Raw genomic sequence first — 57,671 nt, 5'->3', positions numbered from 1 at the left:
TTTTTCCTTGAGAAGTCGGCTTTTGAGAACTTTAAGAGCCTTGTCCTTGTTCTTGTACTGACTTCTCTCGTCCTGACACTCAACTACCATACCTGTGGGCAAGTGAGTGATTCGGATTGCGGAACTTGTTTTGTTGATATGCTGACCGCCTGCGCCGCTTGAACGGAAGGTGTCAATTTTGAGGTCATTCGGATCAATTTCAAGCTCAACATCTTCTGCCTCGGGCAAAACCGCAACAGTTGTTGTCGATGTGTGAACTCTGCCCTGACTTTCGGTTTCGGGTACTCGCTGAACACGGTGAACACCGCTTTCGTACTTAAAGCGTGAGTATGCACCCTCGCCCTCAATCATAAAGGAAATTTCCTTGTAACCGCCGATTTCGGTTTCATTGGCATTGATAATCTCGATTTTAAAGCCCTTCTTTTCGGCATACATCGAGTACATTCTGAACAGAACCGCACTGAACAGAGCCGATTCCTCACCGCCTGCACCGCCACGGATTTCAACGATAACATTCCGTTCATCGTTCGGATCCTTCGGCAAAAGCAGAATTTTCAGCTTCTCCGAAAGACTTTCAATATTATCCTTAGCCTTGTTAAGCTCTGCCTGAGCAAGCTCTTTAAGCTCTTTGTCGCTTGTTTCCTCAAGAATTTCAAGGCTGTCTTTTTCGGTCTGAACAGCCTCTTTGTATTTACGGTAGGTCAAAACGATTTCCTCAATCGACTTGATTTCCTTCATAATTTTCTGATATTCCTCGGGATTGCCCGCTACTGACGGCTGGTAGAGCCTTTCGGAAAGCTCGGAGTACCTTTTGTCAAATATTTCGATTTTTTCAAACATATATATCTTACTCCGTCAAAATTTTTTTAATATTTTTTTCAATCTTTGCACGGGGCGCCATAACCTCTCTGCCGCATTTTTCGCATTTTATCTTAAAATCCATTCCCACACGCAGAATTTCAAAGGTTTTGCAGCCGCATGGGTGCTGTTTTTTCATCTCAACTCTGTCGCCAACGCTGATATTCACAAAAATCACCCTCCTGCAAATTTTTTACATTTTTCACATTTTGAATTTCTATGATTATTTACATCACTTTAGAGATGCAAATAATCTGCACTTAGATTATACAACAGAGATTTAAAAATATCAACCAATGCCGATAATTCCGAGAAGTCCCGTGTATTCAAGCGAAAGGGCAACGGGAATTGAAATCAGCAGAGAAAATGCACTCTGTTTTACATCCTTGAACAAAATTCCGATGCTTGCAAGCCAAAGTATAAATTCGGGGAAGTACAGAATTCTGAAATCGGCAAAGTTGAGATTAAATGCAAAGCAACAGAATATTGCTATGAGTACGGAAGAAATTCCGATTGCAAGCGCACCCCGTCCCCTTGCATACCAAATCAGAAATGCCAAAAACGGCGATACAACAGCAAGAATCAGCCACCTCATAAGGTACGGAATATCGGGATAAAAGCCTGCAAAAACACTTGTCCACACATAGTACCCTATTAACATTCCCACAAAAAACGCAAAAACATTAATTCCTGCTTTTAAGGGAGATTTGCTGAATACGGCAAGGCACACGGCAATAAATATCCACGGTGCCGTTCTGCCCAAAAAGTTTGACAAATCAAGCCAATCGAGAAAGCTCGGCAGTCTGTTCAAATCAAGAAACTTTGCGACAATTCCCATGCCACCGCCAAAAAGCAGAGCAAAGAATGTTGTCATAATTTGTTTTGGTACGGACATTTTGCCCGATACCTTTCGGGTTTTATTCAAAATTTTTAACATAAAATCCTCGTTTCATCTACATCAAAAGGACTTCTCAAAAAAGAAGTCCTCTTTAATCTTAATTATTCCGCACTGTTTTGCTCACCGAAAACCTTTAAAATTTCGTCCTTGTGAGCCATAATCGCATCATAGCCCTCCTGAATGGTTTCGTCAACGCTGTCCATTGAGAAAAGCTGTGTGTTTTCGTTCTTGATATCAATTGCGAGGTCAGCCATTTTCTTTGACTCTCTTGTACCGTCAATTGAATAAACATCAAGCGCACGCCAAATAACCTTAATAAGACCGCCCAGGCCTGCGTCGGGATTGTAGTTCATAATATCAAAGCCGATTGCAAGAACCTTGCCGACGCCCATATCACGCAGAATTTTTACGGGCAAATTGTCCTTTGAACCGCCGTCAATAAAGTTGTACTTGTCATAAGGACAGGTTGTGTAAATTGCAGGGAACGACATACTTGCACGAACAGCAGTTTCAAGCGGAGCGCCTGTTATGTAGTGAATATGCTCGTTTTCAAGATTTTCTTCCTTGGTTGTAAAAATACATTCATCGGTTGTAAGCGTGTCAACCGTACAGATTGAAAGGTTAATCGGAAGATTTTCAAAGCCTGTTATTCCTTTTTCATTCATAATGTCACGGATAACATCTTCAATCAGTTCACCCGACTTGATGCCGTCTTTCTGAATCTTTTTATTTAGAATAAGCTGTGCAAGAGATTTGAAAATAAGGCCGTTGTCGATTTCGGCAAGAGTTTTCCAATGCTTTTTTGCAACTCTTTTCATTTCATCGGAATCACAGCCCATTGCAACGATTGCCGCCATTGCCGCACCCGAGCTTGTACCCGAAACATACTGCGGATGGATTCCGAGTTCATAAAGAGCCTGAACAGCACCGATGTGAGCAATACCTTGAAGTCCGCCGCCCGAAAATGCTACACCGATAGAATTTTTGCGATCGATTTTATCCGAATTCATTTTAAACACCTCTGTTAATAAAAACGATAAACATTGCAATACGACTCGGTTTCAACAAAATAGTCGTACCAGTTGTAGAAATCTTCAAAGCTGTAATCAGCCTGAATAAGCTCATAATTCTTAAATTTTGTGTTTTCCGTTATGTATTTAAGCACATCATCTTTGTCTGCAAGGCGGGAAACATAAACCGTTACCTCGTCAAGTGACGCAAGCTTTTTGTCCGTTTTGAGTTTTTCCATGCTGTCGGTTTCCTGCTTATTTGTGTCGCCGTTAAACATAAATGCCTCGGCAAGCGAAGAAACCTTTCCGTTGGTGATAACTCCTCGTTTTTCGGCAAATTCTTCAAGCTCATCACCGAGAGTCGGAGAGAACTTTGAACTCTGAACAATCATTGTGCTGTCGTAGTTCATAAACTTGTCAATACACTTGTTCCATTCAAGCATTGCAGTTCCGACAAAAATGCAGTTGTCTGTCTTTGGCTCATAGAGATTTGTTTTGCCGTATGTGTAATAGGGCTTAACCGTAACAAACGCTGTGACTGACGCAAGCAAAATGCATACAGGCACGGCAAGGCGTATCTTCTGATTTTTGAAAAGTGTGAAAATTCTGATGAACGAGAATGCAAAAAGCATCGCAATCAGCGGAAGTGACGCCATAACATAGCGGTCGCTGTTAAATGGTGAAACAAGTGAAATGCCGATGAAATAGCAAACTGCCGGAACTACGGCAAACATCGCCTTTTTAGGAATTTTTACCTTTTTCACAAAACGGAAATAAATTCCGAAGCCGATAACTGCGGCTGTACAAAGTCCGAGCAGCCAAACCTGATTGATGAACATATCCTTTGCAAGAATCTGAACATAGGTGCAAAGCTTGTAGAAAACATAGGTCACAACCGTAATCATATCAAGCGCCGACATATCAAGCGAACTGAGTCCACGGTTGCCGCCGAGTACATTCGAGATTATGTACGGATAAATGCAGAGTGCAAGTCCTGCACCGACAACAGCCGCAATAATGTACTTGATAAGGTCTTTACCGCACTTTTCCCTGATTTTGAGCACAAGGAAAACAAGTCCCGTAAGTCCTGCAAAGAGGATGAAATAATACTGGGTAAGCACACCGCAAAGCACTGTAACTGCAAGCAGAATGCAGTCCTTTATGCTGACGGTGTTCTTTTTTTCATAGAGCTTTATGCTCATATAAACGAACGCAAGCACCCAGAAGGTAAGCGTTGCGTACATTCTCAGGTAAATTGTCGTGGTAATACACGCAATACTCAGAGCATATGCCCCCACACCGATCAAGGCATAAAGATTGTTGCCCGTGATTTTCCGTCCGATTTTATAAAGCATAATCAAAATGCCTGCCATGGCAAGCACATTTATTGAATAGGCAAGCCATTTTGAGAACACGCCAGGAAAGAACGAACAGACCGTGTGAACAAGTGCGTAATAGAGAGGCGGATGCGACGCATCTATAATCTGATTTTCATATACCTGAGCATAGTCGAATCTGTCATCGGGCGACACGGCAAGATACTCGCTGAAATCTTCGGGACTGTTCCAACCCCCGTCAACATTAAGCTGTTTTGAGGAATTTGCAAGGTTATAGGTCAGAAGCTCGTCCTCATGAAAGCCCTGTTTTGCAAACATATAAACCGTGCTTATGACAAGGCTCACCGCAATAATAACCGCAAGAATTATTCTTGCCTTTTTGTTGTCGATTTTCATATAAAATTCTCCGTAATAATCAAAATTAAAATCAGCCGACAATTTTGTGCCGTTCAAACGGCAATTTTCGGCATTCCGCATTTAAATGATTATACCACAAATACGGTCACAATAACAATAGACTTTACAAAAATTTTGTATGTGATGCGTTTTCGGACAAACAAAAATGCCGACAGAAAAATCCGTCGGCACAAATGATTTGTAATATTTTGATTATTTTTTAGCTGTTGTTTTCTTTTCGGCAGGCTTTTCCGCTTTTACGGTTTTGCTTTCAGCCTTTACGGCAGTTTCGGTTTTCTCGACTTTTTCAGCCTTAACTGCTTTTTCTGTTTTTTCAGCTTTTTTCTCAACCTCAGCAGGAGTTTTCTCCTTAACTGCTTTTACTGCCTTTTTAACGGGCTTTTCGGGAGCGGGTTCTGCTTTCTTTTCAACCTTTTCAGCGGTTGCTTCTGCCTTTGCAGACTTTGCCTCAACCTTTACTTTTTCTGCCTTATCTTCCTTTTTTGGGGCAGCCTTTGCCGATTTCTTTGCCTTTTCGGCTTTAAGCTTTGCAAGAGCGGCGTCCTTCTTTGCCGTAGTCTTTTTCTTTACGGGAAGAGCCAGCTTCTTTTTAAGCTTGAAATACATAACAGCAAGCGGCGGAACTGTGATTTCCATTGAATAGTTGAGCTCGTGGTCTTTCTTCTTTTTAGCCTTGAGCTCGCCATCGTTTCTGATTCCGCAACCGCCGAATTCTTCAGCCTCGGAGTTGAACACTTCTTCATAAATACCGTATTCGGGCACACCAACAACATAGTTATCGTGCTGAACAGGCTGGAAGTTACATACGCAGATGATTTCACTGCCGTCATAAGCAATTCTGCGGAACGAAATGATGCTGTTCTTGTAGTCATCAAGTGCAATCCACTGGAAACCGTCCCAATCATAGTCGTTCTCATGCATGGCAGGAACATCACGGTAGAACTTGTTTACCTCAGCAAAGAAGCGGTTAAGCTGACGGTGCTTTTCAAATGAAAGAAGGTTCCATTCAAGCTCCTCGTTCGCATTCCACTCGTCAAACTGACCGATTTCACTGCCCATGAACATAAGCTTCTTACCCGGGTGAGCCATCATATATGCCACAAAGCCTCTCACACCGCTGAACTTCATATCGTAGTCGCCCGGCATTTTATTGATGAGAGAACCCTTGCCGTAAACAACTTCATCATGAGAAATCGGGAGCATAAAGTTCTCGGAAAAAGCATAAACCATGCTGAATGTAAGGGTGTCGTGGTGATAATTTCTCCACAACGGATCAAGTGAGATGTACGAAAGCATATCGTTCATCCAACCCATATTCCACTTGTAGTCAAAGCCGAGTCCCATATCCTTAATCGGATAGCGTGTAACATTCGGCCATGCCGTACTTTCTTCGGCAATCATCATAGCCTCGGGGTGGAACATATGTACAACCGTGTTGAGCTTCTGCAGGAAATCAACGGCAACAAGGTTTTCTCTTCCGCCGTATGCGTTTGCAATCCACTCGCCGTCTTTTCTGTTGTAGTCAAGATAAAGCATTGATGCAACGGCGTCAACACGGATACCGTCAACATGATACTTGTCAAGCCAGAACATTGCAGATGAAAGGAGGAAGCTTGTTACCTCATATCTGCCGTAATTGAAGATATATGTACCCCATTCCTTGTGTTCGCCGATACGAGGATCTTCATATTCATAACAGCCTGTACCGTCAAATCTGCCAAGACCGTGTGCGTCCTTCGGAAAGTGGGCAGGAACCCAGTCAAGGATAACGCCGATGCCCTCTTCATGACATCTGTCCACAAAATACATAAGGTCTTTCGGCTCACCGTAACGGGATGTTGCGGCAAAGTAGCCTGTAACCTGATAGCCCCAGCTGCCGTCAAACGGATATTCTGTAAGAGGCATAAACTCAATGTGAGTGTAGCCCATATTCTTAACATAAGGAATAAGCTCATCAGCAAGCTTGCGATAGCTGAAAACATTGCCATCCTCATACTTACGCCAAGAACCTGCGTTTACCTCATAAACATTGATAGGCATATTCTTGTGCGGATGCTCTTTTTTGTAGTCATACCACTTTTCATCATGCCACTCGTAGCCGTTAATCTCGTAAACACGAGACGCGTTGTCGGGACGAGTCTGACAATGAAAAGCATAAGGATCTGTTTTAAGCTTTCTCTCATGCCACGGGGTTTCGACACAATATTTATAGCAGGCAAACTCCGGAATTCCCTCAATAAACAACTCCCAGACGCCGCCGTCCGAGATTTTGTACATAAAGTTTGCGTCATTGTTCCAGTCGTTAAAATCACCGACCACCGAAACGGACAATGCGTTCGGCGCCCAAACTCTGAACACAACGCCCTGACGACCGTCCCAGTTCACAAAGTGTGAGCCTAAAAATTCATAAGCGCGAACAGATTCGCCCTGCAGGAACTGATCCAGTGGAGCTCTTTCGTCATTGATTTTAAAAGCCATAGTAACCCTCTTTTCTGCGATTGTAGGCAGTCTTTCAATATTATAAGAACAGTATAATATATTTTCACCAAATATACAAGTGGTAAAAACGATTTTTATGTAAATAATTTTGTCGGTTTGTCTGAAATATTGTCAGTTGCTGTGAAAATAGTTCCAAAAAATAGTCAGGGAATGCGTGTTTCATCCGTAATTTTTATTTTTGACACACTTATCCCATACTGTTATAATATACAATAACGAAAGCATAAACAAGCGACAATTACGCTACTTTCGTCGGAAAACCAACTAATTTTAAAATCAGGTGATTATCTTTGGACATAAGAGTTATAAAAAGCAAGAAAAGTATTTTTGACGCATTTGTAAATCTGCGTTCAAAAAAAGAACTGCGCAAAATTACCGTTAAGGAGCTTTGTGAAAAAGCACTCATCAACAAATCTACCTTCTACACATATTATGAAGATATGTTCGACCTTTCGGATAAAATTGAAAGCGAGGTAGTTGACGGCATTGTAAGTACCATAAGCAATCCGCAGATGATGATTGACGAGCCCGTAAAATTTTATCGCAGTCTTTTGGGCGCAGTGTCTGAAAACAAGAAATTGATTGACACGGTATTTTCGGGTTCACAGCATCCTAATCTTATCGTGAAGATTTCAAAGTCATTAAAGAAAATGACCTTTGAAAATCATCCCGAGTACATAAATGATAAAAAAATCTGCACAATCCTTGACTACGCAATCTACGGCGGATACTATGCCTTTGTTGAAAATCAGGAGAACACAAACGATTATTCGGATGAACTTATTGAATCGGTTTCAGTGATTTCCGAGCATATGACAAAACTCATAAAAGCAAGCATTCCAACCCTTAAGAGCAATAATACATAAAAAGACTTTTTGCATATTTTTCAAGCTGTATTATTCATTAATTTGTGCAAAGTGCGATTTTTGTCGAACTTCAAAATATTTATTTAAAATTGCTGTCGATTGTGATAGAATATATTCGGTTTTATAAGAGAGAAAGGAGAGTCGGTCAGACTGCCGTTTATGAGGCGTTTGAAGTCTGTCCGAAAAAGAAGTTATGGAAATTAACACACTTGATATTCTGAAGAATCTTGCCATAATCCTTGTTGCCGCAAAGCTTCTCGGTATTGTTGCCAGAAAGCTCGGCGCGCCGCAGGTTGTGGGTGAGATTATTGCAGGTCTTATCGTAGGACCTTGTATGCTTAATTTTGTTTCGTATGACGGGTTCATCTCAGGTATGGCTGAAATCGGCGTTATTTTGCTGATGTTCTCGGCAGGTCTGGGAACGGATCTTAAAGAGCTTATCAAAACAGGACCTGTTGCATTGCTTGTTGCGTTTGCCGGTGTAATCGTTTCAGTTGCAGGCGGTGCGGCTGTTTACCTTTTATTCGGCTTTGGCGACGGCGACCTTGCGATGCTTGAGGCTGTATTTATGGGAACAATTCTTGCGGCAACCTCGGTTAGTATCACTGTTCAGGCTCTTAAAGAGATGGGACACCTGAAAGGAAGGGTTGCAACAACAATTCTTTCAGCCGCAATTATAGACGATGTTATCGGCATCGTACTTCTCACCGTTGTAATCGGTTTCAAAAGCCCCGATGTTCAGCCTGCGTCCGTTTGCATCAACATTGTACTTTTCTTTGTTCTTGCATTTATACTCGGCTTTGCACTTTATTTTCTCTTCAAGTGGCTCGACAAACTCTGGCCGCACTCAAGAAGAATTCCGATTTTCGGTCTTGTTCTCTGCTTTGCGTGTGCATACTGCGCGGAAGAATTTTTCGGAATTGCAGACATCACAGGCGCATATGTTGCAGGTATTATCCTCTGTAACATCAAGGATTCACAGTACATCGAAAGAAAGATGGATGTCAGCTCGTATATGATTTTCGGACCTGTATTCTTTGCAAGTATCGGACTTCAGACAAGCTTTAACGATTTCAACCTTTCAATGCTCTGGTTCTCAATTGCACTCGTTGCAGTTGCACTTTTGACAAAGGTTATCGGCTGCGGCGGTACGGCAAAGCTTTGCAAATTCAATATGCCCGACTCGCTCAAAATCGGCGTAGGTATGATGAACCGTGGTGAGGTCGGTCTTATCGTTGCCAAGAAGGGACTTGACACAGGTCTTATGGCACCGCAGTTTTTTGCTCCTATTATTATTCTTATCATCGTTTCATCGCTTGCAACACCTATTCTTCTCAAGGTAGTTTACAAGAAATGGCCGGGTAAAGAAAATGAGGAGGCAGACAACCGTTCGGAAAAGCTTGCCGAAAACGAAAAGTATCTTACTCAGGAAGTTGTCGGTGCAACCTACAACATCACAGAAGATAATTTCAAAGATAAAAGCAAAGACGAATAATTTCATACAATAACCTAAAAGGACAAATGACAGTCATCAAGTCATTTGTCCTTATTTTTATATCTGTAAATTGTCAATCGTTATCGTAAAAATCTTCTGCACAGGGCAAAAAAGCCTTGTCAAATTCACTTTTCGGCAAAAGCCACAGCTTGATGTACATTGCAATCGGTGATGCAGGCGGCAGAACTGTTATATTAAGCCCGTCAAATTTCAGCTTGCTTTCGTAATAAAAGCCCTTGCACGCACCTGTCAAAAACACGGGAAGATTCAGTTCTTTTGCTTTTTTACAAAAGTCGTTCAAAGCCTTACCGTCTGTATTCAGCGTACCCGAATGGAAGCCCTCAAGGAGAACGGCTTTTACATTTTCCGTAATTTCAGGGTACTGCATACCGACCGTTGCGGAAATTTTCAGCACATTGCTGTTATCCGAAAGTCGGACGCTTTCATCAAAAGCAAACTCGCTTTTTAATGCCTTGTAACGGATGTTCTTCACAAAAATTCCGTTCTGAATTTTACCGTAGCTCTCGTCAAAAATGCTGTGCAATTCGTCGCTGTATGCCGAATGTGCAAGCAGTCTTGACGCTCTGTGAATTGTCACGGGCAAATCAGCATTTTTATACGAAACAAAAACACCGTTTCCGCTGCCTGATTTTATAAAGTCAATCGCACCGACAAAATTTTCAAAGCCGTTTGAACGGCTGTCATCAAGCGGATAATTTGCCGAAACAAGCACAATCGGCACATTTAAGCCGTCAAAAATATAAGCAAGAAATGCAGATGTATATTGTAAAGTGTCCGTTCCGTGAGTTACAACAATGCCGTCATAGCTGTTCAAATCATAGCTTTGCAGACAGTCGGCAAGCTTGTTCATGTGACCCCCCTCAAGATTTTCGCTGAGGACGGTATAAGGCTCAGCCGTGTCAAAATCAACATCGCCGTACCTGTCAAGATACATCTGCGTGAGCATATATTTCTGCTCATTGTCGGGTGAAAGCACCTCGCCCTTACGCACACAGCCGATTGTACCGCCCGTAAAGACAACAAGAATTTTCATATACTCACCTCTTTCATATTCTGCCCTTAAAGGTTATAAATAAACTATTTATTTTCCTTGCCCGTGATTTTTTCGATTGTGATTTCATAAACGCCTGTCATACTGCCCGATTTCTCTATGCACCTTTTTCCGCTTTCGATAAATTCGGGAGCATATTTTTCAACAATCAGTTCAAGGCCTCTGTTCTTGTTTTTAACCGATTTTGCAATCGTACCGAACACAACCGCACTTTCGTATTTTGAAGTCAGTTTTGCACCGTCAATTCTGTTGTTTTGAACCGTGCAAAACGAAACCTTGTTGCTGTATTCAACATTTTTCAGTTTCAAGCCCGAATTCGGAGCGCAATGGAAATAAATTTTGTTGCCCTCAACGGCAAAATTTACAGGCACACCGTAGGGATAGCCGTCCTCGCCGATTGTTGACAAAATGCCGTATTCACCGTTTTTAAGGATTTCATAGGCTCTTTCTTCGGTAGTTTCCCTGTCTTTTCTACGCATCTTTTCGTTCATTATTCAACTCCGATGTCGTTCATAACCATGCCCGTAATCATCTTCGGATAGAAATATGTTGACTTCTGCGGCATCTTTTCGCCTGCGGCGGCAACATCACGGATTTCGGTTACTCTTGTCGGATTAAGCACAAACGAGCATTGGAACTTGCCGTTGTCAACGCCCTCAACAGCCTCTGAAAAGAACTTTGTGTATGTAAGGTTAATCTGATTTGCCATATTTTCCTTATCAATGCCGAAAATTCTTTCAAGCACAAGTGAATGGAGAACGGTAACATCAAGCTGTCTTGACGGTTCGCTCAATTCAGGAAGAAGCTTGTCCATAATGTCAAGATTTTTCAGCACAAGCCTGTACCATTTTCCGTTTCCGACATAGAATCCGAATGCCTTTTTGCCCTCGTCATAGAGCTTTGCAAGCTCGCTTTCCATATTGTCCGTACCGTTCATTTCGGTTACATCAAAATATTCCCTGCAACCGTCAAGAACTTTTTCAACATTAAAGTCCGGCAAATCACGCACAAGGCGGTGTGTCGGGAATACAACAAGTCCCGGATGCTCCATGTCAACAAGGTAAATCATCTGATAATCGCAGGGATCGCCAACCTTTGAAAGACCGTTTTCACGGCAGTAGTTTCGATAGTTTAGAGCGGTTTCATAGCGATGGTGACCGTCTGCAATATAGAGCTTTCTGTCGGCAAAATCTGCACAAAGCTTTGCGATTACATTTTCATCCGTAACAATCCAAAGTCTGTGAGTAATACCCTCACCGTCGGTAAATTCAAGCTTTGGTGTGTCCTTTGACTCATTGTCAATTGTTGCAAGAGTTGTATGCTTGCTGTCCATATAAAGGGCATAAATTTGACTGAAATTGCAGTTTGTTGCCTTCATAAGATTAAGTCTGTCCTCTTTGGCCTTTGAAAGAGTGAACTCGTGGGGAAGAATGATTCCCTTTTCAAACTCTTCAAGATGAACACGGGCGATGATACCCTTGATGCTCTTGCGTTCGCCGTAAGCCGTAAATTCTTCCTCATAAACATAGATTGCAGGCTTGTCCTCGCTCACAAGAACACCCCTGTTCCGCCACATATCAAGGATTTCTCTTGCTGTCTGATACGGGTTTTCGCCCTCTTTCGGAAGCTCAAGCCGAATGATATTATACTCGTTTTCACTGATATAACCGAGTCTTTGTTCCTCGCTTATGATGTCATAAGGCGGACAGCAAAGCTGAGAAATTTCGCCTGCTTTTTCCGTGTTGTAACGCATTCCTCTGAACGCTTTTATTTCTGCCATATTAAAAACCTCCAAATTGTTTTTCGGTCAAGTGTATCTTCACCGTCCGGATAAGGCAATTATAACACAAACAGTCGTCATGAACAAGAAAAAGTGGAAATATTATAATTTTCTGTACAAAGCAATCTATTCAATAAAATTTTTCGTGCGATTACCTATTCACTTCGTGTGTAAACCCGAAGTGATTGCAATCACTGTTTGCCGCTGTGGTAGGACCACATTTTTGTGAGATTTATTAAATTTGTTTTCAACAAACGATATCTGCCATTTCCTGTCTGGCGGATGATATCCGTCCCTACACACAACAAAAAGAGCCGACGCTAAAGCATCGGCTCTGAATGTTAAAAATGAAACGATAATCGGTTAAAATTAATCGTTAATAGCGATAACTGCGCCTGAACCTACTGTTCTGCCGCCTTCACGGATAGCGAAACGAAGACCAACTTCGATAGCGATAGGAGTAATAAGTTCAACATCCATTTCAACGTTATCACCAGGCATGCACATCTCTACGCCCTCTGGGAGTGAGATTGTACCTGTTACGTCAGTTGTTCTGAAGTAGAACTGTGGACGATAGTTGTTGAAGAATGGAGTATGACGGCCGCCTTCGTCCTTAGTAAGAACATAAACCTGGCCACGGAACTTTGTGTGTGGGTGAATTGTACCCGGCTTAGCAAGTACCTGACCTCTCTGGATTTCAGTTCTCTGAACACCACGGAGAAGAACACCTACGTTGTCGCCTGCTTCAGCGAAGTCAAGAGTCTTTCTGAACATTTCAAGACCTGTAACAACAACTTTTCTCTTTTCGTCTGTAAGACCAACGATTTCAACTTCTTCACCAGTCTTAACCTGACCTCTTTCAACTCTACCGGTTGCAACAGTACCACGACCTGTGATTGTGAATACGTCCTCAACAGGCATAAGGAATGGCTGGTCAGCCTTACGGTCAGGAGTTGGAATATACTCGTCAACAGCGTCCATAAGCTCGTGGATGCACTTGTACTCAGGAGCGTTAGGATCCTTTGATGTGCTTGTAAGAGCAAGGTAAGCTGAACCCTTGATGATTGGTGTATCGTCGCCCGGGAACTCATACTCGTTGAGGAGGTCACGAATCTCCATCTCTACGAGCTCGAGGAGCTCAGGATCGTCAACCTGGTCAGTCTTGTTCATGAATACTACGATGTAAGGTACACCTACCTGACGAGAAAGAAGGATATGCTCTCTTGTCTGTGGCATAGGACCATCAGCAGCTGATACAACAAGGATAGCGCCGTCCATCTGAGCAGCACCAGTGATCATGTTCTTTACATAGTCAGCATGGCCTGGGCAGTCAACGTGTGCATAGTGACGCTTGTCTGTTTCATACTCAACGTGAGCTGTGTTAATTGTGATACCACGCTCTCTCTCTTCAGGAGCCTTATCGATGTTAGCGTAATCAACGAAATCAGCGTCGCCTTCGAGGTTGAGAACCTTTGTGATAGCAGCAGTAAGTGTTGTTTTACCATGGTCAACGTGGCCGATTGTACCAATGTTAACATGGGGTTTATTTCTTTCAAATTTTTCTCTTGCCATTGGAAATTTCCTCCTTATTGTTGTAAAAAGAATTTACAATAGATTTAAACATATTGTATCAATTTTTTTTAAAAAAATCAATACATTTTTGAAAAAAGTGCATTAAAAGGAACGATTAGTCCTTCTTAGCTCTTTCACTCATAATCTTTTCAGCAATGTTCTTCGGAACCTCTGCATATGTGTCAGGCTCCATAACATACTGACCGCGGCCCTGAGTCTTTGAACGCATATCTGTTGCGTAACCAAACATCTCTGAAAGCGGAACATGAGCGATAACTCTCTGAACGCCGTTGTCAGCTTCCATGCTCTGGATCATACCACGACGAGAGTTAAGGTCGCCGATTACATCGCCGAGGTATTCCTCAGGAGTGATAACAGTAACCTTCATGATCGGTTCGAGAAGTACAGGATCTGCCTTCTTCATAGCGTTCTTGAATGCCATTGAACCGGCAATCTTAAATGCCATTTCTGATGAGTCGACTTCATGATAAGAACCATCATAAAGCTCAACCTTAACATCAACTACATTGTAGCCTGCAACAACACCGCTGAGCATTGCGCCCTGAATACCCTGGTCAACAGCCGGAATGTATTCCTTAGGAATAGCACCGCCGACAATGTTGTTGACGAACTCATAGCCCTTGTCCTTGTTAGGATAGATATTGATCTTAACGTGACCGTACTGACCCTTACCACCTGACTGACGAGCATACTTTTCGTCAACAGAAGCTTCCTTGCGGATAGTTTCCTTGTATGCAACCTGTGGAGCACCGATGTTTGCTTCTACCTTAAATTCACGGAGAAGACGGTCAACAATGATTTCGAGGTGGAGTTCACCCATACCTGCGATGATTGTCTGACCTGTTTCTTCGTCTGTATAAGCCTTGAAAGTAGGATCTTCTTCTGCAAGCTTTGCAAGAGCGATACCCATCTTTTCCTGACCTGCTTTTGTCTTCGGCTCAATAGCAACACGAATTACAGGATCAGGGAATTCCATAGACTCAAGGATAACAGGAGCCTTCTCATCACAGAGAGTATCACCTGTTGTTGTATTTTTAAGACCAACGGCAGCAGCGATGTCACCTGCGTATACGCAGTCGATATCTTTTCTGTCGTTAGCGTGCATCTGCAAGATACGACCGAGACGCTCGTTGGTGTCCTTAACTGAGTTGTAAACAGTTGTGCCGGCAGAAACTGTACCGGAGTAAACTCTGAAGAAGCAGAGCTTACCGACAAACGGGTCAGTAGCAATCTTGAATGCGAGAGCTGCGAATGGCTCTTTATCTGATGACGGTCTTTCAACCTCATCGCCTGTTTCAGGGTCAACACCCTTGATAGCAGGTACATCTGTCGGAGCAGGCATATAATCAACGATAGCATCAAGGAGCATCTGAACACCCTTGTTACGGTAAGAAGAACCGCAGGTTACAGGTACCATTGTGTTGTCAATAGTAGCCTTTCTGATTGTGCTCTTGATTTCGTCGATTGTAAGCTCTTCGCCGCCGAAGTATTTCTCCATAAGATCTTCATCGAGTTCAGCAACTGATTCGATAAGTTTCTCATGATACTCGTTAGCGAGATCCTGCATCTCTTCCGGAATTTCCTCTTCACTGTAGTCTGTGCCGTCTTCGTTGTGATAGATTTCGGCTTTCATAGTAACGAGGTCAACGATGCCTCTGAAATCGCTCTCAGCACCGATCGGAAGCTGAATCGGAACAGCATTACATTTAAGTCTGTCCTTCATCATCTGAACAACATGGTAGAAGTTAGCGCCCATGATGTCCATCTTGTTTACATAAACCATTCTCGGAACGCCGTAGTTATCAGCCTGACGCCATACTGTTTCAGACTGAGGCTCAACACCGCCTTTTGCGCAGAGGACTGTTACAGAACCGTCAAGAACACGAAGTGAACGCTCAACTTCAACAGTGAAGTCAACGTGACCGGGGGTGTCGATGATGTTGATTCTGTGCTTGTCATACTGATGCTTGCTGCCGAACCAGAATGCAGTTGTAGCAGCAGAGGTGATTGTGATACCACGCTCTTTTTCCTGAACCATCCAGTCCATTGTGGAAGCACCGTCGTGTGTCTCACCGATTTTATGGTTTACGCCGGTATAATACAGGATACGCTCAGTTGTTGTGGTTTTACCGGCATCAATGTGAGCCATGATACCGATGTTTCTTGTTTTTTCAAGTGGAACCTGTCTTGGCATAAAATCCTCCTAATAAACGCTGATGATAAAATTACCATCTGTAATGAGCGAAAGCCTTGTTAGCTTCAGCCATCTTATGAGTGTCTTCACGCTTCTTGAAAGCACCGCCGGCACTGTTTGTGGCATCAAGGATTTCTCCTGCAAGTCTTTCCTTCATTGTCTTTTCGCTGCGAGCTCTTGAATAAGTAGAAATCCAGCGGAGACCGAGTGTCTGGCGTCTTTCAGGACGAACCTCCATAGGTACCTGATAAGTAGCACCGCCGACACGACGAGCCTTAACTTCGAGAACGGGCATTACATTTTCCATAGCCTGTTCAAAAACCTCAAGCGGGTTGTTACCTGTCTTTTCAGCAATAATGTCGAATGCACCGTAAACAATTTTCTGAGCAACGCCCTTTTTACCGTCGTACATAATGTTGTTGATAAGACGAGTTACGAGTTTTGAATTATAAAGCGGATCTGGTAATACATCACGCTTCGCAATAGAACCTCTTCTTGGCACTTTGCTTCCCTCCTTCACAATAATTGAGATATCATAGGTACTCGAAAGCGACAAACTCCCGTATGCCAACAAGACATTCTACCATAATATATATAGTAAAATTCCTGCCGCATAGCAGAACTTAAATAATTTAAGTCAAGAGAGTTTTGTCAATTCCTTATTTACCCTTCTTCGGACGCTTAGCACCGTACTTTGAACGGCTCTGCATACGGCCCGAAACGCCCTGAGCGTCGAGTGTACCACGAACGATGTGGTAACGAACACCAGGCAAGTCCTTAACACGGCCACCACGGATAAGAACAACGCTGTGTTCCTGAAGGTTGTGACCTACGCCGGGAATATAGGAACTGACTTCAATACCGTTAGAAAGTCTTACTCTGGCAATCTTTCTGAGCGCTGAGTTAGGCTTTTTAGGTGTAGCGGTCTTTACTGCAGTACAAACACCTCTCTTCTGTGGGGAGCTCTGATCAATAGCAACACGCTTTTTTGAGTTCCAACCCTTTAAGAGAGCAGGTGCCTTTGCCTTCTTCTCGGAAACCTGTCTGCCCTTGCGTACCAACTGGTTAAATGTAGGCATTATTTGTCCTCCTTTCAAAAAATATAAGAATTGATAAAACTGCTTTGCTTTTGCAAAGCCTTGTGAAACATCAATAATATTCCCAAAAACGGGCGCAATTACAGAATGTCCCACGATTAAACATTATAAACTATCCGCTCACTTTTTGTCAAGCATTTTTTTCTAAAATTTAAGCGGGGCAGCTATAACAAATATTAACTGCTATTTGGTTGACAACATAAAAATGGGAAATGCACAATCTGTAGCATTTCCCGATTAAACTTATTTACTTTTTTGTCGGCGAGGATTGCAACCACATTCAGGAGTTTGTGTGCTTAATCCAACACCTGGCAACCCACTTGTCTACGAGGATTGCAACGGTGACAAACCGCAAATTTTGCGGAATATATATACTGGCAACCCACTTGTCTACAAGGATTGCAACCGGAAAGACGAGAGAGACACCGCGGATAGACGCGACTGGCAACCCACTTGTCTACGAGGATTGCAACCTGAAAAATGTACAGATGCCTGTATCCGATATAAGCTGGCAACCCACTTGTCTACGAGGATTGCAACAACATCATCTTCAGATGTTTTTTGTACCTGCAACCTGGCAACCCACTTGTCTACGAGGATTGCAACAGAGTATAAAAAATATATCACAAGATATACAGTCACTGGCAACCCACTTGTCTACGAGGATTGCAACTGCAAAATATTCGTAATTTGTGAGTGTTATAGTACTAAAGACCTTCTCAGTTACGGCGGCAAGTGCAAAAAGTACTTACACGGCGCAAAAGCACTGAATCTGATTCCCATAACATTTTACTATCGTACAAATTCACCTTGAATTTGCAACATTGATAGTTTAGGACATGCCCTGACCTTCTTTATTTTTGTGCGAACATATCGCACTTTTCATGTTCACTTATCATTCGCACCTATTATGCGATTCCATAGCTGGAAATATTTCTCCTTTTTCTCAATATCACCTCATTTCTTATATTTTCTATTTCTTTATCGTGTAATTTTTTAAAGCTGTCATATGTTTTTGAACATTTATCTAAATCAATTTCATCGTGCGTTTTATTACTGTTTTTTATTAAAAATGCCGAATACAAATCTCGCTGAACCTTGTCACCGTTTCCGAGTATCCGCCATCTGTCATTCAAACCGTGTTTTGTATATTCACCTGTTGTGTGGTCACATTGGCTCGCCCGATATGACATTATATCAACCTCATATACCTCTCCGCCATGTTGTTCAGCCTTAGTTTTCAGAATTGTAACAAACATTGCCGGCGCTTTATTGGCAAGAGATTTTCCAAAACGCTTTTTCTTTTTATATCTGCCTTTTTCGTCAACTTGCGTTTCTTTAGCCCTTTTTTGCAAGCCTTTGTAATTCATAGGCTCAATGTATATCTGATTTCCCATAGCAAGAATATCGTTTGCAAGACAAGTGTGCTGATATTTTCGTATATCGGTATTTTTCCTCTCGAGTTCACGAATTTTTCCGGCTATTTCAAGGTAATGCTTTGATTTATTCCATTTTAATTTATGCCCTTTTGTACCCCGTTTCACAGTACCGTCGGGATTAAAATTATCAGGATTAGTATATCGCCTGCTTCTATCAAGTTTTCTCTGTAACTCACACTTCTTTATGTGATTTTTATTTACTTTATCTGCAAGTTCAAGAAGTTTAACACTTTTATCCGATGCTATTGCTATTGTCTGCGTTCCTATATCTATACCGACTCTGCCTGTTGAAATTTCACGATGTTTGTCGGCTGGTTTTCCTGCAAAGGTAATTTGAAGATAGTACTTATATTTAGTTTTCATCCATTTTCTGACTACTCTGTAATACTTAATTTCATTGTTTGCTACCATTTCTTTTTCGTAGTTAGTTTTTACCGAAGCAACCCGCAAGCAGAGAATAATACCACCCTTTGGTTTTGTTCCTCCGCCCGACCATTTAAATATATTCTCATCAGAATAATAAAACATACCTGTTTTCGGTGATTTTGATGCAACGCTAGATAATGTTCCTCGTTTTTGATAATGTACTATTTGACCAGTGCCAAATAAAAACTTTTCAAATGAACTCCAAACATCAATGGCTGCTTTATGTGCAATCTGTACATTTATATGACTTTCAAAATGTTTTTGCATCAAACTCTTTTTTCCAGCCATATCATCCATAAAAGTATATTGAGAAAAGCCTGCGTCTTTCAACATTTTATTTCTTTCCTTATATAATGCTGTTCTCTCCGATTTTGGAACAGATTCAATCCGTTTCATCAAATTCTTGTACGCTTTGGTTCGTTGAAGATTCTTAAGCTTTCTCAATTCAATGGATATAAGCTGATTTTTCAGATGTTCGATAATCTTAAATCTTTTTTCAATAATATGTTCTTGCCAAGGTTCAGTAAGGAGAGGTAAAGTAAGCACACATCTGTTGCTATCTTCTTTTTGCTTTGTGGGCATATACATTCTCCTTTCTGAAATTCTACATCATCATATGTTTGAATTATATCATATATAACTAATATTTTCAAGATTTATCTTAATAATATATTATTTTTGTTGCAACAATGTTTGATTTTAAAGCAAATGTAGGGTGGCACACCGCCGCAATGAAAAAGAGGCTGTAAAGAAATGAAGTTTAAGACTTCGTTCTTCACAGCCTCCGTTTTCATTTTTATTTAGGAGAGAGGAAAATATATCAAATAAAAACTTATACACTGTTTTATCGGGACGATGTTCGCCGTTCCCTTATGTTGTGATTTTATTATACCACATCAATATTGACAACTGTGTGACAAAAACAAGAATTTTTTCGGAATTTTCAATTTTTCATTTGTAGCAACAAACAATTTTTTGCGGATTTACAAAATTTGTTTTTAAATGTAATTTCTGCCGTTACTCACGGAAGAACGAGGTTTTCCCCTACAAAATTGTGCAAATGGTAGCTATACTACGCTCGGGCATAATATGCTTTTGATATTACAAACTATCTGCACGAACAAAAAATCATTCAGCCGACTTAATGATTACCGTTGACTGTGGCGGTACAGAGATTTTTCCGTCTTTAAGTTCGGTATGCTTTGAGCTGCTTTCGGGGATAAGGTCTGCACGGAGAGTTGCGTTCTTAATCATATCGTCTGTAATTGTAAGCTCCTTGGCGTCATTCTTGCTGAAGTTATGAATAATGAGGAGCTTTGAATCCTCATACTCAACATAGTAAGCGCCGACTGTCTTATCATCAAAGCCCTGTGTGCCTACAATTCTGCCCCTTGCAATTTCGGGGTTCTGATTTTTGATTGTGATAATTCTGCGATAGTAGTTGAGGAGAGAATCCTTGTCGGCAAGCTGCTGTTTCACACCGCCGCCGGTAGGCACTTCTGCCTCTTCTCCGATACCGTTTACATAAATATCGGGAAGGTTGTCGCTGTCAAAAACCATCTGTGTTCTGTATGCAGCATCGTTTGTGGTATTCGGAGCCTTAATGCCGATTTCCTCTCCGTAATAGATGAACGGATTACCCGGCGCAAGCATATAAACTGCGGCTGCAAGTTTTTGAGAAGAAAGTCCCTGAGTTTCAAGTGCGTTTCCGCTACGAACCTGATCGTGGTTTGAAAGGAACATTGCATTAATAGCATTAGGATTTGACTCTGTCATTTTGTTATCGTAGTTCATAATTTTTTTGACAGTAGCCATACCGCCCTGCGAAATGATGTTGCTGATAATTGTGCCTGTTGAGGTTGAAAACTTGAATGCAAACTGGCTGTCGATGCCGGATTTGTAAAGCTCCTGAATATCGGAATCATCGGTCCAGTTCTCGCCAACCATATAGACATCTTCCTTTATGCCCTTGCAGGTGTCGTAGAACCACTTGAGAAATTCTGTTCCGTCGGTTTCCTTATTTGTAAAGTATTTGCAAGCGTCAAGTCTGAAACCGTCAACTCCTCGGTCAAGCCAGAATTTCGCAATTTTTGTAAATTCTTCTCTCGTCTTTTTAGAATTGAGATTCCATTCGGGCATCTCCTGAGAAAAGTTTGCCTCACAGGCATAACCGTTTCCAAGACTGATAGTCTGTGTATCGCTGTCAAAATATGACGCCTTGTGAATTTCAAAATACTCGGCGTTGCCGTCAAGCTTATTATCGGCAACCTCTTCAACAGCCTTTGTAAAGAGCGGATTTTTTGAAGATGCGTGATTCAAAACAAGGTCAAGAATTACATTTATGCCACGCTTGTGACATTCTTCAATAAGCTTGTCAAAATCGTCGAGCGTACCGAAGTCGGGATCAATATTGTAATAATCTTCAACATCATACTTATGATATGACTTTGACGGCATAATCGGAGTAAGCCAGATTGCGTCAACACCGAGGTCGTCACCCGAATTCGGATCGCCGTCATTAAGGTAGTCAAGCTGAGAGATGATTCCCTGAAGGTCGCCTGTTTCGTCACCGTTTGAATCGCAGAAAGAGTTTACGAAAATTTCGTAGTAGTTTCTGTATTTATCGGTTGATGCAGTTGCCTTAACGCCTTCAATCGGATCGGCAACTTTTGCAGTATTGCCGTCGGATGAATCTGACTTTGATGATGAAGAATCGGAGCAGCCTGTAAGCACACAACCCGCAAGCATTGCACCGGCAAGAAGAATGGAAAGAATTTTTTTCATAGTATCCTCCGTAAAATTAAAATGGGCGGCAGCCTGTGACTGCCGCCCGTGAGAGCTTTTGTATATTGGATTAACCCTTTACGCCACCGGCTGTTACACCTTCAACATAATACTTCTGCATCTTGAGGAAGAGAAGTGTAATCGGGACAGCAACAACAACAGAACCTGCGAGGAACTGCTTGTAGTATGCGTTCTTAAAGTCCTGCTGAATCATTAGCTGAAGACCGATAGCAACAGTATAGTTGTCACGAGCGTCACCCATGATAATCTTAGCAAGAATGAAGTCTGTCCACGGTCCGATGAATGAAGTAAGAACCGTGTAAACAACAATCGGCTTTGACATAGGAAGAATAATCTTCCAGAAAATCTGGTTCTTGGTAGCACCGTCAATGGTCGCTGCCTCATCAAGTGCTCTTGGAATTGTATCAAAGAAGCCCTTTGAAATCTGGAAACCAAGACCGGCACCGCAACTGTAACAGATTACAAGAGCAACGAGAGTCTGAGTAAGACCCATTGCCTTGAGAAGGTAGTAAATAGCAACCATTGTCATGAAGCCGGGGAACATACCGAGAATCATACCAACATTCATAAACTTTTTACGAGCCTTAAATCTGAGTCGGCTGAATGCGTAACTAACCATAAGAACCGAAATTGTAGAAATTACGCAGCTGAAACAAGCAACTACGAATGTGTTAAGAAACCATCTCGGGAAGTTAAGGCTTGCAGTACCGCCTGAGCCTGTGAACAAATCAATGTAGTTCTGGAGTGTCCATTCCTGCGGGATAATTGTACTTCCGTAAATTTCAGCACCGCCACGGAATGAATGCATTAAAAGATAGATGAACGGAGAAATCCAAACGAAACCCATTACAATAAGGAACAGGTAAACAAAAGCGTTCGCAATGTGTCTTCTTAACTTGTAACTTTTTATCATGAGAACGCCTCCTCATCCTTCATTGATTTTGAGTTATTATACACAATGAGTGAGAGCGTTGCGCAAATAACAAATACCAAAATACCTATCGCGGCAGCAAGTCCGTAGTCCTGAGAGTTCATGGTCAGCTTAAAGAGCCATGTAACAAGGATATCGGTTTCACCGGCCTGATAATATTTTTCGGTCGTCGGATCACCGTTTGACAACAGGTAAATAACATTAAAGTTATTGATGTTGCCGACAAACTGGGTAATGAGCTGAGGAGTTGTAACAAAGAGCATATACGGAAGTGTGATAGCCGTAAATGTCTTTACAGGACCTGCACCGTCAATTCTTGCAGATTCATAGAGATCCTCAGGAATATTCATAAGAATACCCGACATAGAAAGGATGGTGTACGGAATACCTACCCAACAGTTAATGATGATAACTACCCAACGAGCCAGTGTTGCATTATCACTCAGCCACTGAATTTCAACATGACTGTTTGTAATGTTTGAAAGCAGGATGTTTATAGCACCGTTTGACTGGAGCATCTGGTTCATGAGAAGAAGTGATACGAACTGAGGAACAGCTATTGTAATAACGAAAAGTGTTCTCCAGAGTGATTTAAACTTGATACCCTTCTTGTTGATCATAAGAGCGAAGATCATACCAAGGATATAGTTTGAGAATGTAGCTGCAACAGCCCAGATAAGAGTCCATTCTGTGAGCTTAATAAATGTATAGCCCTTCTTAGCACCTTCAACAAGGTTGAAGAGTGAGCCGAAGTTGTCAAAACCAATCCATGTGAACAGTGTTCCCGGAGGCATATGCTGTTTATCATAGTTGGTAAATGCAATCAAAATCATAAATATGAGCGGCAAAACATTGAAGATACCGATCATAAGTACAGGGAATGACATAAGTGTGATATGATACTTACCGTCAAGGAACTGCTTCATATCATATTTGAATGAAGTCGGTTTCTGACCGTTAGCCTTCATAATCTGATGTCTGTACGCATCTTTGATGTTTACTATGTAAATAGCGAAAACCACTACTGTGATTACGAGTGTCAATACCGAGTAAAGCAGAATAAGCATTGAGTTATCGCCGGGTACCTGCTTTGGAATGATACCGTTGATATATTCAGTTCTCTGAGCCTGAACACCAAGTGTCGGGAACATTTTGAGATATCCCCAACCGAAAAATGCCATATAAAGGATATAGAGAACTTCAACAGCGAAGAAAAGAATACCCTTGTAATATTTACCTTTGCTAAGATCACCTACACCGAAAATAAGGTAGGAAAGTTTTGTAGCCCAGTCGCCTTTTACGAAGGTCTTGCCGTAGTTGGCAAAGCCCTTGCCGATGCCTACGAAGAACTTAACTATTGCCTTGCCGAGTGCTGTAAAAAAATGGGCAACGGCATGAGGAATGTTACAGAAAAACTTCTTTGTGTTGTAGGCAAATCTCTGGAAAGGATTGAGCTGTTTGTATTCAACATATGTCATTAGGCGCTCTCCTTAATAATTTGCAAATCTCTCTAATACACCAAACTAATAATACTTTTTACGCTATCTTATAATAGTTGCCGTTCGTAATAAAACATTATTAGTCAGGCGAATACACAAATTGATAACGCAAGCGGACAGTCCGCATTTTTTCTTTTTTTACGGGACACTCCGTTTTCGGAGTGTCCCGCAGCTAATTAATCAATTAAATTAAATCAATTTAACTTACTTAACGATTAGCCCTCGTCCCTAACGTTAGAAATTGTTTCGTTAAGAAGCTTCTTCATAGCAGCTGCATCTGAAGGATTGCATGTGTCAGCGATGATCTTGTTGCCAAGGTTAGCCATAGGATCCCAGAATGTATTAGCAACATTAACCTGTATACAAGCATTCTTAGCCTGCTCACCGATAGCCTTAAGAACAGGAGAACCTGTTACAGCTTTGTTTTCCTGAACCTTCTTGTTTGAAGGTCCCCAACCGAGCTTCTCAGTTCTCTGGAGCTGGCACTCTTCACCTGCAAGATAGTGAGCAAGAATCTGAGCTGTTGCCGGGAACTTAGAAGAACCGTTTACACCGATGTACTTATAACCGAAAATTGAGATAAGCTGCTTGTCTGTGCCGTTGACATTGATTGTAGGAAGCTTTGCAGCACCGAAGTTGTCACCGAGAGCCTTCTGGTTAGAAGCTGTATCCCATGAACCGTCGATACCTGCGCCACACTTACCGCCTGCAAAACCTGAAGCGATGTTAGCAACGTCAAGTGACTGGAATGTACCCCTGTAATCCTTGATGAGCTTTGCAAAAGCCTGAAGTGTTGCAACAGCTTCATCTTCGTCATATTTAACAAACTTCTGTGTAATACCGTCTTTTTCAAGACCGTCAATTTTAACACCTGCAGTGAAAGCGAAAGTACAAGCATAGTAACCGTCACCGGCATTCATAATGAACTTCTTGCCTGCCTTCTTACAAGCCTCAAGAACACCCTCAAGTGTCTGAGCCTGCTCGTCGGAAACTACTGACTTATCATAAACGAGATAGTAACCGTTATCGTTTGTTTCAGGATAAGCATAGAGGGTACCATTAAGTGTACCTGCTTTTACAGTTCCCTCATCATTAGCCTCTGTTACGGCATCCTTAAATGCAACCTGAGAAATAACGCCTGCATCAACAAGCTTGTTGAGCTGATCACTCGGGAAGCTGAATACATCTGCAGCTGTTGTAGCATCGTTAAGTATATTTGTAGCAGCATCCTTTTCGCCCTGTGCTACAACTGAGATTTCCTTAAACTTTCTTTTAGGATAAGCCTTTTTGAAAGCCTCAACCTGCTCTTTAACAAGGCTTACAGCAGCATCAGGAGCCCATACCTTAAGAGTTACAGGCTTGCTGTCTGTACCTTCATCGCCGAAGTAGCTGTCGTCAACGATTGAGCCTTCAATCTTAGCAGCACCGTCCGAAGAACCGTTGTCTGCTTTTGAACCGTTGTCTGTTTTCGATGATGCGTCTCCGCCGCCGCAGCCAACAAGTGCAGTAGCTGTCATCATACCTGCCAATAAAATGGCGAGAATCTTTTTCATTGGAAAAATCCCTCTTTCTGAATATTTTCGTAGTGTCCTTTCGGATTACATACTTTTTTTGAGGATATAACGCACAAAGTGCATCATATCCGCTACATAAATCATATCAAAAAATCGCCTGAATTTCAACTCCCTTTGTACTTTTTATCTATGTTGTTAAAAATCAAAATTATTTTTGTGCAATATGACATCTTTTTTATTGAAATTTTACTTATTGCACAAATTGTATTGATTTGAATTGTTTATTTTGCTAAAATGCCATTCGTACAAGTTACACAATCACGCCCGACGGTTATTTGACATAACACCCAAATTATATTCTTTATTCATAAAATAAGCTTGAATTTCGGCAAATTTTCCTGATTTTAGTAAAAAATGACCAATCACAAAACAAAGGCATTTATTTCAAACATCACACATTAATTTTTTAACATATAGTTGTAATAAGCGCTGACAATTGTTATAATTATAGGGTAACGCAAAACAGAATCCGACCGTGAGTCGGGGAAACGGAGCTGTACGATAATGAAACTTAGAAATCTCCTTGTAAATCTTGAATACACGGTTCAGGGAAATCTTGATACCGAAATTTCGGATATTATCTATGATTCGCGAAGGGTTAAAAAAGGCACGGCCTTTGTGTGCCTTAAGGGCTATACCTCAGACGGACACAGGTACGCAAAGTCAGCCGTTGAAAAAGGTGCGTCGGCACTCGTTATCAGCGACAGCCTCGACTTTGAAGTGCCGAGTGATGTTGCCGTTGTAAAGGTTGATGACACAAGATACGCTCTTTCGCTTATGAGCATTGAATTTTTCGGACATCCCGAGGATGAGCTCTATACGGTTGCAATCACAGGCACAAAGGGCAAAACCACAACAACAGCAATGGTTGCGGAAATTTTTGAACACGCAGGAATCAAGACCGGCACAATCGGAACACTCGGTGTTGTTTACGGCGGAGAAACCCACAAAACCGACAACACAACTCCCGAATCATACATTATTCAGAAATCAATGCGTGATATGATTAACGCCGGCTGCAAGGCTATGGTAATTGAGGCATCGTCAATCGGACTTAAACACAGCCGTCTTGCAGGCATGACTTTTGATGTCGGCATCTTTACAAACTTTTCGGACGACCACATCGGCGGTGTTGAACACAAAGACCTTGCGGAATATCTCTACTGCAAGAGTCTGCTTTTCAGACAATGCAAATTTGCCGCTGCAAATATTGACGATCCCGCATGGAAGGATATCACAAAGGATTTCAAGGGTTCTGTTCTCACCTACGGTTTTGCCGACAATGCGGACTTGAAGGGCAAAAATGCTCATCTTCTCTCCGAAAACGGATTTGTCGGTGTTCACTTTGAAACAGAGGGAATCAAAAATCTTTCTGTTGATGTTGACATTCCCGGCAAATTCAATGCATACAACGCACTTGCGGCAATTTCGGCAGTTTCATTCTTTGACGAAATTGAAGATCAGATGATTATTGACGCTCTCAAGGTTGCCAAGGTCAAGGGCAGAGTTGAGCGTGTGCCTGTTCCCTACAACTACACACTCATCATCGACTACGCACACAACGCACTTTCAATGGAAAATGTACTTGAAACACTTCGCCAATACAATCCGCACAGACTTATTACAATGTTCGGTGCAGGCGGCAACCGTCCGAAAGTTCGCCGTTATGAAATGGGCGAAACCTCGGGCAGACTTTCAGACCTTTCGGTTGTAACGGAAGACAACTCAAGATTTGAAGATGTTATGGACATCATTGAGGACATCAAGACAGGTCTTGCAAAAACCGACGGCAAGTATGTTGTCGTGCCGAACCGCAGAGATGCAATTAAATATTGCATGGACAATGCCGAGGACGGAGATATTATCGTACTTGCAGGCAAAGGTCATGAGGATTATCAGGAAATCAAAGGTGTTAAGTACCATATGGACGAGAGAGAAATCATTGCCGATATTCTCAACGGCAAAAGCTAAACCCATAAACATATAAATACAGTAAAAAATCACGGTCGGAAATCAAATTCCGACCGTTTTTTCATACTCTTATTAAGTTAAATAATCATTCCACCGTTTACACCGACAATCTGTCCCGTGATGAACCTTGCCCTGTCGCTGCAGAGAAACACAGCAGTTTCTGCAATATCATCGGGCATACCGAGCATATTAAGCGGAGTTTCCTCTTTAAGCTCCTGTACGGTCTGCTCATCAAAGCCTTTCATCATATCGGTCATAATCACACCGGGACAAATACAGTTGACACGCACTCCCGACAGACCGACCTCCTTGGCAAGACCTTTGGTAAGTCCGATTACACCCGCCTTTGACGCACTGTAATGTACCTCACAAGACGCACCGACCTGTCCCCACATTGAGCTGATATTGAGAATAACACCGCCGTGGTTTTTAATCATATATCTTTTGAGTGCCTGTTGCGAGCAGTAGAAAACACCGTCAAGGTTAACTCCCGTCATTTTCTTCCATTCATCGGGAGTTATGTCGGTAAACAGCTTTTGCTGTGCAATTCCCGCATTGTTGATAAGCACATCGAGGTTACCGAAACGGCTGTCGATTTTGTCAAACATTTTGCAAACGCTTTCATAATCGGAAACATCTGCCTGAACAGCAAAGGCATTTATGCCGTATTCATTTGTAAGCTTTTCGGCAAGGCTTTCGGCTTTTTCGGAATTTTTCGAGTAATGCAACGCAACATCGCAACCGCATTTTGCAAAAGCGACAGCAGTCTGCGAACCGATTCCGCCGGACGCACCTGTTACAAGTATTTTTTTCATCATATTAATACCCGGTAGGGGCGGTTATCATCCGCCCGTTCGTGTGTATTGCACACGATTGAACACATTGTGTGCAAATTTAAACATATTATTGATTACATCAAAACATATTTAATGAACACAAATTCCTATTAAAGCGGGCGGTCAAAGAAAAGACCGCCCTTTGTTTATTTTACTTCTTAAAACTGTCTTTAAGGCTTACGCTGCGGTTGAATACAAGGTGTTCGGGTGAGCTGTCCTTGTTGTCAATGCAGAAATAGCCGTGGCGCATAAACTGATAGCTTTTCGGAGCCTTTGCACCTGCAATATTCTTTTCAGCCTTACAGCCTGTGAGAACTTCAAGTGAATTTTCGTTAAGATAATCGAGGAAGTTTCTGTCGCCTGTATCGGGGTCCGGAACCGTAAAGAGGTTATCGTAAAGTCTTACTTCCGCATCAAGACAGTTGTTAGCGTCAACCCAATGGATTGTGCCTCTTACCTTTCTGCCGTCGGGAGTATTTCCGCCCTTTGTTTCGGGATCATACTCTGCATAAACCTCAACAACATTGCCGTTTTCATCCTTTTTGCAGCCTGTGCATTTTACGATGTATGCAGACTTGATTCTTACCTCGTTGCCGGGATAAAGGCGCTGATACTTCTTTACGGGTTCTTCCATAAAGTCGGTTTCTTCAATATAAAGCTCACGGCTGAAAGTAACCTTTCTTGTGCCGTCCTCGGGACGGTTCGGGTTGTTCTCAACCTCAAATTCTTCGCTCTGTCCCTCGGGATAGTTTGTAATAACAAGCTTAACAGGCTTTAAAACGCACATTGTACGCTCTGCTGTTTCGTTAAGGTCATCACGCAGACAATGCTCAAGAAAGCCGTATTCAACAATTGAATTAACCTTTGAAACACCAATCTGCTCAATGAACGAACGAATTGACTTTGGTGTGTAACCCCTTCTGCGAAGTCCGCAGAGTGTGGGCATTCTCGGATCGTCCCAGCCGCTTACATAGTTCTTTTCAACGAGTTCACGGAGCTTTCTCTTCGACATTACCGTGTTGTTAATTCCGAGTCTTGCAAATTCAATCTGTCTTGGCTTGCACGGAACGGAAATATTGTTAATTACCCAGTCATAAAGCGGACGGTGAGCCTCAAATTCAAGTGAACAAAGGCTGTGCGTAATGCCCTCAAGAGCATCCTCAATCGGGTGAGCAAAGTCATACATAGGGTAAATGCACCACTTGTCGCCTGTTCTGTGATGCTTGAGTCTGTTAATTCTGTAGATAACAGGATCACGCATATTAAAGTTACCCGACGCAAGGTCAATCTTTGCACGGAGAGTCATTTTGCCGTCCTCAAATTCGCCGTTTTTCATTCTCTCAAACAAATCAAGGCTTTCTTCTATAGGACGGTCACGGTACGGACTCTTTGCAGGAGTCTGTGTGTCGCCTCTGTATTCTCTCACCTTATCGGGAGTAAGCTCACAAACATATGCAAGTCCCTTTTTGATAAGCTCAACGGCAAATTCATACATCTGATCAAAATACTGTGATGCATAGAAAAATCTGTCGTCCCAATCGTAACCGAGCCACTTGATATCCTCTTTGATAGCGTCAATATATTCTACATCTTCCTTTGTAGGGTTGGTATCGTCCATACGAAGATTGCAGATTCCGCCGAAATGCTCGGCAGTACCAAAGTCAATGCAAAGAGCCTTTGCATGACCTATGTGAAGATAGCCGTTCGGTTCGGGAGGAAAACGGGTGTGAACCTTTTTACCCTCAAATCTTCCGCCCTCGGCAGTATCCTCTTTTATAAAATCCCAGATGAAGTTGCCCTGAACGGCAGCGTCACCCTCAACATTCTTTATTTCATCAGCCATTTGCCGTGTACCTCCGTCAGTAGAATTATGCACCGAGCTTTTCAAGACCGATTTCAAGTCTTCTGAGCGACTCTTCTCTTCCGAGAATGTCAAGAATTTCAACAGCACCGCCCGGAGTTACTGTCTTGCCTGCCGCGGCAATTCTTACAGGCCACATAACAGTGCCGTTTTTAAGCTCTTTTTCAACTGCCATATTGATGAGGCAATCGTGAATTGAAGTGTTGTCCCATGTCGGCAGAGCCTTTAATCTTTCGTAGGCCTCACGCAATACAACGGGAGCGTTTTCAAGATTAGTCTTGCTCTTCTTATTTACGAAAAGCTCCTTGTCATATTCGGGAAGTTCTGCAAAGAAACCTAGCATTTCGGGAATATCCGTAAGCTTTGTAGTTCTTTTCTGAAGAATTTCGGCAAACTTCTCAAAAGGCATTTCTCTGTCACCGAAAACTTTCTTATAGTATGGCATACAAACATCCGTAAATTCTTCGGGAGTCATAGCCTTTAAATACTCACCGTTGAACCATGAAAGCTTGTCATAGTCAAAAATTGACGGTGACTTGCTGATACCGCTTACATCAAACTCTTTTTCAAGTTCTGCAAGAGTAAAAATTTCCTGATTATCCTTTGGACACCAGCCGAGAAGTGCAATATAGTTGATGATTGCCTGCGGAAGGTAGCCCTCGTTAATGAGGTCATAGAAGCCTGTTGCACCGTGACGCTTTGAAAGCTTTGAAACATTGCCGTCGGCGTCCTTGCCCATAATGAGCGGAAGGTGGATATATGTCGGAATTTCCCAGCCGAATGCCTCATAAAGAAGATTATATTTCGGTGTGGAGCTTAAATATTCACAACCGCGGACAACATGAGTAATGCCCATTGTGTGGTCGTCAATTACATTTGCAAAGTTGTATGTCGGGTAGCCGTCAGTCTTAATGAGAATCTGATCCTGAAGCTCGCTGTTTTCAACTGTGATTTCACCGAAAACCGCGTCTGTAAAGGTTGTACTGCCCTCAATCGGCATTTTCTGGCGAATTACATAAGGTATACCCTCGGCAAGAAGTCTGTCGATTTCTTCCTGCGGAAGATTGCGGCAATGTCTGTCATAACCGCCGCCAACGCTGTCCTCCTGTAACTTTTCAAGTCTTTCCTTTGTGCAGAAACAACGGTAAGCCTTGCCCTCTTTGATGAGCTGCTCGGCATAAGGAAGGTACATATCCTTTCTTTCGGACTGAACATAAGGACCGAAATCGCCGCCGATATCGGGACCTTCATCGTGTTTAAGTCCTGCAAGCTTCATTGTATCGTATATAACATCAACCGCACCCTCAACAAGGCGTTCACGGTCGGTATCTTCAATTCTGAGAACAAATTTACCGTTTTGTGATTTTGCAACGAGGTACTCATAAAGAGCAGTACGCAGGTTGCCGACATGCATAAAACCTGTCGGGCTTGGTGCATATCGTGTACGGACAGTTTTTTCAGCCATAATAATATCCCTCCGAAACTTATGTTTTAGTGTGCCGATCGGCGCATTTTTCACCCACAGCACAATTGCCACATATATACGGCTTATTATATCATATTTTTCACACTGTTTCAAGTCTGTATGGGTGCAGTCAACAGCCTCCGTCAATATCCCCATCTGTCAAAAAATCTGACGGTCTGATATGTCAAAATATAGTTCTGGCTTTCATGGAAGGCACTTTGAACCATATCGGGATTATACATATACATAATGCGGTGCTGAACCGCGTCTTTGTTCTCATCAAAAATATAACTTACCGCCTGAATACAAGCCTCGTTAGTACCGATTTTGGTACTGCCTGTGTAATGACAGTTTTTAATTACCGATTCAACAGTCGGGTAGCCGTCAAAGCACATTGCGTCCTTTACAGACTGTGCAATAAGCGCCGCACCGATAAAACCTCCCGAGCCGAACTCACCCATACAGAGCCTTTCAAGCAAATCTCTGTCCTCATCTGTTAGAGTAACCTTTGCACATTCATAGGTTTTGTCCGGATTATCAATCGCAACAAGATAACCTGCGTCCCATTGTGACTGATAGTCAACAGGTTCTTTGGGCGGAATTGCGGTTGCAAACGGAACCGTTGCCGCCTCAGTAGTAATTGGCTGAGTTGTAGCCTTGGCAGCCTTTGTTGCTTTAGTCGCTTTGGTCGCCTTGGTGGCTTTTGTTGCCGGCTGAGTTACAGCCTTTGGCTTTGCTGTGGTTGTTTCAACGGGAACTGTTGCAGGAACCGCCGTTGTAGGCATAATCCTCTGAATATTTGGATTAACCCTTGCCATTGCCGACTCTCTTGGAGTTTCGCCTGCATTAAGCGTTCCGTTTGAGCAGACAAACTGCAGTACTACCAAAACGGAAATCACAACAAGAACAACCGACAAAACTTTGTTGACATTTTTATTAAAAAACTTCATCGTTTCACCGCCGTTTAATACTTCTAAACACAAACAATTTATGTGCAGTAAATATTACACACGCCTTAATTATACCACTGTACACGGTTGTTTTCAACTTGGGAACTCTACAAAAATGGACTGCCTTTTTTAAACAATACTACCGAAGAAGGTAAAATATTACCTATAAAGCAAAAGGGGGAGCGCGAAAAACAGCCCAACAAAAGCAAGAAAGCACATAATCGAAAACGATGACGGTTATGTGCCTTTTTGCGGTTTATTTATATATATTCTTATGTTTAAATTTTATAAATTCGCCGTGCTTCGCAAAATAAGTCAGGCTGTGAAGAAATGAAGCTTAAGACTTCGTTCTTCGCAGCCCTTTTTACTGTAAAAATATCTGTTTATACTGACTGTTTCTCAGCTCTTCTGTACTTTGACGGTGTTGTATCGTAGTACATTTTGAATGCTCTGTTGAAATTTGAGATGTTGTTAAAGCCCGACATTCCTGCAATTTCTATGACGGGAGTGTCTGTTGTTGTAAGAAGCATTGCCGCTCTTGTGAGTCTAAGCTCATTGAGGTAGTTTACAAATGTTGTATTCATAAGCTCCTTGAAGAGGTGTGATACATAGTAACGGCTAAGACCTGTTGTCTGTGCTATTGTATCAAGAGTGATACTGTCGCAGAAATTGTTGTTGATATACTCTGTAATTCTGCGAAGAGCACGGTACTTTTTGCCCTGAGCTTCAACATCACAAATTTTCACAAGACCGGATGAGAAAAGAATGTAGAAAATATCGTACATTTTGCCGTGAACAAGAATCTGAAAATACTCATGCTTTTCATTCTCGGCAGTAATAACTGTGTTAATATCGTCAATAAGGTTGTTGTAACGGTAGTCGCCCCTCGGAATCTTTGCAAAGTGAGTACAGTTGCCTGTTACAAGACCTCTGATGAGGCTCTGCGGAATAAATTCCTGAGTAAGTGACGCGGGATTTGAAAGGTTGAGAAGGACAACCTCAACCCTTGCGTTGCCTGTGTTGTTTATCTTATATCTCTGATTAGGTGAAATAAAGTAAATGTCGCCTGTTGAGAGCGAATAAGTGTCAGCACCCATTTCAACGGTCATATAGCCGTCCCTTACAACAGCCACAAGAACCTCGTTGTGAACATTCCACATATTGCTGTCAATAATCATTTCACCGCAGACTACTCTGTAAGCTGAACTGGATGCGGTTGCCGAACGCAAGAAATCAAAATTCATAATAATAACCCCGATTCTAAAAAATTATGTCTTCAAACATTTTGTGTCTGAAAACAACACAAATAATCACTGCAACAATATAATAGACTTTATGCACAATAAAGTCAATAATTACGACAAATGAGCAAAAAATAAATGTATAAACTGCAATTAGTGCAAATTTTAAATATTCCGCTGTCTGCTGTATGTTAATTGATTTTTTATTCTACGCAATAATGTATCAATTTTTCTACTGATAATTGTTATGATTGTTTCCGAATCAGACATTATTATTTAACGATTTTAATATGAAATGTTGCCAATCATACGGCAATTAAAATGATTCATTTACATTTTCAAGCTGTTTTTTAAATTCATCAACAACATTTTGCGGTGATATAATTCTGACCTTTCCGCCAAGACCGAATACCCAAGCGTAGAACTGTTTGCTTGTCATAATATCAACCGATACACCGAATGTTGTGTCGCTTTCCTTTGTAACAAAAATATCTCTGCCGAACCTGTCAACAATAACACCTATGCAATCATTGTCAACCGACAGCTTAACCGTAGCTTTTTCACCGCCGAACATTGAAAAAACGCCCTTTGAATAATCTGCAGGATCAAATTTTTCAAAGGTCTTTCCCCCGTCACGCTCATCGTCAAGCACCTCAATATCGTCCATTTTGTCAACACGGTAATGCTTTATACTGTCGGCACAGGTGTCATAGGCAATGAGATAGTAATTCTCATCATCCCAGCACAGCGCCCACGGTGATGCCGTGTATCCGCCGTCCCTGATTTTTTCGCGCTTAACAATTCGCTCCGTTCCCGAAAAATCGAGTTCCCAACGGTAGTATTTGAACGAGATTTTGCGGTTGAGTGCTATTGCATTCTGAATTTTGTCAACCGAATAATAAATTCGTTCGTTCATGGTTTTGACTCGGTTTGAAATAACCACCTGACGCTGCAGCTCCTTGCCCTCATAAACACTGGCAAGGCCCTCAATCTTGTGAATCAGCGAAAAGCTCTTTTTCTCGGTGATAAACTTTGAGCTTTGAATTGCGTCAACAAGAAGTTTTAATTCGGGAAGTTCAAAATCTCTGCTTCCGACATAATATTTCACGGTTGAGGATTTTGTTTTACAAATATCCATACCGAACTTTTCAAGCACCTGCAAATCGTCGTAAAGACTTTTTCGCTCGGCCTGTATTCCGTAGGACGCAAGCTCCGCGAGTATTTCGCTTGAGGTCAAGCCGTGGTTTTCGTCTGTTTTTTCAAGCATAATTTTGCGCAGATACAAGAGCTTTTGTTTTTGCATTGGATTTCTCGACACGATACCGTCCCCCTTTAAAAGATTAACAATATGTGTTCATTATATCAAATTTTCAATTCAAATTCCATATGCTTTTGAATATTTTTTACAATTATCACTTTTTAAAAATGATTGTAATACCGTATAAGAGAATACGGCTCACACAAACGGTCTGCGGCTTTCGTAAAAAACAAACGGTCGGGCAACCTTGCTTTGCGTTTTGCAAACTGTCTGCCCGACCATAACTTTTAACTATTCACTTTTCACTCTTCACCGCTGACAAAGTCAGCCTGTGTATGTTCCCATATACAACGGGATATCGCTTTCGTTATCGAGGATAACGAACATAAACGGACGGTTAAATTCTACCGTAACATCCGTGTCGGCGAGCTTTTGTATTCTTTTTTCAAGCTCTGCCTTATCGCCGTTTGACTGCATACCGCCGATTCCGCCGGCATTGATTGAGAGCGACGGAGCGATGTCATACATTGCGCTGAACGCAATATCATCGGAACGGCTCAGGTTTTTATAGCTTGAACGGTCAGCCGTGAACGATGAATTGATTCCGCTTTTTTCAACAATCTGCGTTACATCCTCTGCGGATTTGCTTCCGTCAACTGAAAATTCAGGGATTTTTGCCTTGGCTGTTTTGGTTACATCAACGCTGTCAAGCAATGTTGTGTACTCAAGGCTTGTAAAATCGGTTGCGTAATCATCAAGCGAAACACCTTCGTTCGGCATAACAATCATCATTTTCAGAGGCGTCTGCGAAAAATATTTCATAACGGCAGTTGCCTTGTTTGACTTCATATATGTTTCGTTTGAGGTCATATATGTAACCTCTTTTTCACCGTCAGCCGACTTAAACTTGCCCTTTTCAAGGTCGGTCTGTGCATAAGGATTAAGCCATCTGTCACAGATATCTGCCGCAGAAAGCGAAATTACGCTCTGCTTTGCGTCAAGATTTTTAAAAACAGAACCGCTGTTTGTGAAATCGGCATATTTTTTGTCAAGCTTTTTAAGAGCGTCATCGCTTGCATAATCAAAACGCAGAACATCCGTATCATAATAATCCTTTGTTGTCTGCAAAAAGCCTGTCATAATGTCGGCATTGTCATTTGAGATAACTGAGTTTGAGAGCTTTACAAAATTCTTAGCACCGTTCTTTTCCGTATCATTTTCCGAGCTCTGCGAACTTTCGGGGGATTTGTCGGATGATGCGACAGACTGAATGCGGCTTGCAAAATATGACGCGCATTGGTTCATATTTTCAAGCGTCACGCCGCTGCAAAGTGCATTTGTGATTTCCTCCTGAGTATCGCCCGACGCACCGTTAGCCACCGTTTCAAGATTAAGCACCGCATTTGCGGGGCAAAATACATATGAACCGCTTTTGTGACGGTTTCTGAAAAGCCTGAGTTCAAAATCGGTTATTTTTGCGGAATAGGTATCATATGATGACGGGGCGGTGTCGGCACCGTCTGCATAATTGAATGTATCATCGGTTTTGTCGGAGCGTGTGTACTTAAGCGAAAGATTTTCGCTGTCCGAAAATTCATCGGGATTTGAACACGCCGTAAGTACTGTGCCTGCCATAAGAAGGCACAATGCAAAAGAAATTGCTTTTTTCATCATTTGTTATTTCCTCCATCGGATTCATTGCAAAGCTTCTGTGCGAGTCTGAATATTTTTTCAGCCGAATCGGGACGGTGCAGCTCTCTGCACTTTGCCTTCATCTCTTCAAGCTTTTCTGTGTTTTTAACAAGGTTTACGATATCATCTGCACCTGTCTTTTTTTGGAGCATAATTGCCGCGCCCTTGTTGAGTAAAAATTCCGCATTGTCCCGTTCCTGACCGGGAAACGCACTGTAAATTGCCATAGGAAGCGAGCAGGCAAGGCTTTCGGTAACGGTAAGTCCGCCCGGCTTTGTAACAATAAGGTCTGATATGTGCATATAATCTTCAACATTCTTTACAAAGTAGAGAAGCTTGGTGTTGTCCTGCATACCCATTTCTTCAACCAGCTTTTCAAGGTTGGCAAACAGCTTTATGTTTCTGCCTGTGATTACAATAAACTGCATTTCGGAAGCACGCTGTGCAAGGGCTTTGTAAAAACTCAGCACGCTTGTAACGCCGAAAGAACCTGCCATAAGCAGAATTGTAGGCTTGTTCGGGTCAAGTCCTTCACGCTCACAAATTGCCTTTTTGTCAAAAGGCTCTGTAAAGCGGTCAAAAATCGGGATGCCGAGCGGATATATTATGCTCTCGTCAACACCGTATTCATCAATAAGCTTTGTCGCCATATCAGGCTCTGCAAGCACATACGCGTCAACATACGGAACGATATATGTTCTGTGTGCGTCATAGTCTGTTATAAGGCTGATTGCCTTAACATCAATTTTGTGCTGACGGCGCAGCTTTGAAATCATTGTTGTAACAAACGGATGGCACATAATAATCGCGTCGGGCTTGTACTCGTTGATTGTATCAAGCAGCTTTGCCGACATCATTGTGTTTGACTGCATAACAGCCTTGTACATAAGAGTTCTTCTGTCGGTAATTTTGTAAAATTTGCCGTAAACCTTCGGAATCTTTGTTGCCATAAAATGATAACCGTCACAAACGGTTTTATCGTACACCTTTCCGATTGTTTTCATAGCGTCAATAACCTTGACCTTTGTATCGGGGCTTACAGCTTTTATTTTTGATTCAATAGCCGCGGCGGCTCTTTTATGCCCGCCGCCTGTTGAGGCTGTGAATATGATTATTTTCATATCAATCCTCCGTAAACTTAAAATAAGCGCAAAACGGTTTTGCACGCAGACACGCTCAATGTTATTATACTTTTTATCGGCAAGTATTTCAATAGATTATTTTCTCAATTCGGCTGAAAATTGAATAAAATTTTTGCGTATCGGACCTGTGTTTCGTACATTCAAAAAGCCGTCAAATTATTTTGGGCAAAAGAACTTAAATTTATATAAAAAATTTTTCTAAATTTTGTGTTTTCACACTTTATTTTTTCAAAATAATATTGTAAAATAAAGACTGTGCTGTTATATATTACAGCACAGGGTAATTAAAGGAAGTAATGAAAAATATTAGCCGTTGTTAAAAGCTGAATAAATTCGATTTTTAACAGACAATTTTGGGATATATTATGAGGTGAATTTTTTGAACAGGAATTATATGGACGATATTCTTGTTGTTGACGAAGAGTTGGTCGACATCAACCACGGCAGCAACGGCTCATCTAACGGCAAGAAGGGCAGACACTCGGCGGCCAAAGGTGAAAAAAAGAGCAAAAAAAAGCTCGTTGTCATCATTTCCTCTGCCGCAGCGGCGGTAATTGCACTCGGTGTTGCAGGCTTCTGCGTTTTCGGCGGAAATCTTTTCAACAAAGTTGAAGAGGCTGTGGCAGGCGAATTTAAATTTCCCGACGGCACAACCGTTTCGGGTATTTCAATTTCAGGCAAAACATACGATGAGGCGAAAAAGCTTCTCGAAAAGAACGAGGAAAGCTTTGTCAAGCCGCTCAGCATTTCGGTTGATGTGAGCGGAATCATCAGCAATGTGACCGAAAAGGATTTTAAGTATACATATGACATTGAGTCGGTGCTTAATGAAATCAAAGCAAAGGCAACCGACCCGTCTGCGGAAACCGCTTCAACAAGCGGCTCAGCCTACACCGTAACCGCTACGGTAATCCCCGAAAGCGTTGAAGAGGCCGCCAAAAAGGTCGCAAAGAAAAATTACAAGGGAGCTGAAAACGCCTATGTTTCAAAGTTCCACCCTTTTGCGAAAAAGCGTTTTGAATATACAGAGGAAACTCAGGGACAAAAGGTAAACGAAACCGACCTTACAAATCAGTTCAAGGGCGTGTTTGCAAGCGGTGCAAGCGAATACAGAATTATTGCCGATGTTGAAAAAACAGACGCAAAAATCACGGTTGACGATTTGAAGAAAAACATCGTTCTTCTTTCAACATACGAAACAGTTTCAACCAACACGGCAAACGGAACAGAAAATATGCGTGTTTCGCTTAAAGCCTGCAACGGTTCGGTTATCGAACCCGGTGCAACATGGTCATTCAACAAATGCACAGGCAACTCAAACCTTGAATCACTCGGTTACAAACCGGCAGGCGTTATTTCAAACGGCAAATCCGATATCGGCATCGGCGGCGGTATATGCCAGTCCAGTTCAACAATCTACAATGCGGCAGTCAGAGCCAATATGAAGGTTGAGGAACGCTACTGTCACAAGTGGGCATCAAGCTATGTTCCGACAGGTCTTGACGCAACAATCGACTACGGCAACCTTGATCTCAAGCTGTCCAATCCGACAGACTATCAGATGTTCCTTGAATGTAAGGTCGTTGACAGCACTCTTTATGTTTCGTTTTGGGGATGGAAGTCAGATTCCTACGACCTTATTATGACTCGCAACAAGCTCACGGATCGGGGCGGTTCAAGCTATACCGTAAAGGCTTGGAGAGTTTACTACAAGGACGGCAAGGAGGTTGATTCGGAGTCGCTCGGCTCTTCAACCTATGATACGGCAAACGGCTATATTTTTATTGATGCGGCAAACGATCCCCGTGCAAAGTACGGCGATGATGTTAATGTTCCCGATGAAACAGCACCCACAAACAGCAACGACGACAGTTCGGCGGCAAGCTCATCAAGCGTACAGTCATCCTACAGCGAACCGTCGCATTCGAGTTCGAGCAAACCAAGCCAGAGCAAGCCGTCATCATCTTCTTCATCAAGCCATGTAAGCAGCTCGTCAAGCACGCCGAGCAGCTCACCGTCACACTCAAGCTCAGAACCGAAGACAGAGCCGAAGCCTGAACCGGAGCCTGAGCCGACGCACGCAGGATCTGATGTTACAGAATAATTAAAGTGTCTGAAATTTAACAGGCAATAATAAAAAGACTCCCTTTCGCAGATAATAACAGCGGAAGGGAGTTTTTGTATGTTAAAAAGAACAGGAGCGTATACAATAGAATTTGAAAATCAACCTGTTATTGCAGGCTGGGGTTCTGTTGCCGGAAAAAAAGAAGCCGAGGGGCCTCTCAAAAAATACTTTGATAAAATCATTTACGACAGCTACGACGGCTGTGATACCTTTGAACAGGCGGAAAGTATGTTTCAGGGAGAGGCTCTTGAAAAGGCGCTTGAACGGTCAAAAACACACGCAAATGAGGTTGACTGCGTGTTTGCAGGCGACTTGCTCAACCAGTGCATCGGCTCAAGCTTCGGACTTATGAAGTTCGGAATACCGTATCTCGGGCAGTACGGTGCATGCTCTACAATGGCGCAGAGTCTTATTATGGCGGCAGCGGCTGTTGAAAGCGGCGGTGCGGAAATTTCCGCCTGCGTCACCTCATCACATTTCGCCTCGGCGGAACGGCAGTACCGCTTTCCGCTTGAATACGGCGGAGTCCGCACACCTACCGCCCAATGGACAGTTACGGGCGCCGGGAGTTGTATTCTGAAAAGCCTTAAAAAAGGAATCTGCGTTGCAAGAGCGACAGTCGGCAGAATAGTTGACCTCGGTGTAAGCGACGCCAATAACATGGGGGCGGCAATGGCTCCGGCGGCAGCTCAGACCCTTGAATGTTATCTTGAGGATACCAAAACATCGCCCGAGGATTACGATATGATTATCACGGGCGATTTGGGAGAGGTCGGCAGTAAATCGCTTTATGATTTGCTTGAGCGTGACGGAATAAATATCAGAAAACAGCACAACGATTGCGGTCTGATGATTTTTGAACGCTCAAATCAGGATGTTCACTCGGGCGGTTCCGGCTGCGGATGTGCCGCATCGGTGCTTTGCTCAAAAATTATGGACGATTTTCAAAACGGCATTGTTCAAAACATCCTGTTTATGGCAACAGGGGCGCTCATGAGTCCGACATCAAGCGGACAGGGGGCAAATATTCCCTCAATTGCTCATTTGGTTAATATAAAAATAAAGTAAAATTTTTTCAAAATATCTGTTCAAATGAAATTCCATGTGTTATAATGAACCTGTATGAATAATGATAGGATGCCAGAATAGCCTGCAATGCAATTTTATCTTGCGGCAGACAGAGTAAATATACGAATAGGAGTTGCGTTTATGTTTGGCAGGATTCAAAACATCGACAATAGGGTTCTTGACAACATATCCCGAATTCATAAGCCGGCACTAAACAGAATAATGATTACTGCGTCCCGTGCAGGCAATGCCGGGCTGATATGGTGGGCAATTTGTCTGCCTTTCCTTATAAATCCGAGTTGGAGGGCAACAGCCGCTAACTTTATTTTCGGACTTGCTTGGGCTCACCTTATGGGAGAGATTATTATAAAGCATATCGTAAAGCGTGTGCGACCCTGCCACAGCCTTGATGATGACGAACAGCTTATTGACAGACCGAGGTTTTACTCGTTTCCGTCGGGTCACACCACAGCATCGTTTGCAATGGTCGGAGTTGCTCTTCTGCGTTGCAGATTGGTAACCTTTATGCCGATTCTCGCACTCGCACTGCTGATTGCATTTTCAAGAATTTATCTGCGTGTGCATTATCTCACAGATGTTATCGCCGGTATGATTCTCGGCTTAACCTGCGGAATCTGTTCAGTGCTTATCTTTAACACCGTTGTCCCCATATGGTTTCCGGGTGTGTTATAATTCCATGCGGCAATAGCTTTGACAACAATTGTCGGTAAACATTGACAGATAATTAAACAAATCAAACGGCTTAACAATTGCCTTTCTTTTTACGGTAGATTTGAACATTCTCACTGTAAAAAGAAAGGCGATTTTTTTGTACGCTTTTGCGGCATTCGAATAATATCCATCCGTCCTACAAATTTGTACAAGCTCTGCATATCTGCACACGGGCATCTATACTCTCTCATTAACAAAACTATCTTCCCGAAAGGACTGCGGCGGCACACCACCGACATTAATTTTCAATTTTCCATTTTACATTTTCAATTAAAAAGAATCTCCCGAACACGGCAAATGCCATATTCGGGAGAATTTTTTATTTATTCACATATTCACTTTGTACAAGCTTTAGCCAAAATTATTCGGCATCGGGAAGGCTTGCAAGCTTTTCAAGGTGGGCATACTTATCTGCGGCAACCTTTTCAGCCTTTTCAAAGAGTTTTTCTGCTCTTTCGGGGAATGAACGAGTGAGTGAGTTATAACGAACTTCGCCCATGATGAAGTCACGGTATGATGCAGAAGGAGCTTTACCGTCAAGCATAAACGGATTCTTTCCTTCGTCTGCAAGACGAGGATCGTAACGGAAGATATTCCAGTAACCTGCCTCAACAGCCTTTTTCTCCTCAAGCTGAGCAATGCCCATGCCACCCTTGATACCGTGGTTGATACACGGAGCGTAGCAGATTACGAGTGACGGACCGTTGTAGCTTTCAGCCTCAACCATAGCCTTGATAACCTGATTGTTGTCAGCACCCATAGCGCACTGTGCAACATAAACATAGCCGTAGCTCATTGCAATAGCGGCGAGGTCTTTCTTCTTAACAGCCTTACCTGCGGCGGCAAACTGTGCAACCGAACCTACAGGAGTAGCCTTTGAAGCCTGACCGCCTGTGTTAGAATAAACCTCAGTATCGAATACAAGGATATTAACATTTTCGCCTGATGCGATTACATGGTCAAGACCGCCGAAGCCGATATCGTAAGCCCAACCGTCACCGCCGAAGATCCACATTGACTTCTTAGCGAGTTCGTCCTTGTCAACGAGTGTTTTCTTAACAAGTTCGCCAACCTTTGCATCCTCTGTGTTCTTTTCGAGTTCAGCGATAAGAGCATCTGTTGCAGGACGGCTTGAAGTTGAATCTGTTACAGTGTCAAGATAGTTCTGGCAAGCTGTCTTGAGGTCAGCGCTGTCTGTATCCTTCTGAATACCCTCAACATACTCGATAAGTCTGTTGCGGATAGCCTTCTGACCGAGAGCCATACCAAGACCAAACTCTGCGTTATCTTCAAAGAGTGAGTTCTGCCAAGCAGGACCGTAACCCTTCTTATTCTTTGTATAAGGTGTTGCAGGAGCAGATGCACCCCAAATTGATGAACAGCCTGTTGCGTTAGCGATAAACATTCTGTCACCGAAAAGCTGTGTAACAAGCTTTGCATACGGTGTTTCACCGCAGCCTGCGCAAGCGCCTGAGAATTCAAGCAACGGCTGTTTGAACTGACTGCCCTTAACTGTAGTGAACTTGAACTTCTCGTGAACTTCAGGCTTATCTTCAAGTGTGAGAGCGTAGTCAAATACTGCCTGCTTAGGACGCTGTGAGTCGATTGGCTGCATTGTGAGAGCCTTAGCGCCCTTCTTACCCGGACAAACCTGAGCACAAGCGCCGCAACCCGTACAGTCGAGTGTCGAAACTGTCATTACAAAGTTGAGGTCCTTAAGTCCCATCATTGGTAGGCTCTTTGTACCCTCGGGAGCTTTTGCAAGCTCATCGGCTGTCATGGCAACAGGACGGATTACAGCGTGAGGACATACGATTGCACATCTGTTACACTGAATACAGTTTTCAGGATTCCATTCGGGAACATCGACTGCGATACCTCTCTTTTCATAAGCGGCAGAACCGTTAGGAGCAGTACCGTCAACATGATCCATAAATGTTGAAACAGGGAGCTTGTTACCCTTATATGCGTTTACAGGCTTGAGGATTTCGTTTACATACTCAACGAGAGCACCGTTACCCTCTGCCTTGTCGGCAACTGAATTATCAACAGCATTAGCCCAATCAGCAGGAATTTCAACCTTCTTGAGGTCTTCCATACCACGGTCAATAGCGGCGTAGTTCATATCTACGATAGCCTGACCTTTCTTCATGTAGGACTTCTTAGCGGCAGCCTTCATAAGCTCCTTAGCCTTGTCGGCAGGAATGATATCTGCAATCTTGAAGAATGCCGACTGAAGAACTGTGTTGATACGACCGCCAAGACCGATTTCCTTACCGATCTTGATACCGTCAATTGTGTAGAAGTTGATGTGTCTTTCAGCGAGAATCTTCTTCATCTTACCCGGGAGACGCTCGGAAAGCTCTTCTGTGTCCCATGGGCAGTTAAGAAGGAATGAACCGCCTTCTTTAAGGTCATCAACAATATCGTACTTGTCAACATAAGACGGGTTGTGGCAGGCAACGAAGTCTGCCTTTGAAATGTAGTATGTTGACTTAATAGGAGTTTTACCGAAACGAAGGTGAGAAACTGTAAGACCGCCCGACTTCTTTGAGTCATATGCAAAGTAGCCCTGAGCATACATATCGGTGTTATCGCCGATAATCTTGATTGAGTTCTTGTTAGCACCGACAGTACCGTCAGCACCAAGACCCCAGAACTTACAGCTGTGTGTACCCTTCGGAGTTGTATCGGGATTTTCAACAATCGGAAGTGAGAGGTTTGTAACATCATCAACAATGCCGATTGTAAATCTTCTCTTAGGTGTTTCGCTTTCAGCGTTTCTGTAAACAGCGATGATGTCGCCCGGTGTTGTATCCTTTGAACCAAGGCCATATCTGCCTGTGTAAACCTTTACACCTGCAAAGTCTGAACCGTTGATAGCAGCGAGAACATCAAGATAAAGAGGTTCGCCGATTGAACCGGGTTCCTTTGTTCTGTCAAGAACAGAGATTGTCTTAACAGTCTTAGGAAGCTCTCTGAGCATATAGTCGGCAACAAAAGGTCTGTAAAGGTGAACTTTAAGAAGACCGACCTTTTCGCCTGCGGCATTGAGATAATCAACAACTTCTTCTGTACAGTCACAAACAGAACCCATAGCAACGATAACATGCTCTGCGTCCTCTGCACCGTAGTAGTTGAATGGCTTGTAGTCAGTGCCGATTTTAGCATTAACCTTGTCCATGTACTTAACAACAACTTCGGGAACTGCGTCATAATACTTGTTACAAGCTTCTCTTGCCTGGAAGAAGATATCGTCGTTCTGAGCAGTACCTCTTGTTACAGGATGCTCAGGGTTAAGAGCACGACGACGGAAAGCCTCAACTGCATCCCAGTTAAGCATATCGGCGAGGTCTGCGTAATCCCACTCCTCAATCTTCTGAATTTCATGAGAAGTTCTGAAACCGTCAAAGAAATGAAGGAAAGGAACTCTGCCTTCAATAGCTGCAAGGTGAGCAACAGCGGCAAGGTCCATACATTCCTGAGGATTGTTTGAACAAAGCATTGCATAACCTGTCTGACGGCAAGCGTAGATATCTGAGTGGTCACCAAAAATAGAAAGTGCGTGGCTTGTGAGCGCACGGGCTGATACATGAATAACGCCCGGAAGAAGCTCGCCTGCCATCTTGTACATATTCGGAATCATAAGGAGCAGGCCCTGTGATGCTGTATAGGTTGTAGTCAAAGCACCTGCTGCGAGTGAGCCGTGAACAGCACCCGAAGCGCCGCCCTCTGACTGCATTTCCGTTACCTGAACCTGTCTGCCGAAAAGGTTCTTTGCACCCTGTGCCGAGAACTTGTCGGTAAGGTCAGCCATTACGGAAGAAGGTGTAATAGGATAGATAGCCGCAACATCGGTAAACGCATAAGATACATGAGCTACTGCGCTGTTGCCATCCATAGTTTTCATTTTTCTTGCCAATGGAATCGTCCTCCTTTTTAATCAAAGCGGCAAAGGAAATGATGCCGCATAAATTTTCGATACCCTTTAATTACGCACCGTAAATTAACAAACGGTACGGATACTTTGTATCATCTTAATTTTATCACTTAAACACCAATTTGTAAAGTGTTTTACACAAGAAATTCAAAGCAGGATATACATTTTTGTTTCGTTTTTTACAAAAAGTTTTTTATATTTACTTGTTCCTGTCAAGGTACTTTGTTATTGTTTTTTTAAAATTGAAAGTTGAAAATGGAAAATTACGGCGAGCCGCCGTCCCCAATTCGTGAAGACAGTTTGCAATGTAAAAAACATAATTATGCCCGAGCGAAAGTTTTTTAAAATTGAAAGTTGTGGTCGGGCAGACAGTTTGCAAAATGCAAATCATTGTCGCCCGACTGTTTTTGTATATATGAAAGTTGCTTTTAAATGTGGGGCAGATATTATCCTCCCGCTTGATGAAATTTTATGTCCACACACATATATTTTGATATAACATAAACTGTGTATTGCACACGAACGGAAGAACACGGTTCCCACCTGCAAACAAGCACCGGCTTTGCGCCTTTTATAAAATTCAATCCATCACAATTTTTTCTGCTATTACTTAGGGGCTGTGAAGAAATGAAGTTTAAGACTCCGTTCTTCACAGCCCCTTATTATAAAATTCATTGAACAGTCAAAGCTTAATGTTATTCATTTCGTCACCGAGGACATCGGCGATTTCTTTCAGGTGGCCTGTGCGTTTGCCTTTTAGTTTATAGAACTGCAAAAGTCCGTAGCCCGGGTACTCGTTGCCCTCAACCATAACGGGACCGTTCTTTGAAAAGGCGATATCCCAACCGATATATCTCACCTGCGGAATTTTTTCCGCTGCCTCAACAACCATGTCAAGAGCCTCTCGAACGCCTGCAATCTTAACCTCGGAGAACTTTTTGCCTGTCATCGGGTGTTTGTCATAAACATTGCCGTAGTCGTCAATTACATTACTGTCGATTCTGCCGTCTGCATCAAGGCTGAGGTAGAGGTCATTTGTACAGCCGATAACATTCGACTCGTCCTGATTGATACGGAGAGCGTTATTTATTATATGTGCCTTGCCGTCCTTATAGAGCGTAACAACTCGCCATGAATTTACAACGCACGGATTGATTTCGTTGAGGTCATCGCTCTGAACGATTGCCTCCTCAACAAGAAGCTGGCCGTTTGCCTTGAGTTCATCATAAAGCTTGTTGCTGTCCTTCACCTCGGCAACGGTGATTTTTGAAATGCCGTGACCGCCCTCGCCTGTCGGATCTTTTGCAAAAACGGTTTCTCTGCCGTCAAGGAACTTCTTGAAATCTTCCTTACTGCCTGTGCGAAGGTTGATGAAATCTCTTTTGAGATACTTTTTGAAAAGCTCGTCAAAAACAAGCTTGTCACGAAGAAGAACGATATATTCCTCATCGTTGAGATATTCAAGAATTTTGTAGAAAGTCTTTGCCGTAACAAAGGTTTTTTTCTCTTTAGCCGAAAGGTTGATAAAATCGCAACGGAAATAGTCCGTGTAACCTGTGCCTCTGATGAGAAAGTTGCGGATTATGTCGAACTTGATATAAGCCTTTGACTTACCGCTGTTCTTGGCGATAATGTCAATGTGCTTATCCATTCTGCTGTGGTTAATATCTCTGAATTTATTCAAAAGCCATTTGTGTACCGAAACTGCCATCTTACTTCTCCTTTACAGCCTTGCCGTCTTTTACATAAAATCTCGGATTGTTCTTGCCTATATTCACAAGCGCCTCGGCATTGCCCATACCCGAACTTCTGCCGAACATACCAACTGTTATGCCGTCACCGAGGAGTGTTACCTCGTCATCAATTTTTACCGACGAATCAACCTTAACAGCCGTCATATTCATACACATCTCACCGACAACAGGATATTTTTTGCCGTTGATAACAACCTGTCTGTTGTGATTTGCGTGACCGATGCCGTTGTTGTAGCCGACAGGAAGAATTGCAAGAATAATATCCTCATCTGCCGTATATGACGCATTGTAGCCGAACCACTCACCCTTGTTCACCTTTTTAAGCTGAAGAATACGGGTTTTCATCTTCATAGCCGGCTGTAAATCTATCTTTACATCAAAATATGTTTCGCTGATGTTGTACTTCTTAATGAAGTAATTGTTTCGCATTTTGCGGAGTCTGTCCTTCGGCGAATTTGAAAGAGAATCGGGGGCAACATTGTAGCCGTAGATTGCAATGCCCATTCTCACGCCTGTTGTAAAAGGCTGTTTCGGGTGGGTGAGCATTGAAACGGAACTGCCCATATGGACAATCGGGATTTTCTTCAAATCAATAAGCGATGTAAGCTCCTTGAAGTTTCTGACCTGCTCGTCCCAATGGGGATCAAAAATTCCGGCTGTTGCAAAATGCTGATAAATTCCCTCAAGAACAAAATTTGAACCGTTAATCATATCAACGGCAGTTTTAACCTCGTCCTTATCCTTGAAACCGAGGCGGTTAAAGCCTGTATCAATCTGAAGATGAACCTTGAAATTGCAGTCAATGTTCAAATTAAGCAACCTTTTAAGGTAGTCAAGCTCATTCACGGCAATTGTGAGATTAAGCCGCTTTGCCTCCTCAATTCTCGAAAGATGAACCGGGTGCAGGCACAAAAGCGGAGCGTCCTTGTTGACCTTACGAAAGCTTTGAGCCTCCTCAAGAGAGGACACGGCAAAATAGTTAATACCGTTTTTGTACATTTCATTTGCCACTTCCATACCGTGACCGTAACCGTCACCCTTGAGAACGGCAATAAAATATTTGTAGTCGCTGTATTTTTGTGTTATCGCACGGGCATTTGCACCGATTTTGTCAAGGTCAATTTCAACATATGAGTCCAGCATCATAAAGCCTCCGTTAATACACTGTATCTTTAAAATTATAGCATAACAATTCCTCTAAATCAATACTTAAGCCGCACGGCCGGCAGCGTGTCGCTGCACCCAATTCGTGAAGACAGTTTGTAATGTCAAAAACATATTATGCCCGAGCGTTAATTTTAAATTGAAAGTTGAAAATTGAAAATGGAAAATTGTGGTCGGCAGCGTGTCGCTGCACCCAATTCGGGAAGACAGTTTGTAATGTCAAAAACATATTATGCCCGAGCGTTACTTTTAAATTGAAAGTTGAAAATGGGAAATGGAAAATTGTGGTCGGCAGCGTGTCGCTGTACCCAATTCGGGAAGACAGTTTGCAATGTCAAAAACATATTATGCCCGAGCGTTATTTCGTAAGGGCGGATATCATCCTCCCGCACGGCGTGTCGCTGCACCCAATTCGTGTAGATAGTTTGTAAATATCAAAAACATATTATTCCCGAGCATAACATTGCAACCGTTCACACAATTCCACATATAAAAAACAGTCGGGAAGACATTGTTTTGCATTTTGCAAACTGTCTTCCCGATTTTTATTATAATCTTTTCAATTTACTTACGACTTTTTCCACGCTGACGGGGCAAACAGCAACATCAACGGGAACAATTCGAGTCTGCCTGCTAACATATCGAAAATCAAAATAATTTTTGACAAAATACTGAATTCCGAATAGTTGCCGACAGGGCCCACCATTCCAAGACCCGGACCTGTGTTGTTGATATTTGCGGCAACAGCCGTGAAATTCGTCACAAAATCCATCCGGTCAAGCGAAAGCACAAGCCAGCTTAACGCAAAGATTCCGATGTACAGCACAAGGAAAATTGAAGTTGACCTCATAACGTTGTGGTCAATCGTCTTGCCGTCCATTTTAACGGTCTTAACATTTCTCGGATGAATGAGGAGTGAAAACTCCTTTCGTGTTTCCTTAAAGAGCAAAATAACTCTTGAAACCTTAAAGCCGCCGCCTGTACTGCCTGCCATTGCACCGATAAATGTGATAATCATAATCACAGTTTTTGAAAATTCAGGCCAGTTATTAACATCCGTCAAACCAAAACCTGTTGTCGTGATAATTGACGAAACATAGAAAAAGCTCTGGTGAACCGCATCATACGCGCTCGGATAAAGTGACCTGATGTTAAACGCAATCAAGGCTGTTGACAGCACGATAATTCCGAAATAAACCCACAGCTCCTGAATGCGGAAAGCCTGCTTAAACTTCTTCGCAAGAATGAGGATATACACGGAAAAGTTAATTCCGAACAGCATCATAAATACAGCAATAACGGTTTGCAGATAGTTGCTGTATGACGCAATACCTGCGTTGGTAACACCGAAACCGCCCGTACCTGCCGTTGCAAAACTGATGTTAAGTGCGTCAAAAACAGGCATTTTGCCTATAATTAAAAATATAAATTCAAGTGTGGTCAAGCCAAAATAAATTCCGTAGAGCATCATTGCGTAATTTCTCATTTTCGGAACAGCCTTGCCCACAATCGGACCGGGGCTCTCGGCTTTCATAAGGAAAATATTCTGCTGACCGCCGAGCTTCGGGATAATCGCAAGCAAGAACACGATTACGCCCATACCGCCCAACCAATGGAGAAAGCTTCGCCACATAAGCATTCCGTGGCTCAATGCCTCAACATCGGTAAGTATAGTTGAACCTGTTGTTGTAAAGCCCGACACGGTTTCGTAAAAAGCGTCAATAAAACTCGGAATCTCACCGCTCAGCCAGAACGGAAAACATCCTACAAAAGACATAAGAATCCAGCTTAACGCAGTAGCCGCAAAGCCTGCCTTCTGATAAAGCACGGGATTTTTCGGCTTTTTTACTTTTACGGCAAGCAAGCCCAAAAGTGCCGACAAAGCACCTACTCCAAGAAAATAAAGTCCCTCGTGTTCGCCGTATATAAATGAAGTAACGGTTGCAATCTGCATAGCCGCACCCTCGACAATAAGAACCCAGCCGAGGATATACACAATTAATCGTTTATTCATTATGCTCCCCTCAACGCTTTACAATATCTTCAAGCTTGCTAAGACCTTTTTGCATGGTAAGCACAATTACCGTGTCCTCAGGTTTAATCACATCCGTACCTTGCGGAAGAATAATTTTTCCGCCTCTGTTAATGCAGATAATCTGAAGATTAGCCTTCAGATTAAGGCTCATAATCGGAACATTCGTAACCCTTGATTCCGCATTAACCTTGAATTCAAGAGCCTCAACCTTGTCGTCGTTAAGGCGGTAAAGCGATTCAACATTGCTGTCGCCCGTATTCTGCATCGCTCTGATATATCTTGCAATATATTCGCCTGTAAGGCTCTTTGGATGAATAATACATTCAAAATTCTGATCATGCAAAAGCGGATCAAATGACGCATTATTTACCTTAGTAATCAATTTTGCCTTTGTAATGCCCTTTAGGTACATCGTTATGATAATATTTTCTTCGTCATAATCCATAAGAGCGGCAATGCCGTCAGCGTGTTCAACACCCTCCGAAAGCAACAGCGACTGATCCATGCAATCACCCTGAATTATAACAGCCCCAGGTATAGCCTCCGAAAGAAAGTTGCAGCGTTCGGGATTTTTCTCGATAATTTTGACATTCGCACCGGATTTAATAAGCGTCTTTGCAAGGTAGAACGAAACCTTGCCGCCGCCGAGAAGGATAACATCCTTACTTCTGCCGATTGCAATACTGATACGCTTAAAGAATTTTGCGGCAATTTCGGGCTTTGCAACAACAGAAATTCTGTCACCGCCGTTAATAACAAAATCACCGTTAGGAATGAACATCTCATCCCCTCTCTCAACCGTACAGATTCTCACCTTACCTCTGAGGTTGTCAACTTTGCTCAAAGCAGTTCCGACAATTGACGAATTCTGCGGTACAGTTACCTTGATAAGCTCAACAACGCCCTTTGAGAACGAATCAATTTCAAGCGCACCCGAAAATCTTAACAGACGACTGATTTCATTAGCGGCGGTCTGTTCGGGATTGATTGCCATAGAAAGACCGAGATGCTCTTTGATTCTGTAAAGGTCGTTTGTGTATTCGGGATTACGCACTCTTGCAATTGTGTGGGTAACGCCTGCCGCCTTAGCCATAAGACACGAATACAGATTGATTTCATCCCTTGCGGTTGCGGCAATAAGCAGATCGGCATACTCTGCGCCTGCCTCAACAAGCACATCATATGTTGCACCGTTTCCCTCTATGCCGAGAACATCAAGCGAATTTGCAAGTTTATCGACTGCACCGTGGTCAATATCGACTACTGATATTTCATGTCCTTCCAAGTTAAGCTCCGACGCTATCGAGGAGCCAACCTTTCCGCATCCAACAATTATTATTCTCATAAATTTTCCTCTTAACGATTATTTAAGAACAAGGTGCGAACCACTGAAAAATTTCACCCGTCCGCATACCAAAGTCATAATACACCTATTTTATGCTAAAATCAATACTAAAATAGAAAGAATCCGACTATATACAAATTTAGTTTATTGTGCAAAATTATTGTTGTGTTACAGCGGCGGTCAATGACCGCCATTCGAAGCGCTTGCAAAATCGGTTTAACTTAATGCATTTTTGTTGTAGTTATATAAAATTTATGCTTATAAAAACCGGTTTGCTTGTTTTGGTTTTACAATCAAAACAAATGGTAGCCTTGCGACCGCCGCCGGTGGCGGATAAAGGGAGCAATGCACTGTCTGAAATAACGAGCAATAGGAAGCACATTTATGTGCAACGCATTGCGACTATATTTCAGACGGGAGAACACGGTTCTCCCCTACATTATTTCGGTAACTGTATCTCATTTATACAGTTTATTTTCATCATAAATTTTCTGCCCCTACAAAATTACGAAAACAATCACAATGCTACGCTCGGGCATGATATGTTTTAGATATTATAAAACTGACTGCACGAATTGGGAACGGCGGTTCACCGCTACATTTAAACAACAACTTTAATACAAACAAAAACAGTCGGGAAGACATTGCTTTGCATTTTGCAAACTGTCTTCCCGACTTTCATTTTCCATTTTCAATTTTCAATTTTTAATTACTTGTCCTTCCCCATATCATCATATCTGTCCAGAAACGAAACTTTATTATCGCCCTGTTTATATGAAATGATCGTATCGAGGTTGACATTTTCAACGCTGTGGAAAATGTTGCTTTCAATCTGGGGATTGATTTTCTTCAAATTTGCTATAAGCTGTTTGATTTCCTGTCGTTTTGAGCCTGTGTTGCTGTTTGGGGAACAGGTTGTGCAGGTGTCCGTAAAACGGCACGCACATTGAATGAAATTCAGCTTGTTGTAATCTCGCCAATGCTTAATTTCAGCCTCACGAACGAGGTAGAGAGGACGGATAAGTTCCATTCCCTCATAGTTTGTGCTGTGGAGCTTCGGCATCATCGTCTGAACCTGACCGCCGTAGAGCATACCCATAAGAATAGTTTCTATAACATCGTCATAGTGATGACCGAGTGCGATTTTATTACAGCCGAGCTGCTTTGCCTTTTTGTAGAGATAACCTCTCCTCATTCTTGCGCAAAGGTAGCAGGGATATTTGTCAACATTGTAAACAGAATTAAAAATATCTGTTTCAAAAACAGTTATCGGAATGTTCAGCCTGCGGGCGTTGCTCTCGATTACATCACGATTTTCAACGCTGTAGCCTGGATCCATTACAAGAAAAACAAGCTCAAACGGAAATTTATTGTGCCTTTTCAACTCCTGAAAAAGCTTTGCCATCAGCATTGAATCCTTACCGCCCGAAATGCAGACGGCAATTTTATCGTTCGGCTCAACAAGCTTGTATTCAATGATCGCCGCAGTAAATCTGCTCCAAATCGTCTTGCTGAACTTTTTGCGGATGCTTTTTTCAACATCGGTTGCATAGTCCTCATTCTCGAATTGACTTCTCAACCAACTGTAATAACCGCCCTCAAGATTCACGGCATTGAATCCGTCATCACGCAGATTTTCTGCAAGCTCGTCACTTATCTGACCGCTTTTGCAACAGAGGACAACAAGCTTGTCTTTTGGCAAAAGTGAATTGTCCCCTTTGATTTTTGCAAGCGGAATATTCTTTGCACCGTCAATGTGACCGTATTCAAACGAAATTTCATCTCGGATATCGACAAGAGTATATTCCTCGTCAAGCTTTCTCATCTGTTCTATTGTAATCTGATTGTTTTCCGATTTAAACATTCATAACCCTTCAATCTCTGTTTTTGCTGTTTTTTATTGCAACAATTGTTATATCGTCAAATTGCTCCGCATTTTCGGTAAAGTCAGTCAAAGCCTCATAAACTCCGTCACACACACCTTTTGCAGTCTGACCGGCATTTTGACAGGCAGACACAAGTCTTTCGTTGCCGAAAAATTCATTATCCGCATTTGTTGCCTCGTTCACACCGTCGGTGTAAAGGCAAATTATATCACCGTTTCCAAATTCAGCGCTGTTCACAACATATCTTGCATCATCAAACACACCGAGCATTATACACGGCTTACATTCTAAAAATTCAGCCTTGCCGTTGCTCACCGCAACAGGCTTGTTATGGCCTGCATTTATGTACAAAAAGCTGTCGCTGTTTTTGTCAAAAATCACGGCAAATGCAGTTACAAACATTCCCTCGGGATTTGACGAACAGAGTTCCTTGTTGATTTTTTCAAATGCCCTGTCGGGTTCTGCATTTTCGGTCATTTTTTCGTGGATAAGAGTTTTTGCAAAAGCCATAAACATTGCCGCCGCAACGCCCTTGCCCGACACATCACCGACTACGGCACACATTCTGCCGTCAGGCAATGCAAAGCAATCGTAAAAATCGCCGCCTACCTGTCTTGCAGACTCCATTCTTGCCGAAACATCAAAACAATCGGCAAAGACAACATTCTTTTCTCTCGCAATTATTCCGTACTGAATCCGCCTTGCAACCTCAAGCTCGGTTTCATTCTTAGCCTTTTCGCTTGCAAGGGCGGAATTTTTTTCAACATAAGTTTCTACATCGTGAGCCATATCGTTGAAATAATCAGCCAAAAGCTGAATTTCATCGTCAGAGCCGAGTTTTATCGGCTCAAAAGCTTTCCTTGTATTTGTGCCGTCAGCCTTGTCGGAAAAATATCCGCGAATCTTTTCAAAAATCAAAAGTATCGGATTATACATCTTTTTTCTGACAAACAGCATTACAAGCAAGAATACAATTGCCAGCACGACAAGCAACGCAAGAACTCGCATTGCGGTATAGAAAATGATTTCCGTATAAATCTGCGTCAGCGAATAGTCCGCACCGATTAAGGCAACAGGCTTGCCGTCCTTGCCTTGAACTGCTGAAAATGCCGTGTAAAAACTGCCGAAGCTGTCGTTCTGATATTCGTAAGCCGTGACAAGGTTAGGATTTTCCCACGCCTCTTTTTCAGCGTCCCACAAGCTGTGGTCAACCTCTGCACCTGCACTTCTCACCTTCAAAACATTCTCGTTTTCGCTGTCATCATCGGCAACAGTCATAACATATGTAACCTTGTTTTCGTCAAAATTCGGAATGTAAATGTACATATATTCAAAGTGGTTCGTCTGACAAATCCACCTCAAGGTTTTAACGGCTTTCCGATATTCTTCGGAATCGGGATTATCAAGCAATGCGTTTATATCGCTGCGTTCAAAAGTTTCCGTTGCAACCTTTGACGCACTTTCGGTCAGCTGTCGTGTAAACCGCCTTGTGCGCTGAATGTTTTCAATGCAATTGAGCGTACCCGAAACAATCACCGCCAAAATAAACAGCACAAGCACACGAACGAAAAGCCTCTTGAAAATCGACTTTTTTACTTTTATTTTATCAGCAGATTTTTCCGCATTATTCATACCCGATTCACCTCCCGTTCAACCGTGCATATCCTTATATTTTACATTTTAACACGAATGCACGGCAGATGTCCATATTAAATTAACGGTTACTTTTGTATAAAACAAAAGTCGGATGAATATACTTTGCGTTTTGCAAATCTTCATCCGACAACTGTTTTTGTTTTAATTTTTAATTCTTTAATTTGACTTTTGCAGACCTACAACCTTTTTCTGAATTTCGGTTGCATCGGCAACTGTAATTATGCCGTCACCGTCATAATCGGCATTATAAATCTGAGTTTCGTCAAAATCGGTATTACCTATAATATACTTCTGAACGAGTGTTGAATCAACAACAGAAATCACTTTGTCAAAATTTGTATCGCCTTTCATTATATTGTCATTCTCAAGTGCAACAGCCTTTATGACAAAGGTACCGCCGAGAAGGTCATTATTGTTCAGCTTGTACCAATCAAGTAAATCTGATGTTGTGCCGTCATACTTAATGTAGCTGTCGCCGTATCTTGAATCATTTATAAAAGTCTTTTTTGTTGAATTGGTAAGCCATTCGCCAACGCCAAGCTGACTTGATTCACCTGATTCAGTTATAATTCTTATGCCGATTGCGCCTCTGCCCAACGGCGCAACATAGCCGTTTGTATCAACTGACTGATAGCCGCTGTATGTAACCTTACCCGATGAAATGAGCTTCCACTTGCTTTCATCATTCGCAGGCGTGCCGTTATCAACAGGTATATAGTAAACCTCATAATCAGCACCGTTGCTCTTGGTTTCAAAAATCACATTGTTAAGTGTGCGGCTGTTTTCATCAAAATCAAAGCAATTGATAAAGGTGATGTCGTTGCTGTCAACATAATTAAAGCTGTAGGTTGCACCGTAGCGTTCATTCTGCAGCAGGGTCATATCATCGGAAATTTCAACAACTTCGTCAATAGTAAAATTAGGAGAATACTTTTCGCCGAAAATATACTTATCCTCATATGAAATCCAGAAATAACCGCCCATTGTGTTGTTATCGCCCCAGCTGTTGCGCACAAGCCATGCACCGTTATTTGGGGGCAGTACGCCTGTATTGTTAGCAAACTTGTATTTGTTAAAATTATCGTTCCAACCCACAATGCTGATTGTGTGGCCTGTATAATCGCCGTCATACGACTGCGGCATAAAGTAGGTTGTGCCTGCATTGTTAAAGCACCTGTTTGTTGTTGCATATGATGCAGTAACCGCACCGTTATCCATAATTGCCTGTTTGATTTCATTTGAATCAACGCCGTCAAGATAACGCAGCTTTGTTGTGCCGTATTTAGTCTTGTCGGCTGTCATATCATCGCCGTGAATATTTTTTGAAAAATCAATCTTACCGACATCGGCAATCTCTGCACCGCCCTGCCATGAGGTGAGATAGCCGGGATAAATATTTGTAAATCCGCCGTCACGGTATTTTCTCTGCCAGCCCTTGCCGTTTGTCTGGGTTGTGGAACTTGCGTTTGCGTGGTCATGCGATATCTCATTGACGGGATATCCAAGCTTCAAAAGCTTTGTTTCAAAGCCTTCTGTACCTGCAACCGCCCAGCAATCATTATACTGCTGAGACTTGATAGGTGTTACAAAGCCGAGTTTTTTTGAGCTGAAATCACTCGGAAGTCCGTTTTCGTCAACAAGCGTACAGCCGATTGCAGAATATGCCGACGGAAAAGATGAATCGGAAAAATCCATATTCTTTGTTACCGACTCAAAGCCATCGTCTATTTCAGCAGCATTTACAGCTACAGTACCTATTG

At 42.4% G+C, this 57,671-nt stretch carries 40 protein-coding genes and 1 CRISPR repeat array (2 of these 41 only partly in view); of the genes, 6 read left to right on the top strand and 34 right to left on the bottom strand.

Annotated features, from left to right (window positions below):
- From prfA to glgB, 6 genes are all read right to left on the bottom strand, one after another.
- Positions 1-840, bottom strand: partial view of a peptide chain release factor 1 gene (gene prfA / locus RBATCC27255_RS09795; RefSeq protein WP_101029821.1) — the 5' portion only. It extends 234 nt beyond the left edge of the window; the window shows 840 of its 1,074 coding nt (coding positions 1-840); it begins with the start codon at positions 838-840; the stop codon falls past the left edge of the window.
- 7 nt (positions 841-847) lie between these two features.
- Entirely contained in the window at positions 848-1,027 is a 180-nt protein-coding gene (locus RBATCC27255_RS09790) for a DUF951 domain-containing protein (protein WP_101029820.1), read from the bottom strand.
- Positions 1,028-1,147: 120 nt separating this feature from the next.
- Positions 1,148-1,795 carry a hypothetical protein gene (locus tag RBATCC27255_RS09785; RefSeq protein ID WP_015522819.1) on the bottom strand — a complete coding sequence of 216 codons (648 nt, stop codon included), beginning with the start codon at positions 1,793-1,795 and terminating at the stop codon, positions 1,148-1,150.
- A gap of 62 nt (positions 1,796-1,857) precedes the next feature.
- Positions 1,858-2,766 (bottom strand): patatin-like phospholipase family protein, encoded by a 909-nt coding sequence (locus RBATCC27255_RS09780; protein ID WP_101029819.1) that lies wholly within the window; start codon positions 2,764-2,766, stop codon positions 1,858-1,860.
- Between the two features lie 14 nt (positions 2,767-2,780).
- Positions 2,781-4,499 (bottom strand): glycosyltransferase family 39 protein, encoded by a 1,719-nt coding sequence (locus tag RBATCC27255_RS09775; RefSeq protein WP_169923325.1) that lies wholly within the window; start codon positions 4,497-4,499, stop codon positions 2,781-2,783.
- A gap of 213 nt (positions 4,500-4,712) precedes the next feature.
- A complete protein-coding gene (gene glgB / locus RBATCC27255_RS09770) occupies positions 4,713-6,998 on the bottom strand; it encodes a 1,4-alpha-glucan branching protein GlgB (RefSeq protein WP_101029817.1) in 2,286 nt (761 codons plus the stop codon).
- 311 nt (positions 6,999-7,309) lie between these two features.
- Here glgB and RBATCC27255_RS09765 point away from each other — a divergent pair, with 311 nt between their 5' ends.
- Both RBATCC27255_RS09765 and RBATCC27255_RS09760 read left to right on the top strand, forming a co-directional pair.
- Positions 7,310-7,885, top strand: coding sequence for a TetR/AcrR family transcriptional regulator (locus RBATCC27255_RS09765; protein ID WP_101029816.1), 576 nt, complete (start codon positions 7,310-7,312; stop codon positions 7,883-7,885).
- A 193-nt stretch (positions 7,886-8,078) separates the two neighbouring features.
- Entirely contained in the window at positions 8,079-9,380 is a 1,302-nt protein-coding gene (locus tag RBATCC27255_RS09760; protein ID WP_101029815.1) for a cation:proton antiporter, read from the top strand.
- Between the two features lie 73 nt (positions 9,381-9,453).
- Here RBATCC27255_RS09760 and RBATCC27255_RS09755 read toward each other — a convergent pair whose 3' ends face one another.
- The 12 genes from RBATCC27255_RS09755 to RBATCC27255_RS09700 all read right to left on the bottom strand — a co-directional run bounded on the left by RBATCC27255_RS09755 (position 9,454) and on the right by RBATCC27255_RS09700 (position 25,769).
- Entirely contained in the window at positions 9,454-10,434 is a 981-nt protein-coding gene (locus tag RBATCC27255_RS09755) for an asparaginase domain-containing protein (protein WP_101029814.1), read from the bottom strand.
- 44 nt (positions 10,435-10,478) lie between these two features.
- Entirely contained in the window at positions 10,479-10,943 is a 465-nt protein-coding gene (locus RBATCC27255_RS09750) for a pyridoxamine 5'-phosphate oxidase family protein (RefSeq protein ID WP_101029813.1), read from the bottom strand.
- Positions 10,943-12,232: a DUF1015 domain-containing protein gene (locus RBATCC27255_RS09745; protein ID WP_101029812.1), complete on the bottom strand. Its 1,290-nt coding sequence runs from the start codon at positions 12,230-12,232 to the stop codon at positions 10,943-10,945. The genes RBATCC27255_RS09750 and RBATCC27255_RS09745 overlap by 1 nt, the downstream gene beginning before the upstream one ends.
- A gap of 369 nt (positions 12,233-12,601) precedes the next feature.
- Entirely contained in the window at positions 12,602-13,804 is a 1,203-nt protein-coding gene (gene tuf / locus RBATCC27255_RS09740) for an elongation factor Tu (protein WP_101029811.1), read from the bottom strand.
- 115 nt (positions 13,805-13,919) lie between these two features.
- The gene (gene fusA / locus RBATCC27255_RS09735) at positions 13,920-16,019 is read right to left on the bottom strand and encodes an elongation factor G (RefSeq protein WP_101029810.1); all 2,100 of its coding nucleotides are present in this window, start codon (positions 16,017-16,019) and stop codon (positions 13,920-13,922) included.
- Between the two features lie 31 nt (positions 16,020-16,050).
- Positions 16,051-16,521: a 30S ribosomal protein S7 gene (gene rpsG / locus RBATCC27255_RS09730; RefSeq protein WP_021882688.1), complete on the bottom strand. Its 471-nt coding sequence runs from the start codon at positions 16,519-16,521 to the stop codon at positions 16,051-16,053.
- Positions 16,522-16,678: 157 nt separating this feature from the next.
- On the bottom strand, positions 16,679-17,098 hold the full coding sequence (gene rpsL / locus RBATCC27255_RS09725; protein WP_015523173.1) for a 30S ribosomal protein S12: 420 nt from the start codon (positions 17,096-17,098) through the stop codon (positions 16,679-16,681).
- Positions 17,099-17,424: 326 nt separating this feature from the next.
- Positions 17,425-17,789: a CRISPR direct-repeat array (repeat unit 32 nt; unit sequence CTGGCAACCCACTTGTCTACGAGGATTGCAAC).
- A gap of 235 nt (positions 17,790-18,024) precedes the next feature.
- Positions 18,025-19,563 (bottom strand): transposase, encoded by a 1,539-nt coding sequence (locus RBATCC27255_RS09720; RefSeq protein ID WP_101029809.1) that lies wholly within the window; start codon positions 19,561-19,563, stop codon positions 18,025-18,027.
- Between the two features lie 546 nt (positions 19,564-20,109).
- On the bottom strand, positions 20,110-21,765 hold the full coding sequence (locus tag RBATCC27255_RS09715; RefSeq protein ID WP_101029808.1) for an alpha-amylase family glycosyl hydrolase: 1,656 nt from the start codon (positions 21,763-21,765) through the stop codon (positions 20,110-20,112).
- A 70-nt stretch (positions 21,766-21,835) separates the two neighbouring features.
- Positions 21,836-22,699: a sugar ABC transporter permease gene (locus tag RBATCC27255_RS09710; RefSeq protein WP_101029807.1), complete on the bottom strand. Its 864-nt coding sequence runs from the start codon at positions 22,697-22,699 to the stop codon at positions 21,836-21,838.
- Positions 22,696-24,195, bottom strand: coding sequence for a carbohydrate ABC transporter permease (locus tag RBATCC27255_RS09705; RefSeq protein ID WP_101029806.1), 1,500 nt, complete (start codon positions 24,193-24,195; stop codon positions 22,696-22,698). The genes RBATCC27255_RS09710 and RBATCC27255_RS09705 overlap by 4 nt, the downstream gene beginning before the upstream one ends.
- 236 nt (positions 24,196-24,431) lie before the next feature.
- Positions 24,432-25,769, bottom strand: coding sequence for an extracellular solute-binding protein (locus RBATCC27255_RS09700; protein ID WP_101029805.1), 1,338 nt, complete (start codon positions 25,767-25,769; stop codon positions 24,432-24,434).
- 525 nt (positions 25,770-26,294) lie between these two features.
- Between RBATCC27255_RS09700 and RBATCC27255_RS09695 the strand changes: the two genes are divergently transcribed.
- Positions 26,295-27,761, top strand: coding sequence for a UDP-N-acetylmuramoyl-L-alanyl-D-glutamate--2,6-diaminopimelate ligase (locus tag RBATCC27255_RS09695; protein ID WP_101029804.1), 1,467 nt, complete (start codon positions 26,295-26,297; stop codon positions 27,759-27,761).
- Between the two features lie 77 nt (positions 27,762-27,838).
- Here the strand turns inward: RBATCC27255_RS09695 and ymfI are convergent, their stop codons facing one another.
- The 8 genes from ymfI to RBATCC27255_RS09655 form a co-directional block, all read right to left on the bottom strand.
- Positions 27,839-28,576, bottom strand: a complete 738-nt coding sequence (gene ymfI, locus RBATCC27255_RS09690) for an elongation factor P 5-aminopentanone reductase (RefSeq protein WP_101029837.1) — start codon at positions 28,574-28,576, stop codon at positions 27,839-27,841.
- A 172-nt stretch (positions 28,577-28,748) separates the two neighbouring features.
- Positions 28,749-30,440 carry a glutamine--tRNA ligase/YqeY domain fusion protein gene (locus RBATCC27255_RS09685; RefSeq protein ID WP_101029803.1) on the bottom strand — a complete coding sequence of 564 codons (1,692 nt, stop codon included), beginning with the start codon at positions 30,438-30,440 and terminating at the stop codon, positions 28,749-28,751.
- 25 nt (positions 30,441-30,465) lie between these two features.
- A complete protein-coding gene (gene gltX / locus RBATCC27255_RS09680) occupies positions 30,466-31,923 on the bottom strand; it encodes a glutamate--tRNA ligase (RefSeq protein WP_101029802.1) in 1,458 nt (485 codons plus the stop codon).
- 143 nt (positions 31,924-32,066) lie between these two features.
- On the bottom strand, positions 32,067-32,873 hold the full coding sequence (locus RBATCC27255_RS09675; protein ID WP_101029801.1) for a hypothetical protein: 807 nt from the start codon (positions 32,871-32,873) through the stop codon (positions 32,067-32,069).
- Positions 32,874-33,256: 383 nt separating this feature from the next.
- Positions 33,257-34,117: a helix-turn-helix domain-containing protein gene (locus RBATCC27255_RS09670; RefSeq protein WP_101029800.1), complete on the bottom strand. Its 861-nt coding sequence runs from the start codon at positions 34,115-34,117 to the stop codon at positions 33,257-33,259.
- 313 nt (positions 34,118-34,430) lie between these two features.
- Complete coding sequence (locus RBATCC27255_RS09665; protein WP_242958643.1) at positions 34,431-35,381, bottom strand: helix-turn-helix transcriptional regulator; 951 nt, start codon at positions 35,379-35,381, stop codon at positions 34,431-34,433.
- A 315-nt stretch (positions 35,382-35,696) separates the two neighbouring features.
- Positions 35,697-37,046, bottom strand: coding sequence for a serpin family protein (locus RBATCC27255_RS09660; protein ID WP_101029798.1), 1,350 nt, complete (start codon positions 37,044-37,046; stop codon positions 35,697-35,699).
- The gene (locus RBATCC27255_RS09655; RefSeq protein ID WP_101029797.1) at positions 37,043-38,185 is read right to left on the bottom strand and encodes an MGDG synthase family glycosyltransferase; all 1,143 of its coding nucleotides are present in this window, start codon (positions 38,183-38,185) and stop codon (positions 37,043-37,045) included. The genes RBATCC27255_RS09660 and RBATCC27255_RS09655 overlap by 4 nt, the downstream gene beginning before the upstream one ends.
- Positions 38,186-38,585: 400 nt before the next feature.
- Between RBATCC27255_RS09655 and RBATCC27255_RS09650 the strand changes: the two genes are divergently transcribed.
- From RBATCC27255_RS09650 to RBATCC27255_RS09640, 3 genes are all read left to right on the top strand, one after another.
- Positions 38,586-40,310, top strand: coding sequence for a VanW family protein (locus RBATCC27255_RS09650; protein WP_101029796.1), 1,725 nt, complete (start codon positions 38,586-38,588; stop codon positions 40,308-40,310).
- Between the two features lie 78 nt (positions 40,311-40,388).
- Positions 40,389-41,399: a stage V sporulation protein AD gene (locus RBATCC27255_RS09645; protein ID WP_101029795.1), complete on the top strand. Its 1,011-nt coding sequence runs from the start codon at positions 40,389-40,391 to the stop codon at positions 41,397-41,399.
- 87 nt (positions 41,400-41,486) lie between these two features.
- Positions 41,487-42,092: a phosphatase PAP2 family protein gene (locus RBATCC27255_RS09640; RefSeq protein WP_101029794.1), complete on the top strand. Its 606-nt coding sequence runs from the start codon at positions 41,487-41,489 to the stop codon at positions 42,090-42,092.
- A 400-nt stretch (positions 42,093-42,492) separates the two neighbouring features.
- On the opposite strand, the gene nifJ is transcribed toward RBATCC27255_RS09640, so the two are convergent.
- The 8 genes from nifJ to RBATCC27255_RS09590 all read right to left on the bottom strand — a co-directional run.
- Positions 42,493-46,053: a pyruvate:ferredoxin (flavodoxin) oxidoreductase gene (gene nifJ / locus RBATCC27255_RS09630; RefSeq protein WP_101029792.1), complete on the bottom strand. Its 3,561-nt coding sequence runs from the start codon at positions 46,051-46,053 to the stop codon at positions 42,493-42,495.
- Between the two features lie 700 nt (positions 46,054-46,753).
- Positions 46,754-47,782 carry a sugar-transfer associated ATP-grasp domain-containing protein gene (locus RBATCC27255_RS09625; protein WP_101029791.1) on the bottom strand — a complete coding sequence of 343 codons (1,029 nt, stop codon included), beginning with the start codon at positions 47,780-47,782 and terminating at the stop codon, positions 46,754-46,756.
- Position 47,783: 1 nt separating this feature from the next.
- The gene (locus RBATCC27255_RS09620; protein ID WP_101029790.1) at positions 47,784-48,971 is read right to left on the bottom strand and encodes an alanine racemase; all 1,188 of its coding nucleotides are present in this window, start codon (positions 48,969-48,971) and stop codon (positions 47,784-47,786) included.
- 586 nt (positions 48,972-49,557) lie between these two features.
- Entirely contained in the window at positions 49,558-51,003 is a 1,446-nt protein-coding gene (locus RBATCC27255_RS09615) for a TrkH family potassium uptake protein (protein ID WP_101029789.1), read from the bottom strand.
- Positions 51,004-51,013: 10 nt separating this feature from the next.
- Complete coding sequence (gene trkA, locus RBATCC27255_RS09610; protein ID WP_101029788.1) at positions 51,014-52,369, bottom strand: Trk system potassium transporter TrkA; 1,356 nt, start codon at positions 52,367-52,369, stop codon at positions 51,014-51,016.
- A gap of 709 nt (positions 52,370-53,078) precedes the next feature.
- On the bottom strand, positions 53,079-54,233 hold the full coding sequence (locus RBATCC27255_RS09600) for a PP-loop family protein (RefSeq protein ID WP_101029786.1): 1,155 nt from the start codon (positions 54,231-54,233) through the stop codon (positions 53,079-53,081).
- Between the two features lie 10 nt (positions 54,234-54,243).
- Positions 54,244-55,887, bottom strand: a complete 1,644-nt coding sequence (locus RBATCC27255_RS09595; RefSeq protein ID WP_101029785.1) for a PP2C family protein-serine/threonine phosphatase — start codon at positions 55,885-55,887, stop codon at positions 54,244-54,246.
- Between the two features lie 180 nt (positions 55,888-56,067).
- Positions 56,068-57,671: the 3' portion of a C1 family peptidase gene (locus RBATCC27255_RS09590; protein WP_101029784.1), read on the bottom strand. 58 nt of this gene lie beyond the right edge of the window; only the last 1,604 of its 1,662 coding nucleotides appear in the window; its start codon lies beyond the right edge, outside the window — the gene reads right to left on this strand; it ends in the stop codon at positions 56,068-56,070.

Source organism: Ruminococcus bromii (assembly GCF_002834225.1).
In the GTDB taxonomy this organism is placed as follows: Bacteria; Bacillota; Clostridia; order Oscillospirales; family Acutalibacteraceae; genus Ruminococcoides; species Ruminococcoides bromii.
The sequence above is the reverse complement of the archived record's forward strand: the minus strand, read 5'-3'. Positions and strand labels throughout refer to the sequence as shown.

What these genes read in the sequence shown, in the direction of transcription:
- RBATCC27255_RS09760 (WP_101029815.1), top strand. Translation starts at nt 8,079, where the DNA reads ATGGAAATTAACACACTTGATATTCTGAAGAATCTTGCCATAATCCTT.
- ymfI (WP_101029837.1), bottom strand. Translation starts at nt 28,576, where the DNA reads ATGAAAAAAATACTTGTAACAGGTGCGTCCGGCGGAATCGGTTCGCAG.
- RBATCC27255_RS09695 (WP_101029804.1), top strand. Translation starts at nt 26,295, where the DNA reads ATGAAACTTAGAAATCTCCTTGTAAATCTTGAATACACGGTTCAGGGA.
- RBATCC27255_RS09660 (WP_101029798.1), bottom strand. Translation starts at nt 37,046, where the DNA reads ATGATGAAAAAAGCAATTTCTTTTGCATTGTGCCTTCTTATGGCAGGC.
- RBATCC27255_RS09705 (WP_101029806.1), bottom strand. Translation starts at nt 24,195, where the DNA reads ATGACATATGTTGAATACAAACAGCTCAATCCTTTCCAGAGATTTGCC.
- RBATCC27255_RS09775 (WP_169923325.1), bottom strand. Translation starts at nt 4,499, where the DNA reads ATGAAAATCGACAACAAAAAGGCAAGAATAATTCTTGCGGTTATTATT.
- RBATCC27255_RS09720 (WP_101029809.1), bottom strand. Translation starts at nt 19,563, where the DNA reads ATGCCCACAAAGCAAAAAGAAGATAGCAACAGATGTGTGCTTACTTTA.
- RBATCC27255_RS09715 (WP_101029808.1), bottom strand. Translation starts at nt 21,765, where the DNA reads ATGAAAAAAATTCTTTCCATTCTTCTTGCCGGTGCAATGCTTGCGGGT.
- RBATCC27255_RS09785 (WP_015522819.1), bottom strand. Translation starts at nt 1,795, where the DNA reads ATGTTAAAAATTTTGAATAAAACCCGAAAGGTATCGGGCAAAATGTCC.
- tuf (WP_101029811.1), bottom strand. Translation starts at nt 13,804, where the DNA reads ATGGCAAGAGAAAAATTTGAAAGAAATAAACCCCATGTTAACATTGGT.
- RBATCC27255_RS09780 (WP_101029819.1), bottom strand. Translation starts at nt 2,766, where the DNA reads ATGAATTCGGATAAAATCGATCGCAAAAATTCTATCGGTGTAGCATTT.
- RBATCC27255_RS09615 (WP_101029789.1), bottom strand. Translation starts at nt 51,003, where the DNA reads ATGAATAAACGATTAATTGTGTATATCCTCGGCTGGGTTCTTATTGTC.
- RBATCC27255_RS09625 (WP_101029791.1), bottom strand. Translation starts at nt 47,782, where the DNA reads ATGGCAGTTTCGGTACACAAATGGCTTTTGAATAAATTCAGAGATATT.
- RBATCC27255_RS09640 (WP_101029794.1), top strand. Translation starts at nt 41,487, where the DNA reads ATGCAATTTTATCTTGCGGCAGACAGAGTAAATATACGAATAGGAGTT.
- RBATCC27255_RS09595 (WP_101029785.1), bottom strand. Translation starts at nt 55,887, where the DNA reads ATGAATAATGCGGAAAAATCTGCTGATAAAATAAAAGTAAAAAAGTCG.
- RBATCC27255_RS09675 (WP_101029801.1), bottom strand. Translation starts at nt 32,873, where the DNA reads ATGAAGTTTTTTAATAAAAATGTCAACAAAGTTTTGTCGGTTGTTCTT.
- glgB (WP_101029817.1), bottom strand. Translation starts at nt 6,998, where the DNA reads ATGGCTTTTAAAATCAATGACGAAAGAGCTCCACTGGATCAGTTCCTG.
- RBATCC27255_RS09750 (WP_101029813.1), bottom strand. Translation starts at nt 10,943, where the DNA reads ATGAACGAAAAGATGCGTAGAAAAGACAGGGAAACTACCGAAGAAAGA.
- RBATCC27255_RS09665 (WP_242958643.1), bottom strand. Translation starts at nt 35,381, where the DNA reads ATGCTTGAAAAAACAGACGAAAACCACGGCTTGACCTCAAGCGAAATA.
- RBATCC27255_RS09745 (WP_101029812.1), bottom strand. Translation starts at nt 12,232, where the DNA reads ATGGCAGAAATAAAAGCGTTCAGAGGAATGCGTTACAACACGGAAAAA.
- RBATCC27255_RS09600 (WP_101029786.1), bottom strand. Translation starts at nt 54,233, where the DNA reads ATGTTTAAATCGGAAAACAATCAGATTACAATAGAACAGATGAGAAAG.
- RBATCC27255_RS09645 (WP_101029795.1), top strand. Translation starts at nt 40,389, where the DNA reads ATGTTAAAAAGAACAGGAGCGTATACAATAGAATTTGAAAATCAACCT.
- RBATCC27255_RS09685 (WP_101029803.1), bottom strand. Translation starts at nt 30,440, where the DNA reads ATGGCTGATGAAATAAAGAATGTTGAGGGTGACGCTGCCGTTCAGGGC.
- trkA (WP_101029788.1), bottom strand. Translation starts at nt 52,369, where the DNA reads ATGAGAATAATAATTGTTGGATGCGGAAAGGTTGGCTCCTCGATAGCG.
- gltX (WP_101029802.1), bottom strand. Translation starts at nt 31,923, where the DNA reads ATGGCTGAAAAAACTGTCCGTACACGATATGCACCAAGCCCGACAGGT.
- RBATCC27255_RS09700 (WP_101029805.1), bottom strand. Translation starts at nt 25,769, where the DNA reads ATGAAAAAGATTCTCGCCATTTTATTGGCAGGTATGATGACAGCTACT.
- RBATCC27255_RS09755 (WP_101029814.1), bottom strand. Translation starts at nt 10,434, where the DNA reads ATGAAAATTCTTGTTGTCTTTACGGGCGGTACAATCGGCTGTGTGCGT.
- RBATCC27255_RS09655 (WP_101029797.1), bottom strand. Translation starts at nt 38,185, where the DNA reads ATGAAAATAATCATATTCACAGCCTCAACAGGCGGCGGGCATAAAAGA.
- rpsL (WP_015523173.1), bottom strand. Translation starts at nt 17,098, where the DNA reads ATGCCTACATTTAACCAGTTGGTACGCAAGGGCAGACAGGTTTCCGAG.
- RBATCC27255_RS09620 (WP_101029790.1), bottom strand. Translation starts at nt 48,971, where the DNA reads ATGATGCTGGACTCATATGTTGAAATTGACCTTGACAAAATCGGTGCA.
- RBATCC27255_RS09670 (WP_101029800.1), bottom strand. Translation starts at nt 34,117, where the DNA reads ATGAATTTTGATTTCTTGCGTTCGGCAACCGCATCCAGTTCAGCTTAC.
- fusA (WP_101029810.1), bottom strand. Translation starts at nt 16,019, where the DNA reads ATGCCAAGACAGGTTCCACTTGAAAAAACAAGAAACATCGGTATCATG.
- RBATCC27255_RS09710 (WP_101029807.1), bottom strand. Translation starts at nt 22,699, where the DNA reads ATGATAAAAAGTTACAAGTTAAGAAGACACATTGCGAACGCTTTTGTT.